We start from the raw sequence: 57,671 nt of genomic DNA on the forward strand, positions 1-57,671 counted from the left end.
TCCTTAGAATAGAATCTATGATACAGGATACAAGCAGGGAAACCAATAAAACAATTCTGACTGTAAAGATCAGACAGGACGGAACAACTATTTATCATGATACCCATACTTCTGAAGTTGACAATGAAGGAGGAGTTTCGTCATATACCCATCACATAACTTTCTATTAAAAAAGCGTCATGAAAACAGCATTAAAATTGAGTTTTATACTAATACTCCTGCTGCTTTCTCATTTTTATTCCGGACAGGAAGAAAAAGGGATTGATCTGGATGTATTAAGAGCTCAGGCATCTCCGGCAGCCAACCTTTTAGAGATTGCCAATTCCGATATTGAAAAGCCTACGGATCTGAAAAGCATTATGGTTTCGTTGAGAGAAGGAACAAGTAATTTCTCAAGTCTGCCAACCTCGTTTGCGATCGATCTGGCTCCATTTAAATTGGGTGGAAAATACCAGGACCTAAGAAGTGACACCAATTTTTCTACTACTTTTAAACAGACATTTGTTACTTCCCTTGCCTTCAAAGGAATAGCCGAGGATGAAGAACTGAATATTGAGGAAAGATCAAGACTGGGTTTTGGGCTGAAGTTCTCTCTTAAAAGAGGAGAGTTTAGTGATGAGACTATTAAAGCATTGAATAAAATTCATGAAGTCCATGAATTCTTACAAAAGCAAAGAATTATTACAGATGAAAACAGTAAGAAGTTAGCAGAACTTGATAGTATGAACAATAACCTGTTGAAAAGGCAGAGAGTTTTGGAAGATGCTGGTAAAAGAGATACCGAAGAATACAGAAATTTAGAGAAAGAAATTAAAGAAATCGAAGCGCTGAGAGTAGATTATTTAAAAACGCGTGACAATTCTGATGAAGAGACAAAAATTCAGGAAATAACAAAAATAGCCCAGGGTATTAAGTTGGAGCGTTACGGCTATTTCCTCGATATGTCAATGGGAACGGTTTTAGATTTCAGAAATAATAAGTTTAATAATACACAAATTACTAAGGTCGGAGCATGGCTTACCGGTGGATATAATTCGAAAAAGAATTCAACCCTGATTTTCATGGCAAGATATTTATACAATCCGGAAACACCATTGGCCAATCCCGAGTTGAAAAAAGAAAACCTGCATACTTTAGATATGGGTTCCCGGCTTGTTTTCAAACTGTTTGAGGAGAAATTTCTGATTAGCGGAGAATGTATTTACAGAAGTATCTTAAACAAATCTGATTTTGAATCATCCTGGAAATATGTCCTTAATTTCGAATATGAGGTAGCTAAAAACCAAAGACTAACTTTTTCGTTTGGAAGAAATTTTGAAGGAGAATATGAGAAAAAAGGAAATCTTATCGTCGCACTCAATTTATTAGTAGGATTAGGTAAATTTAAATTGTAGCGCAGGCATTTAATTAAAAATATTCACAATTCTCCAGGTTGTAAAAAACTTTGGAGAATTTTTGATTTATTACCAAATATTAAAGCCCGGTTTTTTTCATCAGGTTAGTTTTTTCATTAAATTTGTGATCAAGTATAATTATTAATAAAACAGCCTGAAGCTTTCGCGGATGGGTTAAAACTAAACAATATGAGTGCAATTTCTTTTATAGAAGCGAGACAAATTTTGGATTCAAGAGGTAATCCTACCATTGAAGTAGATGTATTTACGGAAAGCGGGGCCATGGGACGTGCTGCAGTGCCTTCAGGAGCATCTACAGGTGAACATGAGGCAGTGGAATTACGTGACGGTGGTTCAGATTTTATGGGAAAAGGAGTCCTGAAAGCTGTTGAAAATGTAAAAGAAGTTATTGCAGAAAACCTGATCGGGCAGCCTGTTTTTGAACAAAATTTTATCGATCAGGTGATGATTGATCTTGATGGTACCCCGAACAAAGGAAACCTTGGCGCTAATGCCATTTTAGGAGTTTCTTTAGCTGTAGCCAGAGCTGCTGCCGCTGAATTGAGACTTCCTTTATATAAATATGTAGGAGGCGTAAATGCCAATACACTTCCCGTTCCTATGATGAATGTGATCAATGGAGGTTCTCACTCCGATGCCCCTATCGCATTCCAGGAATTTATGATCATGCCGGTAAAAGCAGATTCTTTCTCTCATGCCTTGAGAAAAGGAACTGAAATTTTCCACAACCTGAAATCTATTCTTCATTCAAGAGGTCTTTCTACGGCTGTAGGAGATGAAGGAGGTTTTGCACCTACTTTCAAAGGAACGGAAGATGCATTGGACACTTTACTTCAGGCGATTGAAAAAGCCGGTTACAAACCAGGTGACGACATTATGCTGGCGCTTGACTGTGCTGCTTCAGAATTCTACAAAGACGGAATTTATGATTACAGAAAATTCCAGACTGCAGATGCTGCTCAGTTCTCCAGCAGCGAGCAGGTTTCTTACCTTGCTGAATTAGCCGCTAAATATCCGATTATCTCTATCGAGGACGGAATGCAGGAAAACGATTGGGAAGGCTGGAAAATGCTTACCGATAAAATCGGTGACAGAGTACAGCTTGTAGGAGACGATTTATTCGTAACCAATGTAGAAAGACTCTCAAGAGGAGTAAAAGAAGGAATCGCCAATTCTATCCTTGTAAAAGTAAATCAGATCGGTTCTCTTACCGAAACTATGGATGCCGTACAGATGGCTCAGAATAACAAATTCACTTCCGTAATGTCTCACAGATCAGGAGAAACCGAAGATTCTACTATTGCTGATTTAGCTGTTGCCATGAACTGTGGACAGATCAAAACAGGATCTGCTTCAAGATCAGACAGAATGGCGAAATACAATCAGCTGTTGAGAATTGAAGAAGCATTGGGCGATACAGCTTTTTTCCCAGGTTTAGACGCATTTAAAATCAAAAGATAATTGAATTTATAAATAACGGCAAGCGATAATTTTTGTTTGCCGTATTTTATAATTAGTAGTATATTTAGAAACAAAATAAATAAATAATGTCAGACAACAAAGTAATATTGAATTACGACGGTAATTCATATGAATATCCAATCGTGGATAGTACTATCGGAGACAGAGGAATTGATATTTCGAAATTAAGAGACCAGACAGGTCTGATCACTCTGGATTTAGGGTACAAAAATACCGGAGCTACCATTAGCGACATCACTTACTTAGACGGAGATCAGGGAGAATTATTCTACAGAGGATATCCAATCGAGCAGATTGCTGAGAAATCCAACTTCACAGAAGTAATGTATCTTTTATTACATGGTGAATTACCTACTCAGGAACAATTCGGTTCTTTCAACAACAACATCAAAAAATATAATTTTATAGCAGACGAGATGAAAAAAATCATCGATGTTTTTCCTCGTTCTGCACACCCTATGGGAGTTTTATCTTCTTTAACGTCCGCTTTGACTGCTTTTAATCCTAAAGCCGTTAATGTAAACTCTAAAGAAGAAATGGACCACGCTGCAGAACTGATGATTGCCAAGTTCTCTCACCTTTGCGCATGGACGTACAGAAAAACTCAGGGACTTCCGCTAAACCATGGAGACAACAGCCTGAACTACGTAGAAAACTTCTACAAAATGGCCTTCAGATTACCAAATGAGGAATTTGAAGTAAATCCGGTTATCGTAGATGCTCTTGATAAATTATTAATCCTTCACGCTGACCACGAACAAAACTGTTCTACTTCTACAGTAAGAATGGTAGGTTCTGCACACACAGGTCTTTTCGCTTCTATTTCTGCTGGGGTTTCCGCACTTTGGGGGCCACTTCATGGAGGAGCTAACCAGGCTGTAATCGAAATGCTTGAGTTAATCGATAAAGATGGTGGAGATGTTAGCAAATGGGTAGCGAAAGCAAAAGATAAAAATGACAGCTTCCGTCTGATGGGCTTTGGACATAGAGTGTACAAAAATTTTGACCCAAGAGCGAAGATCATTAAAAAAGCAGCTGATGATATCCTTAACGCATTAGGAATTCAGGATAAAGCACTTGACATTGCGATGCAGTTGGAAAGAGTAGCGCTTGAAGACGAGTATTTCGTAGAAAGAAAACTATATCCGAACGTAGATTTCTATTCAGGTATTATCTACAGGGCACTGGGAATTCCTACAGAAATGTTTACAGTAATGTTTGCATTGGGAAGACTTCCGGGATGGATTTCTCAGTGGAAAGAAATGAGACTTAAAGGAGACCCTATCGGAAGACCAAGACAGGTTTATCAAGGTGCTCAGAAAAGAGATTATATCGATATTACAAACAGATAATTACTGTTTTTATCATAAAAAAGATCCCAAAGTTTGCTTTGGGATTTTTTTATTTTGTGAAATATTTTTAAATTAAAGCATGGAAAATGAGAAATTGAATTCAGTAAAAAATGCAATGAGGATTAATATCGTTCTGTACTTTGTTTACGGACTTTTCCTGCTGATAGAAACATTCGATTTTCTTGAAATGCTTCACACAAAACCGAAAGATTATCATGCAACATATAGCTTGGTAAATGTTATTTTCTATCAAATGGAAATGATTATCTGTTTTTTGTGTGGCTTTAGTCTCATTATTTTAGTCTCCACGAAACAATCCTTTAAAACTATATTTTTGGTTAATGTGGCATTGCTGATTTTCAGGGCATCGACTGTTTATTATCTCTATTTTTATGAAACAGAAGAAAGATGGGTTCCGTTTATCTACAAAGAGGCTAATCCTTTCAGTACATTATTCCGTGGAACTTTTGTTCCTGCACAGTTGATTGTGAGTTTAATTGCGGTTTGGCTCTCTATTAAAGGATTGAGAAAGATAAAAGGACAAACGAATTAATTTTTTTAGGAACTACTATTTCCAGCTTTTCCACTCGCTATTTCATGATTTGGATTTCGGCGAGCCAAAGGCTCGCCGAAATCCAAATCATGAAAATGTTCAAACAAATGCTCCAATCTGGGCTAGAATTATGGTGTGGTTCCAGACATCAGAAAAATATGTATATTATCTTTATTCTGAAAAAATCTGAGAATGATCTTTTATGTAATGTAGACTCTTTTAGCTATCTCATTTATATTCAAAGAAAAATCCCTTCTGATTTCATATAATTATCTGAATTTTAGTAAATTTACCATACTATCAAATGTTAATATTCAATGACTTTCGGACAGCAGATGTTATTTTTCTTCAGTGCAGTAGGTGCCTTTAATGGGTTACTGCTAGGAATTTATCTGCTCTTTGTTAAAAAGCTTAAATACATTCCGGATTTCTTTTTAGGACTGCTTTTATTCACACTCAGCATCAGAGTGGGGATTTCTGTGTGTAGTTATTTTTATCCCGACTGGCCGCGGATCATTCCGCATCTTGGACTTTCGGCACTGTTTTTTACCGGACCGGCTTTGTATTATTATATCAGGGCTTCATTTTTAAAGGATGAATTTGATTTAAAACAATGCAGAAATTCTTTCGGTCTTCTGACATTGGCTCTGGGTACGGCTGGGTTGCTGTATTTATTTTTTCCGGTTACCTGGGACAGGTATTTCGGCACTTTTATTTATACTGTTTGGTCTGTTTTTGTTCTGCTTTCTGTATATCAGTATTATCTGTTTTCCAAAGGGAACACGAAAAACCGGAACCAGTTTATAATCCCTGTACTAGTCAGTAATGTGATTATTTTCATGGCCTATCAGCTTATTTCAACCGGATGGGTACAGATTTACTGCGCCGGGGGAAGCCTTGTGTTCTCATTTGTGCTGTATGCCAACTTTTTAATCTTGTTCAGTAAAAAGAATGAACAGAATTCAGCAAAAGAAATTCCGAAATACACCCATAAAAAGATTGCGGACGAGGTGGCGGAAAGCTTTGTCTCAAAGTTAGGCAACCTGATGGAGGCGGAAGAGCTCTACAAAAATCCCAATCTGAAATTAAGTGAACTTGCCGCGAAAATGAATATGTCTGCTCATCAGCTTTCCCAGCTGCTGAATAACAATCTCGGTAAAAGCTTTTCTACCTACATCAATGAATTCAGGATCAGTGAAGCCTGCGAGAAAATAGAAAACGGCTCTTTCCTGAAGATTGAAGAGATTGGTTATGAGGTGGGATTTAATTCGAAATCCACATTCTTTTCCACATTCAAAAAAATTAAAAATACCACACCTCTTTTATACAAACAATCTCAGATTCCATCTGAAGCGCGGTTTCAGAGTTCAGAATTATAATTCCGTACTGCGGAATTTAAACTTTAAAACCTTATTTTTTCTTCATCCTGCTAGTTTTGGTTTCATAAAATTTAAAGTTTATGAATATCAGATTGAGCTTTTTCATGCTCATGCTGCTTCTCTGCACTTTTGGAAAAGCACAGGAGAGAAAAATGTCGGATTCCCTTAGTGAATCAAGGCCTGCCACAACAAATATTTCTGAAGTCATTATTCAATCGGCTCCAAAAAATATAAAGTTGAATGATGGCAATGCAGTCATATCCGTTTCCGGAAATAAAGATTTTAAAACATCGGCCAATCTTTTTGAGGTTTTAAGAAAAACCCCGGGTGTTTCTATAGATCAGGAAGGGGGTATTTTTATTGGGGGAAGAATTACACCTGCGATATTTATTGATGGAAAGCCTGTGGTCATGAGCAGCCAGGAACTACAGAACTATTTGAAATCTCTGTCACCGGACATGGTAGAATCTATTGAAGTGAACGCTAACCCTTCCTCAAAATATGACGCAGAATTTAAAGGAATTATTGATATCAGACTGAAGAAAAATCCCAATCCAGGCTGGAAAGGCAATTATAACGGAAATGTTTATGCCAACAAATTCAATTACAGGGAGAATACTTTAAACCTTTCCTACAACAGGAAAAAATTGGCATACACCCTACAGGCCGGCTATAATAACGGAATTTCTACGTACCGTTATCGTGCATTACAGAAACTGGCGAATACCAACAACATGAGAACAAATACCTATCAGGAAGACGAGGGAAAAGTGTACAGCATAGCAACGGGAGCTGATTTCAGACTGAATGATAAGCACAGATTAAGCATCAATGCTAGAGGAAATTTCAGAAACAATGAACGGAGCCGCTCAGGATCGCTGTATACCACCAATAATGAAAATACACAGCTGAACTTTCATACGGAAAGCGAGAATCCTACAGTATATTCACAGGAAAACTATGGACTTACAGCTGATTATTCATTTCAGGATAAAGGGTTTAAGCTCAATTTTTTCGCCAATTATCTTGCTGTTAAGAACAAGCAAAATGATGATTTTATAAATAGAGATAAACCAACCTCTCAACTTTTATCTTACTGGAAATCTGATTTGCTTAATAAAATTGACATCCAGACTTTCCAGATAGATGTTTCCCGGAAAATTGGAAACGCAGATCTGGAAGCAGGGATAAAATACAGCCGCTCGGATACCAACAATAATATCCGCTACGACACACTGTCTGTGAATCAAAATTTTGTATTCGATCCTGAGAGGAGCAATAGATTTGTTTATAAAGAAAAAATAGTGGCGGGCTATATTTCATACCGGCAGAAATTGGGAAAGCTGCAGATGAATGCTGGGCTAAGGTTAGAGAACACAGAAAGTATTTCGGACGCAATCACTAAAGATTCAGTGGTGTCAAGGAATTATCTGGAATGGCTGCCGTCTTTCAGTGCATCTTATGCGTTCAATGCATCGAATGAATTGTCATTTTCTTACAGCAGAAAGATGACAAGGCCGGTATTTTCGCAGCTCAATCCATTCCGGTTCTATTTCAGCCCGCTGAATTACTGGATTGGCAACCCTTATCTGCAGCCTTCCTTCACCAACCAGGTCAAACTTACTTACCGTTACAAAAACTGGATCACCAGCATCATTGCCGGAAAAGAAAAAGATGTGATGGTGCGGTATCCGCTTTACAATCCGGAAACCAATGTTCTGGAATATCTGGGGACCAATCTTCCATACCGGAAATTTGCGTCCATAGAAACCGGCTTTCCGGTTAAAATTACAAAATGGTGGAATGTCACAACGCAGATAGCGGGATATTATAATGATGAATTCAGACCGTATCTGGGTGAGGTTTTTGCGTTGAAAGTATACAATTATGAGATTCGTACCAATCAGGTATTTACTTTGCCGGAAGGATATACCCTTAATCTGTATGCTAACTACGAATCAAAAACCGGAAACAGCCTTTATATTATAAAGCCGAGGTATACCGTTGATCTTTCCGTACAGAAATCATGGCTGAGTAACACACTAAATACAAAGATCAGTTACAATAATATTTTTGATTCTTATGATCAGCGTCTGGAATTCAGGCATAAAAAGATTATGGACAACCGTTTTACGCATTGGTGGGACAGCAGCCGTCTGATTCTGTCGGTGGTTTATAACTTTGGAAATTCAAAATATCAAGCCAGGGAATTACAGAAGACAGAAGAAGAAAACAGGGCACGATAAAAAAGAAAACCTGCTTTCAAAAGCAGGTTTTTAGTTTTGTGGATTACGGGCAAACACAGTTTCCGCATGTCCAGATATAGCAGTTTCCGTTTTCATCCCATTCGCAGCAGTATCTCGGTCTGTTGATCCCGCTTCCTACGATTGATTTTTGCTCGTCTCTACCTAGTTTTTTTGCATTTTTCAGCATAGAATTAGTCTTGTTCATGATTTTGATTTTTTGATGTTAATAGTTAAGTTGTAAATATATAATTTTATGGAAAATTATATCACTAATGTATGAATTTATTTTTAATAAGAAGCAAATATTTTTTATATATGTAGATGAAATTTAGCAGGTTGTAGATTTTGATTTTAGTTTTTATTATTTAATATAATTAAAAAAATAAACCCCGCTTTCAGAAACAGGGTTTATTTTTATGGCCGGATTCGCATTATCTCGCTAGTATGCTGTAAGAGTTATCTGGTAAAGAACATGGGTTCCGGAAGAGATTGCTTTAAGACGTATCCTGGCTCCTGTTATTGTTAGATCTATCTCATTTCCGCTATTGGCCGACAGGATCTGTAAATTGTTGAAGGTATATACCCTTGAAATAGGAAATCCGTTCTGAAGAGTATTCCAGGTTACTTTTAAATGGAAAAGTTCAAAGGTCTGGGCCGTACCCGGGCTGGGAGTTGGAGGACTAAGATAAGCAACGGTTGTTCCGTTAGTAATATACTTGCTTTCAAGAACAGGAGTGGTCTGGGTAGAGCTGTTAGGCGGGGAAATAATGTGATAATGACGATCGTAATCGGCTTCCACTTTTATATGATTAGGTGGAAAACTGCTAAGACTTGCCTCGCCGATATATTTAATGCTAAAAGAATTCTGTGCCCATAAACTGGTTACAGATACCACTGTAAATAAAACAGTTAAAAAAAAGGTAAGGGTCTTTTTCATAATAATAAGATTTTGAATTAGTACAGCTAATATAATGGTACCCGGACAAGAAAACCAGCTACATTCAGTAAACACGTACGTTTCAATGGTAACTGCGTAAGCTGAAACTGTAAGTGAGAATTAACTAGTGGTATTTTCTGTATTTATTACATTATGCGGATAAAATAACTGTAATAAAACCGTCCTTCAGAAGAACCGGATTACAGGATAAAATTATACGCATAAAGCAATTCAAAAGTTTCCCAGATAGCGGCCTTTACTTATATTTGTAGTATTGCATAAATCTTTATGAGACTAAACATTAAAAACGAAACGGGCAGGCTGAAATCAGTTGTTTTAGGCCAGCCTAATTCTATGGGACCCATTCCCACACTGGAAGAAAGCTATGACGCCAAGTCCTATTATTCCATCGAACATAATATGTATCCTAAAGAAGAGGATATCATCAGCGAAATGAATGCTTTCGAAGCCGTATTGAAAAAATATGATGTAGAAGTACTCCGCCCCAGCATTATTAAAGATTACAACCAGGTTTTCTCAAGAGATGTGGCTTTCGTAATTGACGATAAAATGATCATCTCAAACGTGATCGCAGACAGAGCCGACGAACAGGAAGCTTATAAAAAAGTTTTTGAAAAAGTAGCATGGAGAAAAATCATCAACCTTCCCGAAACCGCCCACATTGAAGGTGGAGACGTAATTGTATGGGATGATTTCCTCTTTATTGGAACATGTTTCAGCGAGGATTACCGGAACTATAAAACGGCAAGAACCAACGAATATGCCATTGAAATCTTAAAAGAATACTTCCCGAAAAAAAGAATCATCGATCTTGAGCTAAAGAAAAATGACAGAGTACCTTTTGAAGGAATCTTACATTTAGACTGTACGTTCAATCCGGTAGGAGAAGATAAATGCCTGATCTATAAGAACGGATTTGTAGATGAAAGCGATTACCGCCTGATCATTGATATTTTCGGGGAAGAAAACTGTTTCCATCTTAATGATGAAGAAATGTTTGAAATGTTCCCGAACATTTTCTCCATATCTCCGGACGTTGTAGTATCAGACAAGACATTCACCAGAATGAACAACCACCTGAGAAACGAATGGGGAATGACCGTAGAAGAAATCCCGTACAGGGAAATCTCCAAAATGGGAGGCCTCCTGAGATGCTCTACAATGCCATTGGTAAGAGAGTAGGCCGATGCGAAGATGAGACAATTTCCTGATGTGGGAATTTTTAAATCTTTAAATCTTTTAATTTTTAAATCTAAAACAATGCAGACAACAGATACCGTACTCATGATAGAACCGATTGCATTCGGTTACAATGCTGAAACAGCGAAAAACAATTATTTTCAGGTGGAACAGAAAGGTTCAGATATTCAGTCTAAGGCTTTGGCGGAATTCAATACTTTTGTGGGAAAACTGAGAAGCAAAGGTGTGAATGTAATTACCATAAAAGATACCCTGGATCCTCACACACCGGATTCCATCTTCCCAAATAACTGGGTAAGTTTCCATAAAGACGGGAAAGTGGTACTTTATCCCATGTTTGCTTCCAACAGAAGAGTGGAAAGAAGAGAGGATATTCTTGAAAGCATCGGAAACCAGGGATTTGAAGTAGTAGAAATTGATGACTGGTCTTTTTCTGAAACCCAGGGACATTTCCTGGAAGGAACGGGAAGCATGATCTTTGATCATGATCATAAAATTGCTTACGGTTCGGTTTCTCTGAGACTTGACGAAAATTTATTCAGGGAATTCTGTGAAAAATATGGTTTTACGCCAATAATTTTCCATTCTTATCAGACGGTAGGAACGGAAAGACTACCTATTTACCATACCAATGTAATGATGTGTGTGGCTGACAAATTTGTAGTGATCTGTCTGGACTGCATCGATGATGAGCTGGAAAGGGAAAAAGTGATTGAAACCATTAAAAACTCCGGAAAAGAGATTATTGAAATTTCAGAAGAACAGATGCAGCAGTTTGCAGGAAATATGCTTCAGGTTCAGAATAAAGACGGTGAAAAATTTCTGGTGATGAGCCAGACAGCTTACCAGTCCTTAAACTCTGGACAGGTGGCTGCCATAGAAAAATACTGTGAAATTATTTATTCGGACCTGAATACCATTGAAGTAAACGGTGGTGGAAGCGCCAGATGTATGCTGGCTGAGGTTTTCCTTCCGAAAAAATAACAGCATAAATAATCAATAAATGGATATAATTCCGGCCTTGGAACAAGGCCGGAATTTTTTTTGACCGGTTCATTTTTTCAAATTGAGACAAAAGACAAAAAAGTTAGCTAAATTTGTTCCCTAAGCTAAAATTATGAAGATGCAGCAGTTTTTTTTATCGTTCGCTGTTTTGTTGGGAATATTTGTGGGAGCCCAGCAGAAAACATTCTGTAACCCTATCAATATAGATTATGGCTATACGCCGTTTGAAGTATTCTCAAAACAGGGGAAACACCGGGCTACAGCCGATCCCGTAATCGTTAATTTTAAAAATAAACTATTCCTGTTCTCTACCAACCAGGAAGGCTACTGGTACAGCGATGATATGCTGGACTGGAAATTTGTGAAAAGAAAATTCCTCAGAGATAATAAATATACCCATGACCTCAATGCACCAGCAGTCTGGGCAATGAAAGATACACTCTACGTTTACGGTTCTACCTGGGAACAGGATTTCCCGATCTGGAAGAGTACCAACCCTACCAAAGACGACTGGAAAATTGCTGTAGACACTCTAAAAGTAGGAGCATGGGATCCGGCGTTCCATTATGATGAAGATAAAAACAAACTCTATCTGTACTGGGGTTCCAGTAATGAATGGCCGCTTTTGGGAACAGAAGTGAAGGTGAAAAATCTGCAGTCGGAAGGGTTTACAAAACCCATTATTAAGCTGAAACCTGAAGACCATGGCTGGGAAAGATTCGGGGAATACAATGACAATGTTTTCCTGCAGCCGTTTGTAGAAGGTGCCTGGATGACGAAACACAACGGAAAATATTATATGCAGTACGGAGCTCCGGCCACAGAATTCAGTGGATATTCGGATGGGGTTTATGTAAGTAAAAATCCTTTGGAAGGCTTTGAATACCAGCAGCACAATCCTTTCTCTTACAAACCGGGAGGTTTCGCCAGGGGAGCTGGCCATGGAGCGACCTTTGAAGACAATTATAAAAACTGGTGGCATATTTCAACCATCTTTATTTCCACTAAAAATAATTTTGAACGGAGACTCGGAATCTGGCCTGCCGGATTTGATAAGGATGATGTGATGTACACGAATACGGCTTATGGAGATTATCCGACCCTTCTTCCACAGTATGCACAAGGTAAAGATTTCTCAAAAGGACTTTTTGCAGGCTGGATGCTTCTGAATTACAATAAACCGGTTCAGGTTTCTTCTACTTTAGGCGGATACCAGCCTAATTTAGCGGTGGATGAAGACATTAAAACGTACTGGAGTGCAAAAACCGGGAATTCCGGAGAATGGTTCCAGACTGATCTGGGAGATATTTCCACCATTAATGCCATCCAGATCAATTATGCAGATCAGGACGCCGAATTTATGGGGAAAACTCTGGGGAAAATGCATCAGTACAAGATCTACGGCTCCAATGACGGGAAGAAGTGGAATGTAATTGTTGATAAAAGCAAGAATACCAAAGATGTTCCCCACGATTATGTAGAACTTGAAAAACCGGCCAAAGCCAGATTCCTGAAAATGGAAAACCTGAAAATGCCTACCGGAAAATTTGCATTAAGCGGATTTAGGGTATTCGGAAAAGGAGCTGGTGAACAACCTAAAAAAGTGGAAGGATTTGTCCCACTAAGAGCCGATCCTAAAAAATACGGTGAAAGAAGAAGCATCTGGATGAAATGGCAGCAGAACCAGGATGCAGACGGGTACGTGATCTACTGGGGAAAATCTCCGGATAAATTATACGGAAGCATGATGGTGTACGGCAAGAATGAATACTTCTTTACCGGGGCAGACCGTACGGATGCTTACTATTTCCAGATCGAAGCTTTTAATGCCAATGGGGTTTCGGAGAGAACGGAAATTGTGAAATCAGAATAGAGGATAAAGAAAAAAAGAATAAAAAGAAATCTGCCACATCAGCTCAATCTGCGTGAACTTTTAGATTCAAATTCAAAAATAATAGCAGCGTCCGGAAATTTTCCGGGCGCTTATTTTTTATCTATCTGCTTCAAAAAGCCCGCAATATTCCCAATCAACAACTCATCATTCGGGCTTTTATCCCAATCCAGATGTCCGCCATTGAATTCATAGGATGCGTGCACTACTTTATTTTGACTCAATGCAGAATCCAGCTTTCTCATCTGTGACAGCGGAATCACCTGATCCCTGTTTCCATAATAGGAAAGAGTAGGCGGTGAGGTTTCATTAATCCAGAAAACAGGATTTGGAATATCCTGATTAGTTATATCTGTTGGAGTAGGTTTTGAGGCATCAGTCATATGTTTTTCAACAAAAGAATAGTCGGAATAGTTTTTAAAGTCTGCACTGTTCAGATCGGCTGGCCCTACGATATTTACGATTGCTTTTACTTTTGTCCGGTGTTTAAGGTCAAAAATCCTGTTGTAACCATACAACATTGATAAGTGGGCGCCTGCGCTGTTCCCGAGCAAAATAATTTCAGGGGGAAACTTCATCTCTACAGACTTTTTAACCAATATATCTAAAGCATCATCAATGTCTTCCGTTTGGTTGGGAAGAATAAAAGAATGCTGATCCGCCAGCCTGTAATTTATATTCGCAAAAACATAATCAGGAAACTTTTGCATCATAGAAAGAGTGAAAAAGGTAAGCTGTGATTTGTCTCCTCCGCGCCAGCCTCCACCATGAATAAGTACAAAAATACCTTGTATTGAGTTTCTGTTTTCAGGGATATAAAGATCCATTACCTGCCTGGAATCATTTCCATAACGGACATTTTCTTCCTTGTTAAAGCTGGCATCTTTACCCAGCTTTACTTTCTTTTCTTTGCACCCGGTCCAAAGAAAAAGGATTGAAATAAAACATAAAAAGGCAGCGAGACTTTTGTTCATAATCATAAAGATAGAAAACCCGCCGGAAATTCCGGCGGGCTCACCACAAAAATAATTGAATATGAAGAATGATAGTTTTTATCTTGTTCTGCTTTTGATATCGTCCGATGCCGCTTCGATATCTCTTACTTTTTTCAATTTCTGGTTTCCGAAATTATACGTAAGGCTTACCGTTACACTCCTTCTGTACTGGTCATTGCGGATGTAATTGTAATTTCCGTTAGGTTGATAATCTTCAATTTCTACAACATTTGTTCTCAGCACATCATTCAGGTTTACGGCAAAAGTCCAGTCGTTCCAGTTTTTCTTGATACTCAGATCAAGGCTCATCAGGTTTTTAAGCATTCCCAGCTCTATCTGCTGTTTGTCTACATAGAAATAATTGACACCCAGGAACCAGGTTTTCTTTTTATCCAGACGAAGGGTATTGTTACTCGTCACAATCAAACTGGTAGATTTTACATTATTCGTATACACTATAGGTTTGCCGTCTTTATCTACAAAAGTTTCACCGGTGGTAGGATCTTCTGCAAGAGATCCATCGTTGATGTTGTGCTGGATTCCCGCATTGAAGTTCAGGGTTAAATACTGCTTGAAGAAAGTCTTCTGAATTCCAACCATGGCAGACATTTCCTGTCTGTCACCAAAATTCGTTCTGATATAACGCAGTACGCTTTGTTCACTGATCGTTCCGTCTGTAGCTTTGGTGAATCCCTGCAACGGAACCTGGGTGATCTGATCTTTGAGATAAGAGTGATTCAGAATCAGGAAATAGGAGTTTTTATACATATACGTCAGTTCCTGATTATAGGTGGATGATGCCTTTACAAAAGGATTGTTCTGCGTATAATTAACCTCAGTGATATAATTTCTTACCGGATTGATTTCCCAGAAACTCGGCCTTCTCATTCTGCTCGAAAATGAATAAGAGATATTGTTCTTATCATTAATCGCATAATTGAAGCTTAAATACGGAAGAAAGTTATTATAATCCCTCTCAATCACCTGATGCTTTTGCGGCTCCGTTTTATTTTTAGGATTAAAGCTATCCGCCGTTCCCAGACTGTTCGTAATTTCATATCTGGCTCCGATTTTTCCTGAAAATTTATCAGAGAACTTCTTTTCCAGCGTCAGATAAAGACCGTAAATATTTTCATCATAAATAAAGTGATTGGTTTCCGGGCTGGTTTCTATTCCGGTTAAATTTCCTGTAGGGCTGTAAAGATAATCGTAAGTAAGGTTTTTGGTATCATTGTCTGTCCTTGTTTTGTTAAAATTCCCGCCCGCAGAAAGGGTAAAGTCACTTTTAAATTTCTGGATATAATCTACAGTTCCTGAGAAATTGTTGATGATCTGCGGAATATCCTGGATAATTGTTTTTTTCGTTCTTGAAAAATCAGCCCAGTTCGTGATACCAGGAAGCATGGTATTGTTGTCTGAAAACTGAAATCTTTTATAAATCATATAGGCCACATTTACATTCAGCTTACTTCCCAGTGAGTCCAGCTTGGCTTCATAGTTGAGGTTCACCGAGTTATTGTAGTTTCGCGCGTCTGCTCTGTTTTTCGTTCTGGTGTATGAAATATCCGTAATTCCTTTGTCATCCGTTAGGGCCAGTGTATTGAACAGGTCAATGGTTGAATTATAACTTTTATTGGCCCATGAATTCCATGATAAAGCTAAATTGTTTTTTTCGTTCAGCTGGTAATCAATATTAAGATAGCCGCCGATGTTTTTATTCGGGTCATCAATATCACCTACCGATTCATTTTTTAACTGGCTTGTACCGTTTCTTAAAATATAGCTTTGAGGCTCGATGTTTTCGCCGCCATTCAGGTTGGCGCTTATTCCCAGCTTATCCTTTCTGTAGTTCACAGAGAAGCTCGCCTGGCTGGCGTTGAATTTATTCTGGGTATTGGACATCCGCATGTTTCCATTAGTACCGTCGCTCATTTTTTTCTTCAGGACGATATTGATGATCCCGTCTGAAGATTCAACCTGGAATTCACTTCCCGGAACCGTAATCACTTCAATTCTCTGGATATTTTCAGCCGGAGTATTTTTAAGGAATTGGGCCAGGGATTCAGCATCCATATTGGTTTTTCTTCCGTTGATGTAAATCAGTGCATTGTTTTTTCCTGCGATCTTTAACGTTTTATCATCCGTTGAAGAAAGAAGCGGCGTTTGTTTCAGCAGATCAAAAGTGGTATTTCCTTTGGCAACAGGAGATGCTGCCACATCATAGACAAAACGATCACTCTGCTTTTTAAAAACCTGTTTTGTTATCGTAATTCCTTCTATGGATTTTGTTTTGGCCGTGTCGGATTTCTTTTCCTGGGCAAAAGCGATGCTTCCTGAGATGGCTGCTGCCAGTATAATGATCTTTTTCATGATTCCTTATTTAAGTGTGGTAATAGTGGTGGTGGTAATTCTTTGTAGTGTTTATTACGAAAGGTGATGAGTTCCGTGATGTCATGAATATCCTGCCTCACCTTGATAAAGGCGAATTTTATATGTTTCTATGAATGGTTAAAGATTGGTTTCCTGAGTTGAAAAGCTTTCCTGAATTGTTTAGGTTCTTGATTTTATCGCATCGTTGGCAGATTTCATTTCTCTTGCCTTTTTCAGCTTCTGGTTCCCGAAGTTGTAGGTTACCCCGATATTCAGAATTCTCGGATATTCGAAGTTCACCACATTATTGTAGCTTCCGCTAGGCTGTATTCCCTGTATGCTGTTAAAGTTCTGGTTAAATACATCATATACTTCAGCCACGAAAGTCCAGTTCCCCATGATCTTTTTTAAGCTTACATCAAAGCTCTGTCTTACTCCTAATGTTCCGCTTTCAATTTTTACTTTACTTCCATAATAATAATTGACTCCCAGATACCAGTCTTTATTAGCAGAAAGGCGGATATTGTTGTTAATATTAGCTGAGTAATTAAAGTTTTTAAAGTTGATTACATATGGGTCCAGCACTTCGGTGTATCCCGGAACCGGTACTGAGGTTGGATCTTCCGAAACCGTTCCCTTATAGATGCTGTAACCCAGGTTGACGGAATAATTGGTCGTCCAGATTTCTTTGAACCAGGATTTATTCATCCCTAAAGTAAGTCCGAACTGCTGGTTGCTTCCATAATTGGTTCTGATATACCTTAAGAATCTGGTAGTCGCAATGACAGGATCTCCGTTCGGGCCGTAAACAATATTTCCACTTTCATCTTTTTGAGGCCCGGTGATGCTTCCCTGAAGCGGGATCTGGTTGGAAGCGTCTTTTACATAACTATAGCTCAGATTGGCAAAAAATGCACTCTTGAACATATAGCTGATCTCCTGATTATAATATTTCGAAGCCAGTACAAATGGGTTATTCTGTGTATAATTATTAGGCGTGAAATACGTTCTTGAAGGATTCAGTTCCCAGAATCTCGGTCTTCTGATCCTGCTGGAAAAACTGTAGGTAAGATTATGGTCTGCATTGATCGCATAGTTCAGATTAAGATAAGGCAGTAAATTATTGTAATTTCTGTCGAAACTTGTTTTATCCAGAATTTCACCGCTGCTTCGGGTCATCTCGTAACGTGTTCCTATCTTTCCTGAAAACTTTTCACTCAGTTTTCTTTCATACGTAATATAGACACCAAGGATTCTTTCTTTGTAAATAAAATGGTTCGTCTGGTTCACATCATTCACAAATACATTGTCTACCAGGTTGTCCTGTCGCGTATCATTGTCTGTATTGGTGTGGTTGTAGCTTACTCCCATCAGCCAGGTGTGGCCTTTCGCTGTTTTTTTAAGATAGTCGATATTGGCGGCGTAATTGTTGATAATTTGTGGTACAGACTGTCTCAGTGCGCTGTATGGCATGCTTTCATCAACATCAGAACCGTTGGTAAGCGGATAGCTTTTATTAACGCTCATTTTATCCCTGTTAAACCATAAATAAGAAATATTGGACGTAAGCTTGCTTCCGATGGTATCTGTTTTTATTTCATAGTTTAAATTGAAAGAGTGGTTTCTTGTCTGAGCATCCTCATGATTGATGGTTCTGTTGGTAAGAACGCCATTCTCCCAGTTGGTCACATCAAGGATAGAATTGAAACTCTTGTTGTATCTCATATTATAGGTGAATCCTAAGCTGTGTTTTTTATTAATTTCATAATCAATATTCACGCTTCCGCCCACATTTTTGTTAGGATCATCATTAAACCCTAAAGATTCATTTCTGAAAGTAGGATCTCCGTTCGATAAAGTATATCGTTCCCTGTCTGTCCAGCTTCCAGTATTGAAATTGGAATTCACAGACCATTTGTTTTTTCTGAAGTTGAAAGAAGCTCCGGCAGAAGGATTATTATAGTAAGCATGCTCATTATTCATTTTCAGGGTTCCGTTATAGCCGTCACTTTTCTTCTTTTTCATTACAATATTAATGACCCCTTCATTGGATTCTACCTGGAATTCACTTCCCGGTGTAGTAATCACTTCAATTTTCTGGATGTCTTCAGAAGGCGTTCCTTTCAGCATTTCTATTAATGCCTCAGCATCCATATTGGTTTTTTTATTGTTGATGTAAACCACTACATCAGATTTCCCCATGATCTTCAACGACTTTCCGTCGATGCTTGAAACCATTGGAGTCTGCTTCAGCAGATTGAAGGTATTCGTTCCTTTAGCAATAGGAGACGAAGCTACATCATAAATAAAACGGTCACTCTGCTTTTTGAAAACCTGCTTCTTGATATTGACAGCTTCAATGTTTTTTACTTTCAGGGTATCTTTCGACTGCTGGGCAGCTGCCAGTCCGCTGAAAAATAGGGCGGCAATAAAGATTTGAGTTTTCATGATATTATTTTTTAGGTGTTAATAGCTTGTATGGATGATTATTTAACATTACAAAGATATATAATAAAAACAGTATCATGCAATACAAAGTACTTAAAATATTTTTATTTATTATTTAACTTATTGGTTATCAGTTATTAAAATTTTACTTTAAAAAAATAAGTTTTCTTGACTTTCTATATAATTAGACAATTGAGGCTGAAATTTTGTTACATCGGAGATGAAAAATTAATCAGATTTAAAAAAAATGTAATGAGAAATTGAATAAATGGGGTAGATGTTTATTTTATGATTAATTTAGTGTAAACTAAAAATTAATACCATATGACAAAAATTTATTCTATTTTGTTATTAGTATTGTTGATGTTTTCATGTAAAGATGAAACATTTATAGATATTGATGACAACACCACCACCCCTGAGTCTAATTTTAATTTTGGAAATACAGTACAAAGAAATTTTCAGGGAATAGTACTTGATACCAGCGGGAATCCTGTAAGTGGAGCAACGGTAACCATCGGATCGAATACCGTTCAGACTAATTTCAAAGGCTTTTTTACGTTTAAAAATGCCGGTGTAAAAGAAAACTTCGCCCTTGTGAAGGTAACAAAATCCGGATTTATAGACGGTTCAAGAGTTTTGGTTCCAACAAGCGGAATAAACCGTGTGAATATTATGATGATCCCGGCGACTACAACGGCCAGTATCAATTCAGGAACAACTTCTACAGTTTCTTTACCGAATGGGACCAAAGTAAAATTTGACGGAAGTTTCAAAGATGCAAGTGGTAATGCCTATAGCGGAAGCGTAAATGTTGCCCTGTATAATTTAGCCTCATCCAATCAATATCTGACTGAATTAATGCCCGGCTCTTTACTGGCCACCAATGCCGGCGGAAATGCAAGAATTATGGAAACCTTCGGGATGGTGCATGTTCAGCTTACCGGAAGTTCAGGGCAAAAATTACAGATTGCAAATGGTCATACCGCTGAAATGACCGTGCCTATCGATGCTTCACAAACATCAGTTGCTCCCAATACAATTCCGCTCTGGTCATATGATGGAAATACAGGAATGTGGAACGAAGAAGGTTCTGCCGTAAAAGTAGGGAATACCTACGTAGGAACAGTAAGCCATTTCTCCTGGTGGAACTGCGATGCGCAGTTTCCGCAGGCCATCCTGAAAGTAACCGTGAAAAATCCTGCTGGACAGCCCATGGTGAATACAAAAGTTACCTTGAAAAGAAGCAGTCAGACCTATGAAACCTATGGGATAACAGATAATCTGGGTATGGTTACAGGGGTTATTCCTGCCAATGAAACGCTAAATCTTAAAGTATATGATATCTGTAACACGGTAGTGTATACGTCAAATGTTCCGCCTGTAGCGGTGGGAACTACCATGACACTACCTGATATTATCGTGACATCAACAGGAAATCAGTATACCATACAGGGGAATTTAAAAACCTGTACCAATACTGATGTTACGGATGGCTATGCTCTTTTAAGACCTGCTACCGCTACAAATTTTTTCCAGTATATGTCAGTTCCGGTGAATGCTACCGGTAATTTTTCATTTAACGTATATTCATGTACGGCTAATCCTCAGTTTATCCTGGAAGGCTATGACTATACGAATTTGCAGACTTCAGGAGAAATTCCTTTTACAGCCAATTTACCGGTGATGAATTTCCCTAATGTTTCAGTCTGTAATTCATTAAGTGAATTTATCAGTTATAAAATTGATAATCAGAATGTAAAATATGTGTTGGGGAATATCAATGCCCAATGGACCGGACTTACCCCCACAAGCCCGAATGCGATTCCAAAACAATTACGGATCAATTCTACATCAACTGCCGGAAACGCTTTCTTTATGACCCAGAATAATATGCTTGGCGTTCCGGGAACCTTTAATACCGATTATGTACTTGAATTTTCCGGAGGATTTTTCAATTCTTCTACAGGAAGTGTAGTGGTTCAGGTAGCCAGTTTTGGAGCAGTAGGGGCGTATATTGACTTTACTGTGAACGGGACGTATATTGATAGCTCTGGAAACCATACTTTCACAGCAACCGGGCATGTACTGCGGGATCTTTAGCAATTTGCTCACCCGTAAATCAAATAAAAAAGGACCATCACGGTCCTTTTTTTATGTCATATTGTTACTCCCTGTCAAAGCGGGCCAGTTTTTTGTCGATCCAGATTGTGGCAAAAGGAAAGAAAGCGGCAATTAATGCGAAGACACTGTCCTCGTCATCCCATTCGTATATTTTTCTGATGGAAGGCAGAAATATCAGGTATAAAGTAAAGAAAAACCCGTGAATACTTCCGATGGTACTGATGTACACAATAGGGAAAACACCTTCCGGATCAATCCGGATCCACGTCATTGCAGTGAACAGGAAAAACCAGGAAACAGCTTCCGCCAGACAGATCTGCTTAAACCATCTGATTACTTTTTCCTGAGGATATTTTGAGAAAAATTTTTCGAGAAACTCCATGTTTGTAGTATAAATGATCGATAATAAGTCATGGCTCAGCCCCTAATACCTGATTCCTTCAACCTATTCCCTGAATTGCAAAATTACTTATAAAAACTGCTTCCATCCAAATATTCAAATACTTCCGGAGGCAGCATCGGGCGGGTATTTTTACCGTCGCGGATCATATTCCTGATCTCAGTGGCAGAAAGCTCTATAACCGGCGCCTGGATCATGGAGATATTTTCATGCTGAAGGTATTCGGAATCCTTTTTTTCACCTTCAAAAACCCTTGGATACACAATGATATGGTGATTTTTGATCAGTAGATCAGAATTTTTCCATTTGTGAAGGCTTTCCAGATTATCTTCTCCCATGATCAGACTGAAAGAATGGTCAGGATATTTTTCATGAAGATAAGTAAGGGTATCAATGGTATAACTTGGTTTGGGAAGGGAAAATTCTACATTGGAAGCTCTCATTTTCGGGTAATTCTTGATGGCAAGCTGTACCATATCCAGCCTGTTATGATCCTTCAGAAGTGATTTTTTATCTTTAAACGGGTTCTGAGGGCTTACCACAAACCATAGTTCATCCATGTCCGAGTTTTCCAGAATATAATTAGCCAGAATAAGATGTCCGATGTGTATCGGGTTGAAAGAGCCGAAAAATAAACCGATTTTTTTCATATATAGGGCTTAGATTTGAGGGATTAGGAATTAGGGCCGGTTTGCAGTTTGATAATGATGGCATTCAGCATTTTTGATATTTCAGATGCTGTTTCGCTTAATTTTTGAAAATCTTCAAGGCTTAAGTAATTTAAATTCTTTGAAATAATAAGTTGTGTTTCCAATTCTGCACAGCTTCCACGGGCAATTTTTAAAAACTGGATGTAATCTAGGGTTGACCTTCTGGAATGTCCCTCGGCAATGTTGGATGGAATTGAAATTGAAGAGCGGCGAATCTGGCTGGTAAGAGTATAAAGTTCTTCTTTTGGGAAATTTTTGGTGCATGTATAAATTTCAGTAACAAAATCCACTGATTTCTGCCATACCAATAATTCTTTATAATTTCCCATAGTACTAATCCCTAATCCCTTTCTCCTAATCCCTGAATTTCACGTCCTTTATATTCAGATAATGCGTTACATTTCCTTTCCAGTGATTTTCTTCGAGGGTAAAAGCAAGGTCAAAATTTTTATTTTTAAAATCTTCTGCGTGCTGTCCCAGTTTAAAACCTACACATTCGATGTTTCTACCTGTGGATTCCTGTTTGATATAAAACTTGAGGTGATTATTGTCTTTCCCCATCGTTTTGACATAACCGGATAATTTCTGGTTGGTAAGCGTAAGGATAGGCTTCATATTGTGAGGACCGAAGGGAGCCAGTTTCCTGTGGAAATTAATAAATTCCCTGTTGATCTCCTCAACTTTAATCTCGGAATCAATCGTTACGGAAGGTTCCTGCTGATGCTCTTTGATTCTTTCGGAAACTATTTTTTCAAATTTTATTTTAAAGGCTTCAAACTTGTCTTTTTCCATGGAAAGCCCTGCAGCAGCATGATGTCCTCCAAATTTAAGGAAAAACTCAGAACACATATCAAGCGCTTCATGCACGTCAAAATCAGAGACAGAGCGGGCAGAAGCTACCATCTCACCATTATTCCCATCGGTAAATACCAGAGTGGGTTTATAATACGTTTCAATAAGTCTTGACGCCACAATACCAATCACCCCTTTATTCCATTCGGGATGGTAAACAATCGTAGAATGTTTTGTTTCCTGCTGGGATTCTATGATCTGGTTCAAAGCGGAAAGCGTGGAATTCATATCAAGTTCCCGTCTTTCATCATTAAGGTTCATGATGTCTCCAACGATCTGGTTGGCATGTTTAAGGTTGTCGGAAACCATCAGCTCCACCGCTGCTTTTCCGTGGGAAATCCTTCCGGCAGCATTGATCTTCGGGGCAATTTCAAAAACAATATTTGAAATTTCAAAATGAGACAGCTTATCTTCAGGAATCAGTAACCGTAAACCAAGATTTCTTGTTTTCCTAAGGACCTTTAGTCCCATTTTTGCCAGAACACGGTTTTCGCCCGTCATGGAAACAATATCGGCGGCAATAGAAATCGCCAGCAGATCGGTAAGCTCAAATAATTCGGCTTCCGGAATTTTATAAATGGTGTTCAGGCCCTGGCAGAGTTTAAATCCTACGCCGCATCCTGAAAGTTCTTTAAAAGGATATCTGCAGTCGTTTCTTTTGGGATCCAGAACCGCTACAGCATTAGGAATTTCTTCACCCGGAAGGTGATGGTCGCAGATAATGAAATCAATATCCAGTTCCTGCGCATAGTTGATCATATCAATGGCTTTAATACCGCAGTCTAAAGCAATGATCAGCGAAAAACCGTTTTCTTTCGCGAAATCAATTCCTTCGGTGGAAATTCCATAGCCTTCGGAATTTCTGTCCGGGATATAATAATCCAGGTATTTCTTCTCAACAATTTTACTGAGGTACAAATACATTAGCGCAACCGCCGTAGTTCCGTCTACGTCATAATCGCCATAAACCAGTATTTTTTCTCCGTTTTCAATAGCATTGGCAATGCGCTCTACAGCTTTCTGCATATCTGCCATCAGGAACGGATTGTGGATGTCATTAAGATTGGGCTTGAAGAATTCTCTGGCCTTTTGATAATTGTCAATTCCCCTTAGAACGAGGAGTTTAGATTCAAAAGTACCAAAACCAAGTGACGAACTTAATCTGTCCACAACTTCCTCATCGGGTTCGGGCTTGTAAATCCATTTCTGACTCATTTCACAAAAATAAGGAAAAAAAACAGCATTTTGAAATGAATATGGATGAAGTTGACTTACTGAATGTTAAAAAAAATATCTATCTTCGCGGTCCAAATTGAAATAAATATGAAAAAAATGACTATCTGCCTTTTATTTTTAGGCGCACTGAATGCTGTATCAGCACAGAAAATTAATCTTGGAAAAGCTGCCGGCGTTGTTTCAAAAGGAGCAAAAGCCCTTACTTTTACCAACGAAGATGCCATTAAACTGTCAAAGGAATCTGTTGACTGGATGGATAAGAACAATCCGGTGGCAGGGCCAAAAGATCCTTACACAGTAAGACTGAACAAACTTTTCGGAAAACACAAATCCCAGGATGGGCTTGCGTTGAACTATAAAGTTTACAAAGTGAAAGATATTAATGCTTTTGCCTGTGCAGACGGAAGTGTTCGTGTATTTTCTTCGTTGATGGATATCATGACGGATGACGAAATACTGGCAGTTATCGGGCATGAGATCGGGCACGTGAAAAATCAGGATACAAAAGATGCTATGAAGGCGGCTTATATGAAGGCGGCGGCGTTAGATGCGGCTTCATCCGCGTCTGGAACTGTAGCGGCTTTAAATGACAGCCAGGTGGGTAAAATGGCCAATGCCTTCTTAGATGCTTCACATAGCAAAAAGCAGGAATCTGAAGCGGATACGTATTCTTATGATTTCATGAAAGCCAATAATTATAATGTAGTGGGTGCCTATTCTGCATTTAAGAAATTAGCTTTGCTTTCAGAAGGAAGTACACAAACTGGCTTTGAAAAAATGTTCAACTCTCACCCAGACAGCGAGAAAAGAGCTCAGGCGATCAAAAAGAGAGCAGAAAAAGACGGTTTATGGAAAGATCCGGGAACCATTGCTATTCCTAAGACGAAACTTACCAAATAATATCGTTTCACTTAAAAATAAAAATTCCTCAAAGTTGTCTTTGAGGAATTTTCTTTATAAGATTGAATGTTGCCTTAAAAATTAAGCGTACATTTTTTCTTTCAGTTCTTTTACTTTTTTATCAGCAAGATATTCGTCGTAAGTCATTTCTCTGTCGATGATTCCTGTTGGAGTCAGCTCAATGATTCTGTTACAGACTGTCTGAAGCATCTCGTGGTCATGGGAAGCCAATAAAAGATTTCCTTTGAAGTTTGACAATGAGTTGTTCAAAGTAGTGATACTTTCAAGGTCTAAGTGGTTGGTAGGTTCATCCAACAGTAAAACATTAGCTTTCTGAAGCATCATTCTACTGAACATACATCTCATTTTTTCACCCCCTGAAAGTACTTTACATGATTTCAACGCTTCATCACCGGAGAAAAGCATTCTTCCTAAGAAACCTCTTACGAATTCTTCGTGACGCTCTTCATCGTTTTTGGTGAATTGTCTTAACCAGTCAACAAGGCTTAGATCTTCCTGGAAGAAATTGGTGTTATCCAAAGGCATGTGAGATTGGTTGGTGGTAACTCCCCACGCTACTGTTCCCTTATCCGCCTGCACATTTCCGGCAAGAATTTCAAAGAACTCTGTAATTGCTAAAGAGTTTTTGGAAAGTACGGCTACTTTATCTCCTTTTTTAAGATTTAAATCAATGTTAGAGAACAATAATTCCCCGTCTTTTGTTTTTTCAAGACCTTTTACATCCAGAATCTGATCTCCCGCCTCTCTTTCCATTTCGAAAATAATGGCAGGATATCTTCTTGAAGAAGGCTTAATATCATCGATGTTTAGTTTATCGATCATTTTCTTTCTGGCTGTAGCCTGTTTTGCTTTCGCAACGTTGGAGCTGAATCTCGCGATAAAGTCCTGAAGTTCTTTCTTCTTTTCTTCCGCTTTTTTATTAGCCTGAGCTCTTTGTCTTGTCGCTAACTGGGAAGCCTGGTACCAGAAAGAGTAGTTACCGGTGTAAAGGTTAAGTTTAGCATAATCAAGGTCTCCGATATGCGTACAAACCGTATCCAGGAAGTGACGGTCGTGAGATACAACGATTACCGTGTTTTCATAGTCTGCAAGGAAATCTTCTAACCAGGAGATCGTTTCGATATCCAGGTCATTCGTAGGTTCATCCAGGATCAGTACATCCGGATTTCCGAAAAGAGCCTGAGCCAATAGAACCTTTACTTTGTCCTTGTTCTCAAGTTCACTCATCATCTGCCAGTGCATATCATCTTTGATCCCTACGTTGGAAAGCATGGTCTGTGCATCTGATTCAGCAGTCCATCCTCCCATTTCGTCATAGATCACACCCAGTTCACCCGCTTTGATTCCGTCTTCATCAGAAAAGTCTTCTTTAGCGTATAAAGAATCCATTTCTTCTTTTATTTCAAATAATTTCTTGTTTCCTCTTAAAACAGCCTCAAGAACAGTATATTGATCATAAGCAAAGTGATCCTGCTCCAATACTGACATTCTTTTCCCCGGCTCCAAAGATACATGCCCTGTAGTAGGATCCTGCTTTCCCGTTAATATTTTAAGAAATGTAGATTTCCCCGCACCGTTTGCTCCGATAATCCCGTAGCAGTTTCCTTTGGTAAACATAATATTTACCTCGTCAAAAAGAACTCTTTTCCCGAATTGTAAAGATAAGTTAGATACTGTTAACATATAGTTTTGTAAATTTGGCGCAAAAATACGAAAAGAATTTGGGTATTTCGTAATAATGTAATAGTCAAGTTTTTAAATATAAGGTATTTTTTCTATATTTCATTAATGAAATAATAGACCAGAGTCCCGAAGGGACGATTTAATAATGAATTGGGTATAACCCAATCAACATAATCACGTCATATAATATATCACGGTAATCACGAATTATTTACAATGAAGATCGAAAAAACAGTCAATATATTAAACAGAAGAGCCCGTTTTGAATATGAAATCCTTGAAGAATTTGAAGCCGGGATGGTTTTAACAGGTACCGAAATAAAATCTTTACGTTCTTCCAAAGCATCCATCACAGAATCCTTCTGTCAGTTTATTGATGGGGAATTATACATTATCAACATGATGATTGATGAGTATAAACTGGGAACTTTTTACAACCACAAAACAAAAAGGGAACGAAAATTGCTGTTGCACAAAAAAGAATTGCAGAAACTTGAAAAAAAGTTAAAGGATGCAGGGAATACGATTATACCTCTTAAATTGTATATCACAGACAAGGGTAAAGCAAAGGTGCTGATTGCGCTTGGTAGAGGGAAAAAACTCTTTGATAAAAGGGAAGCGATTAAAGATAGAGAAAATAAACGTAACCTGGACAGAATATTAAAGAAAAGTTAAAAATCATTCAAAAAACTTTGTATATAAAGAAAAATTATATTTATTTTGCATTATCAATTATTTAATCATTTAATTCTATGAAAAATCTAAAATTAGGAATTTCAGCATTGGCGCTTACGGTTGCCTCTACTGTGTTCGCTCAGACTACCAACAATCCGTGGTTGATCGGGGTTGGTGCTCATGCGGAAAACCACACAGCACAGAGAGATAACTTCAGTAATACGCTTTCTGCAAAAAATTTAACGAAGAATATGTTCAATATGAACAACTTCTCTATTACGCCTCCATTATCTAAGTTAACAGTTGCTAGAAACATCGGTAAAGGTTTAGTTATCGACTGGCAGACTACAGTAGGTAATGTAGACAACAAAAGATTCAACATGGGAAAAGAATTTTTCCTAATGACGGGTATTGGTTTCCAGGCTAAAGCAGCTGGTCTTTTATGGAATGAAGAATCTTGGTTCGATCCATATTTAAGAGTTGGTGCTAACTACCTAAGACATGATTATACTGCTCTTACTTTCCCAAGAGGAAGTTTCATTAACGGTAATCCAACTGGAGAAATGATTTCTAATGGTGATGGTGGTAACGAAAATGGTAAGGCTAATCACTTTGCTGTTGCTGCTGGTGCTGGTGTTAACTTCTGGGTAACTAAGAACTTCGGTCTTGGTGTTCAGGGTGACTATGTAACAACTCCAGGTGATAAATCTACAGTTGCTAACTTCTGGCAAGCTTCTGCATCCATCTTATTCAGATTTGGTAACAGAGACAGAGATAAGGATGGTATCCTAGATAAAGATGATCTTTGCCCAGATACTCCAGGTCTACCAGAATTCCAGGGATGTCCTGATACAGACGGTGACGGAGTTCCAGATAAAGACGATCAATGTCCAGAAGTAGCTGGTCCGGTTGAAAACAACGGTTGTCCTTGGCCAGATACAGACGGTGACGGTGTTATCGATAAAGATGATGCTTGTCCTTCAGTAGCAGGTCCTGCAGAAAACAAAGGTTGTCCTTGGCCAGATACAGACGGTGACGGAATCCTAGATAAAGATGACGCTTGTCCTACTGTTCCAGGTCTTCCAGAGTACAACGGATGTCCTAAACCAGCAAAAGTGAAAGAAGAAGAAATTCAGACTCAAGTTAACAGTATCTTCTTTGATTTCAACAAAGCTACTATCAGACCAGAATCTAAAGGTGCTCTTGATAAAGCTGCTGATATCATTAAGAAAGAAGGAGGTAACTATCTATTAGAAGGTAGAACTGATGCTAAGGGTGCTGAAGCTTACAACTTGAAATTATCTAGAGAAAGAGCTGCTTCTGTAGTTGCTGCTTTAGATGCTAGAGGTGTAGATGCTAATGCGCTTAAATCAATCGGTGTTGGTGAAGCTAAAGCTACAGTTTCTGAGAAAGCTTCTGATGCTGAAAGACAAGTTGACAGAAAAGTAGTTGTAAAGGCTATTGAAGATGCTAACGAGTGGAATGCAATCGCTAAGAAAGATTACACTGATGCTCCAGTTAAGAAAGCGGTAGTTAAGAAAAAAGCTACAGCTAAGAAAAAAGCTCCGGCTAAAAAGAAAAAATAATTAATTTTTCTAAATAATAAATACCTCCGATGATTCGGGGGTATTTTTTTTTTGTTGACTTTTAGTTAATTTTGTTGAAAATTTAAAATCAAAATGGGAAGAGCATTTGAATATAGAAAAGCTTCTAAAATGGCCAGATGGGATAAAATGGCCAAAACTTTTTCTAAAATAGGTAAGGATATCGCCTTAGCTGTAAAAGCCGGAGGAACGGATCCTGAAGCCAACCCGGCCTTAAGAAGATGCATCCAGAATGCGAAAGGGGCAAACATGCCTAAAGACAACGTAGAAAGAGCCATCAAAAAAGCAAGCGGTGCCGATGCTGAAAACTATGAAGAAGTAACTTATGAAGGATACGGACAGGGTGGTGTGGCTTTCTTCGTGGAATGTACAACCAACAATACCACCAGAACCGTGGCCAACGTAAGAGCGATCTTTAATAAATTTGACGGAAACCTTGGAAAGAATGGGGAATTAGCTTTCATCTTCGACAGAAAAGGGATCTTCAACCTGGATTTGTCTCAGATCAAAATGGACTGGGATGATTTTGAAATGGAAATGATTGATGGGGGTGCTGAAGATGTGGAAAAAGATGAAGAAGAAGTAATGATTACAACGGCCTTCGAAGATTTCGGTTCATTATCACATAAACTGGATGAATTGGGAATTGAAGCGAAAAGTGCTGAACTTCAGAGAATACCAAATAACATCAAAGACGTGAACGCAGAGCAGTTTAAAGCGAATATGAAAATGCTTGAGCGTTTTGAAGACGATGATGATGTACAGAACGTGTACCACAATATGGAGATTACAGAAGAGCTGATGAACTCACTGTAAAAAATAATATAGCATTCATATACAGTTAACTTTCAATTAGTTTCTTTGTATAAAACTATGAAAAGAAACGTTGAATTAGTTGTCATATCGGATGTGCATTTAGGAACTTATGGATGTAAGGCTAAAGAGCTGTTGCGGTATCTTAATTCTATCCAGCCTAAAACATTAGTTTTAAACGGAGATATTATCGATATCTGGCAGTTTAAAAAGTCTTACTTCCCTAAACCTCATTTGAAGGTGATCAAGAAGATCCTTTCATTTGCGACCAAAAACACACAGGTCTATTATATTACAGGAAACCATGATGAGATGTTCCGAAAGTTTACGGACTTTGAACTGGGAAAACTGAAAGTCTGCAACAAGATCTGTCTGGATATTGACAAACAAAAGACCTGGATCTTTCACGGAGATGTTTTTGATGCCTCGGTGCAGCATTCCAAGTGGATCGCCAAACTTGGAGGAAAAGGGTATGATCTTCTGATTGCCATTAATAATATGGTCAACTGGTTTCTTGAGAAGATGGGCAGGGAGAAATATTCATTTTCCAAAAAAATCAAGAACAATGTAAAGAAAGCGGTGAAATATATCGGGGATTTTGAACTGACTGCCTCTGAGCTCGCTATCGACAATCACTATGACTATGTAATCTGCGGTCACATCCACCAGCCCCAAATTCGTGAAGTGGTCAATAAAAAAGGATCCTGTACTTATCTGAACTCCGGTGACTGGATAGAAAATCTGTCAGCTCTTGAATATCATGATAAAGAATGGAAAATTTTCTATTATGACGAGCATAAAGATTCACTTAAAGATGATGAAGCAGAAGAAATCCAGGATATGGACAGCTCAGAGCTTCTGAAAATAGTAACTAATTTTTCTTAAATGAAAATACTGTATGCATTTCAAGGAACCGGAAACGGACATGTTGCCAGGGCCCAGGAAATTATCCCTCTCCTCAAAAAATATGCTTCGGTAGATACACTTATCAGCGGGCATCAATCCCAGTTAAAGGCTGATTTTGACATTAACTTTCAATACAAGGGCATTTCTTTACTCTATAATAAAACCGGAGGCTTATCCTACCGTAAAACGTTTACCGAAAATAAATTCCTAGAAGCTATAAAAACCATCAGGGAACTGGAACTATCACAATACGATCTGATCATCAATGATTATGAGCCACTAACAGGATGGGCCGGAAAATTAAAAAAGTTTCCCATGATCGAACTCAGCCATCAGGCTTCCATGAGTTTTGCTGAAACCCCAAAACCGGCAAAGAAAGATTTTCTCGGTGAGCTGATCCTGAAATACTATGTTCCCAGTGAAAGAAAAATCGGATTTCACTTTGAAAACTATCATCCTCAGATCAAAAAACCTGTAATCAGAAAAAAAATCCGAAACCTGAATCCGGATAAAAAAGGATACTATCTTGTATATCTGCCTAGTTTTGCAGATGAAAACATCATCAAAGTCCTGAAACAGATTCCCGTACAGTGGAAAGTATTTTCAAAGTACAGTAAAGTACAGGTCAAAGTGAAAAATGTGGAGATTTTTCCTATTGACGAACTGCAGTACCTGAAATATTTTGAAGGTTGTGATGGAATTTTATGCAATGCCGGGTTTGAAACTCCAGCTGAAGCATTATTTATGGATAAAAAACTGTTCGTGATCCCTATTCATAACCAATATGAGCAGGAGTGCAATGCTACTGCCCTGGATTTGATGGGAATTCCAAATTCAAAAGTATTGAATCTTCAGGAAATCATGGAATGGGTAGCTTCAGATCATCATCTGAAAGTAGATTATCCGGATGATATAGAACAGATCCTTGTAAATGAGGTTTTAATTCTTTAGAAAAATATCATCAACATCACTCATTCTGGTCATCACCGCTCGGGCGTAAGAACAGTGCGGATACACCTTCCAGTTATTTTCCCGGGCAAATTTAATAGCTTCTTCAACCAGGTATTTTCCCATTCCCCGGCCTTCAAATTCCGGATGTACCAGAACAAAAGAAATAATCAGCTTATGATCTTCCGGAAAAATAGTGTAGGTAAGCCTTCCTACTTCTTTGATATCATTATTCAGGGTAAGGACCCCTCCGTTTCCTGATTTATTATTTTCGAATTTCATAATTTCAAACCTTTGGTATTAACCCTACAAAAATTGAACCGCAGGCAATTTGACATGAATTGTCAATGCTGAATTTGCTTCGCTGTCAATTTTTAATTCAATTACTTTTGAGCTATTTCTGCATATTATAATTTCCCATTCACTTGCGCAGCAAAAATTCACCACTCACTTACGAAGTAAAATTGACCACTCACCATTGACCTGTCAATTATCTTTTCCCGTATAGTAATTATAATCCTTGATCACCACACTGATAAACTGTCTTTCCGTCATCGTTTTTGGATCTATTTCCAGCTTTAAAATACTTTTGATCTTATCGGAAAGCCTGCTGATGATCTGGCGGTCATCTACTTTGAGGGCTTTGGTGTAATTATCTTTAATGATCCTCATATCATTATCACTTAAAGCAATCACCTGAGGGAATGAAGGGATATAGTCTTCCTTGATATTTTCCAGAATGGTATGGGAGATATTGATATTGTTTTTTAAAGAAATCACAGCGGTGCCGGAAGCAATGTCACCCAAACGCTGATTGTTTTTAGAAACAATCATAGAGATCAGCCCTACAACACCGGCTGCTGTAGTATCAATCAACCTGAAAACCCAACGGATAAGATAGTCCCCGAAACTGGCCTGGTACCCGTCAATTTTTACCACCCGTATCTTCATCAGTTTTTTTCCGGGAGTCTGGCCTTCCATCAGGCTTTCCAGAACAACAGGGTAAATGTAAACCGGGAACGTAAGAACAATATAAACAGCCATGATAGACCACTGGTCAAGGCCTGCCAATAAATACCCGAGATCAAAAATATTGAAGAAAAGATAGAATATAATAACAACGTAAGCCACCTTTATCAGCAGATCGATAATGAAGGCAAGCATTCTTTCTCCTACGCTGGCAATATTAAAATTAATATTTACATTTTGTGAGGTATTTATCGCAATTTGAGACATATTTTTTATTATTTTAGCCTTACAATTATGAGAGAAGTTTATTTCATTAAACAAAATAAAGAAAAATGGTTGGGAATCGAACAGGTTATTCAAGGGAAAATAAAAAAAAATCCTGATGACCTGTCTTCGCTGTATATCAACCTGATCAATGATCTTTCATTTGCACAGAGCTATTACCCTAAAAGTAATACCACAGTATACCTGAATCATCTTTCTTCACAGATATTCCAAAAGATCTACAAAACGAAGAGAGTGGAAGAAAACAGGCTGATTTATTTTTTCAGAACGGAAGTTCCTCTGCTGGTTTACCAGTACAGAAGATACCTGATGTATGCATTTCTCTTCTTTATCCTTTTTACTTCAATAGGGGTGCTTTCCGGAATCTATGATAAAGGTTTTGCCAATATTATTCTTGGCGAAGGCTACGTGAATGAAACCATCGAAAATATTAAAAAAGGAAATGCCGTGGGAGTTTATCAGAGTGGTTCTACCTGGGGAAGTACCATAGGAATTATTTTTAATAATATTGGAGTAGGCGCAAAATTATATATTTATGGCATTGCAGGCGGGGTGGGAACTTTGTATGCACTTCTTTCAAACAGTGTGATGCTGGGGTCCTTCCAGTACTTTTTCTATGATTACGGCGCTCTGAAAGACAGTGCAAGAGGAATCTGGCTTCACGGGGTTTTCGAGATCTTTGCCATGGTAGTGGAGGCAATGTGCGGGCTGATTCTGGGAGCGAGTATCCTGTTTCCAAAGACTTTTTCAAGATTTAATTCCTTTAAAACAGGCTTTAAGGACTCTTTTAAAATTTTCCTGAGCACCATACCTTTTACCATTTGTGCCGGAATTATCGAGGGATATGTTACAAGACATGCCCTGAAAATGCCGCTTGTGGTTAATTTGGCTATCATCATCTCATCAGTGGCCATCATTGGATTCTACTATTTTGTGTATCCTTCAGTGGTTTATAAAAGAACTAATACCAACAGTCATGATGCAGTTTTATAAAAAAAGAGAATTTGGGGCTTTCATTACTGACAGCTTTAATTTTTTCAAATTATACGGAAAAAATTATTTTAAGAATTATATCCTGATTAACGGGCTGCTGCTGATATTAACAACAGCTGTGGTCATTTTTGGATTCAGGGAAATTTTCGGACAGCTTATAGGTGGAAATACCGGTGGGGAAACCTATTATTTTGAAAGATATTTCTCAGAAAATTCCGGAATGCTTACGGTGGCAGGAATCCTTGTATTTATCCTCTTTATGCTTCTGATCATCGCGAACTATCTGTATCCGGTATTCTATATGAAAAGAATCGCTGAAGGGGCTCAGAAAATAAAAACAGACGAAATCCTGAGCGACTTTAAAAACAATGCCGGAAGAATTTTTAAAATATGCATTGGAATGCTTTTTATTGTCTTTCCTGTAGCAACAATTCTTATAGGGATTTCATATCTGTTATTGCTGATTATCATTGGCTTCTTCCTCATATTGCTGATCTATCCCACCATATTTAATGTTTCGTCATTTCTGATGTATGATTATTTTAATACGAAAAGAGGATTTATCGAAAGCCTGAGTTATTCCATAAGATCCCAGTTTTCTTACCCAAACGGAAATGAAAAGTCCCCGTACTGGAAATATTGGGGTGCATGCATCATCATGTTTATCATGATGTATATGATCACTTCCGTATTTACCCTTATTCCGATGTTTTTTATGTACGGATCACTTCTGACATCACCATCGGACGGAAACTTTGAAGAAAACCCTTTCACCGGAACTGTAGGAATTATTTTCTTTATATTCTATGGAATCTCAATGCTGGCTTCTTTGATTCTTTCCAACCTGATGTATATCAACGGAGGGTTGATGTATTACGACAGCAGAACAGATCTTCACCAGAAAATTGAGCTTGAAGAAATAGAAACCATAGGTATCAATGAATAAATTCCTTTTTTTTCTGCTGGTCTTTTTCTCCATAGGTCCTGTTTATGCACAGGATGATAATGAGGCTGCCATAGTGGAAGAATATATCGGGGATTCATTAGGGACAGGTCATTACAGGAATATGCTCCGTGCAGATTCTGTGCTGCTCAGGAACCCGGTTTCAGAAAATACACTGTATCCTAAAAAGTTCAGAGAAAATCTTCAGTCCAGATATAAAGGCAATGAATTTGATTACTCGGTATCCAAACCCAGAGAATCTTTTTTCCAGAAACTGATGCGTAGGATTGATAAGATCCTGCAGAGTATTTTTGGTGAGACTGTTTTTACCAATTCAGCAAAAATCACTACAGCCCTGATCCGTTTTTTTGCAATTATCCTCGTAGGGTTTCTTCTCTATTTTATCATTAAATATTTAATGGGCAAAGACGGAAACCTCTTTTGGGGCAGGAAAAATAAGAAAATCGATATCAATGCACAGGAGCTTCACGAAAATATCCATGAGATTAATTTTTCCGAGAGTATTGCAAAATTTGAAAGGGAAGGAGATTACCGTTCCGCGGTCCGTTACCAGTTTCTGCTGGTATTAAAAAAGCTCAGTGATAAAAAACAGATCAGCTGGAATCCCGAAAAGACGAATAAAGACTATGCAGCCGAACTTAAAGACCATCATTTGAAAGAAGAGTTTACAAAACTTTCCTACATCTTCGATTATGTATGGTACGGGGAATTCAGTATTGATGAACAGACTTATCTGAAATTTAAAGCTCAATATCAGGCTTTTAAACCATAATTGTATTGAATCATGAAAAAAACCTTCAAAATATATGCTGTAATATTCATCGTTGTGATGCTTATTCTGGCGTTGCTTGAAGTCAATAAAAAAGAAACCCTGAACTGGCGCAAGAATTTTGATATTAATGAAAAATCACCTTTCGGGCTCTTTGTTTTTAATAATGAAGCGAATGACCTGTTTAAAAATAAGCTGAAAAAGATAGAACAGGCTCCTTACGAATATTACGGGCAGTGGAAAAAAGAAGCACATAATATTGTGATCATTCAGAATGATCTGGATAAAGAATCGTGGAAGAAAATCCTGGATCAGGTATCCAACGGCTCCGATGCATTGATTCTATCCAATCGGGTTCCCAAAGATATATCAGACAGTATCGGCTACTATGATTCCGATATTTCTTTCAGTGAGGAAAATGTGCTGAAATTCACAGACAGGAAATACCAGAATGATTTTATTAAACTGGATAAATTTCCTTCGGGTCGAGGTTTTTCATATATTAAACCAAACGTGGAGGTGTTAGGGAAAACCATAGAGAAGAATAATGCTGACCAGGCCAATTTTATCAAAACAAATTTTGGCAAGGGAACAATCTACGTTCACACCGAACCTCTTTTCCTTACCAATTATTATCTTTTAAAACCAGGAAATCTAAAATACGCACAGGATGTTTTTTCGTACCTTCAGGATAGAGAAACCATCTGGTTTGTGAAAAATGATACCAAGGTTTCACGTTTCTTTATGAGATTCGTTCTTTCTAATCCTGCATTGAAGTATGCCTGGTGGGTATTTTTGGGCGGTCTGGTCCTGTTTATTTTCTTTAATGCAAAAAGAAAACAGCGGATCGTTCCTGTTCTGGAACCTTTAAGAAATACTTCGGTGGATTTTGTGAAAAGTATTGGAAATCTCTACCTTCAGGAAGGCGATTTCCATGATATGATGGCCAAAAAAGGTCAGTATTTTCTGAATAAAGTAAGAATGGATTTTTTAATTAATACCAGTCATCTTGACGAAGATTTCGCTATTAAGCTTCATCTGAAAACAGGAAAACCAATAGAAATGATTCGTATAGCTATTGCTTTGATTAAAAAAGGGCAGGATCCTTACGCCAGCGTGATGAAAGAAGACCTCGTAATAATGAATAAACTTCTGGATGAGATATTGAAATGTAACAATGAGGTTCCAGTAAATGATAAAAAAATCAATTAGAATAAAGAACAGAGAGTCCCGAAGGGACGATTTAACAAGAATCGGATAAAATCCGAATATAACATCCGATCATAAAACAGTTATAAAAACACAAACACAATTTAAAAAATACACAATCGGTTCAACCCCGATCAAAATATACCCATAAAACCAAAGACATAAAATTATGGAAAACCCTGAAAATGAAAATATAGACAATCAAAGTTCTATAAATCTAAATAAAAAAGAAGATCAGTTTCAATCCAGAATTGACATGATTGAGCTCCGTGCCAGCTTAGACAAAGTAAAAACGGAAATAGGAAAAGTTATTGTAGGCCAGGAAAGCATGATCGAACACCTTATTGCAGCGCTTTTATCAAACGGACATGTTCTGATTGAAGGCGTTCCTGGTGTGGCCAAAACCATTACGGCAAAGCTTCTGGCGAAAACAATAGATGTGGGTTTCAGCAGAATTCAGTTTACACCGGACCTGATGCCTTCTGATATTTTGGGCACTTCCGTTTTCAATGTTAAAAACTCCGAATTTGAATTTAAAAAAGGGCCGGTTTTTTCCAGTTTTATCCTGATTGATGAGATCAACAGGTCACCTGCCAAAACCCAGGCAGCGTTGTTTGAGGTAATGGAAGAAAGACAGGTTACAATGGACGGAATCCGGTATGTGATGGATGAACCTTTCCTTGTGGTGGCTACCCAAAACCCGATAGAGCATGAAGGAACCTACAGGCTTCCGGAAGCTCAGCTGGACCGTTTTCTGTTCAAGATCAATGTGGGATATCCAAATCTTGCACAGGAAGTGATGATCATTAAAAACCAGCACGAAAGTAAAAAAGAAGATAAAACCGAAAGTGTAAACCGCGTTATTACTGCTGAGCAGCTGAAAAGCTACCAGCACCTTGTAAAAGAAATTATTGTAGAAGCACAGCTCATGGAATATATCGCGAAAATTATCGTCAATACGCGGGAAAACCAATTCCTGTATCTTGGCGCTTCTCCACGGGCTTCACTCGCTCTGCTTACCGCCTCCAAATCTTTTGCTGCACTAAGAGGACGTGATTTTGTGACTCCTGAGGATATTAAAGAAGCCAGTTACGCCGTATTAAGACACAGGGTTATCGTTTCTCCGGAACGCGAGATGGAAGGCCTTACTGCAGATGAAATTATCCGCCAGATCCTAGAGGGAATAGAAATTCCGAGGTAGATGAAAGGGTTTAGGGTTTAGGGATCAGAGCGCGATCCTATTCCCTAATTCCTGTTTCCTAATCCTTAATTCCTATAAAATGAAAAACCTATACATCAATACCCGATTTTTCTTTTCGCTCATTGGAGTGGGGATTATTTATGTCTTTGCATTTTTCTTTCCGGTTCTGATGTGGGTGGCTCATGGTGTTTTATTGGTCTGTTTCCTGGCCGCCATGGTGGATTATCTTTTTCTGTTTAATTCCAAAAATGGAGTTCTGGCCCAAAGAATCCTTCCCGAAAAACTCTCCAATGGAGATGAAAATTTCGTGAAAATTGATATTAAAAATAATTATGGTTTCAGGATTAAAACAAAAATCATTGATGAAATTCCGTTTCAGTTTCAGAAAAGGGACTTCTTGATTACAAAAGATATTGAGTCCGGTAGAAATACTTATTTTCAGTATAGTCTGGAACCTAAAGAAAGGGGAGAGTACAGTTTTGGAAGCCTGAACATATACGCTTCTTCGCCGTTAGGATTTATATCCAGAAGATTCACTTTTCAGAAAGATGCGATGCTGCCGGCATATCCGTCCTTTGTTCATCTGAGAAAATATGAGCTGATGGCGCTGCAGAGTGAATTTATGCTCGGTGGAATCAAAAAGATCAGAAAACTGGGGCACACCATGGAATTTGAGCAGATCAAAGAATATGTTCCCGGTGATGATATCAGAACCATCAACTGGAAAGCAACTTCCAAGACTAACCGTTTAATGGTCAATCAGTTTCAGGATGAGAAGTCACAGCGTATTTTTATTCTGATTGATAAAGGAAGGACGATGAAAATGCCTTTCAATGGCCTCAGTCTCCTGGATTATTCCATTAATGCTGCAATGGCTCTTTCCCACATTATTCTGAAGAAAGGCGACCGGGCAGGAATGATGACCTTCTCCAAAAAAACGGAAAATAAAGTGGCTGCCGAAAATAAATCAGGACAGCTGAAAAAAATTTCAGAGGCTCTGTACAATATTAAAACTGATTTTTTTGAGAGCGATTTTAACCGTCTGTACCAGGATGTAAAATATTCCCTGAATCAAAGAAGCCTTGTCCTGCTTTTTACCAATTTTGAAACACTGGACGGCTTAAACAGACAACTGAAATATCTTCGCGGTATCGCCAAAAACCATTTGCTGGTCGTGGTATTTTTTAAAAATTCAGAATTGCATACGCTGATTCAAAAGAACCCTGAAAACATGCAGGAAATCTATGACGAAATTATTGCTGAAAAATTTGAATTTGAAAAGAAACTGATCATCCAGGAACTAAGAAAATATGGGATTTACACGGTCTATACGCTTCCTGAAAATTTAAATATTGACGTTATTAATAAATACCTTGAGATAAAAGCAAGGGGAATTTTATAACTTTGAATAAGCAATAAGCAATAAGCAATAAGCAATAAGCAATGAAAATAACACTTAACAGAATAAACGAAGATTTTTTATTTGAATGCACCAATTCCCAGGGAAATTCCATTCTTCTGGATAATACCTCACAGCCGGGAGCCAAAGGTGTTTCCCCAATGGAAAGTGTATTGATGGCCGTTGCAGGATGCAGCGGGATTGATGTAGTATCTATTCTTAAGAAACAACGTCAGGAAATTACGGGTTTCCAGGCTGAAGTAGAAGGCGAAAGAGTTCCCGTGGATGATGCAAAACCATTCAAATCTATAAAGGTGAAATTTCTTCTGGAAGGAAATATTGATCCCAAAAAAGCATTAAAAGCAGCAGAGCTGTCTTTTGAAAAATACTGTTCAGTATCAAAAACTTTGGAACCGAATGTAGAAATCGGGTATGAAGTTTTGGTGAATGGAGAAAAAGTGTAATTTCTTCTAATGAATAATAAACAAAAATTTCGGGCGGCCCCAAGGGCCGCCCGAAACTTATACTGTCAATCTCGGCTTCATAAGCTTAGCCACTGTCGCGGTCCATCCTGTCTGATGGGAAGCTCCCACACCACGGCCATTGTCTCCATGGAAATATTCAAAGAAAGTAATATAATCCTTAAAATGTTCATCATAATTAAACTTGGGATTTCCACCGTTGAAGGGCCTTTGTCCATGTTCGTCCTTTAAAAATAAAGAGCAGAGTCTTCTGCTGATATTCTGGGCCACTTCATCCAGGTTTTTCTTTTCGCCGCTGCCTGTCGGGAATTCCACTTTCAGGCTGTTGCCATAATAAAAATGGAAACGCTGCAGGCTTTCAACAATCAGGAAATTGATCGGGAACCAGATCGGACCACGCCAGTTGCTGTTTCCTCCGAACATGCGGCTGTCACTCTCTGCAGGCGTATAATACACCACATTTTCCGTACCGTGAACGGAAAAAACAAACGGATTTTCCTCATAGATCTTGGACATGGCGCGGATACCGTAAGAACTTAAAAATTCATCCTCATCCAGCATTCTTTTCAGGACTTTAGTCAGTCTGTTTTTACGTAAAATGCTCATCAGGTGTTTTCTGCCTTGCCCTTCCTCATCCCAGTGGGAGACCAATTTGGTGAGCTCAGGTTTATTCTTTAATACCCATTCCATTCTTGCCTGGAAATTCGGCATTTTGTCTAATAATTTATGATCCACAATTTCTACCGCAAACATTGGGATCAGGCCGACAATGCTTCTTAGTTTTAAAGAAACGCTGTCACCGTTACCCAGCTGAAGTACATCATAGAAAAAGCCGTCCTCCTCATTCCACAGACCGTCTTTACCGTCTCCTAAGTTTTCCATGGCTTCCGCGATGTACAGATAGTGCTCAAAAAATTTGATCGCCATATCTTCGTACACCTGATAATACTGGGCAAGCTCCATTGCGATCCGCATCATATTAAGTGCATACATCGCCATCCAGCTTGTTCCGTCTGCCTGTTCAAGGTGTTGTCCGTCCTTCAGCTCCATATTACGGTCAAAAGCCCCGATATTATCGAGACCGAGGAAACCACCGCCAAAAATATTGTTTCCTCTTTTATCTTTCCGGTTAACCCACCATGTAAAATTCAGGAGAAGCTTCTGGAATACCTTTTCAAGGAATAAAAGATCGGGTTTGCCATTCTGTTTTTCGTCAATTTTAAAAACACGGAAGCAGGACCATGCGTGTACAGGAGGATTCACATCGCTCAGATTCCATTCATAGGCGGGAAGCTGGCCGTTCGGGTGCATATACCATTCCTTCGTGAGCAGGAGAAGCTGTCCCTTGGCAAATTCGCCGTCAATAATTGAAAACGGGACACAGTGAAATGCCAGATCCCATGTGGCATACCACGGATATTCCCATTTATCCGGCATGGAAATGATATCCTTATTGTGAAGGTGATTCCATTCCGTATTTCTTACATAATCATTGAAATTTCTGGGAGCTTCATGGTTTGGATCACCTTTCAGCCATTTTCCTACGTTATAATGATAGAACTGCTTATTCCATAAAAGTCCTGCAAAAGCCTGTCGCTGTACGTTTCTTTCATCTTCATTCGTGGTTTCACTCTGGATTTCGTGATAAAACTCGTCTGTTTCAGCAATACGCGTAGCAAAAATTTTATCAAAGCTTTCAAAAGGTTCATCAATTTCGTCAGGACACAGCCTGAAATCGAAGGTTTTGGACTGGCCGGCTCCGATGATTTCATCTATAATAAAAGAAGCTTTGGTTCCCCGCTTTTCCGGATTTACCGTATTGCTTCCGTATATAATATGATCATTAATACCATCTTTAAAGTACGTGTTTCCCGGATATGGAGCTCCGTATAATTTAGGCGTATTGGTTTCATTTTCGCAGAAGGCACTTTTAGCACCCAGATTTCTGGAATAGAATTTTTTGATTGAAATACTGTCGTGGTTAATGTCGATGCATCCGTCAAAAGAAGCATTCATCTGCGCTTTGTACGTGTTGTAGCCCCATTTCCAGTTATTCCTGAACCATGCCGTGGGAGCGATCACGATTGGCGCATCCTGTTGGCTCCTGTTGTGCACTGTTACTCTTGCAAGAATATCATTGTGATCAGCTTTACTGTATTCAATGAAAATATCAAAATACTCATCATTGTCAAAAATTCCCGTATCAAAAATCTCATATTCAGGTTCCTTTTTGCTGCGTCTTCCGTTTTCAGCAACAAGATCATCATAGGGAAAAGAGTTGATCGGGTACTTATACACCATCTTCATATAGCTGTGCGTAGGTGTATTGTCTAAATAATAAAAGATTTCCTTAATATCCTCTCCATGATTTCCCTGCGGATTGCTCAGCCCGAAAAAACGTTCTTTGATAATTTTGTCTTTCCGGTTCCAAAATGAAAAAGCGAAACAGAAGATCTGTTTCACATCTGAGATTCCTGCGATACCTTCTTCCCCCCAACGGTATGCGTAGCTTTCCGCATTATTGTGGTTGGCATAGTGCCAGGCATTCCCATTCGGGCTGTAGTCTTCACGTACATTTCCCCATTGACGGTTGCTGACGTATGGCCCCCAGTTTTTCCATTTAATATCTTGTAATCTTTCTTTTTCAGCAGTCATATCTCATCATTTTTTCAGTACGAAGGTAGTTTTTTTGAAAAATAATTCCAATTCCTTCCATCTGAATAATTCTTAACACTGCTCTGAAACACTTGTAATTACAGGCTTTTTGAATATTAAAAAATTTTTATTGCAAAATTTAAAAGAAAAAAACTATCTTTGCATCGCGTTCATTCAAATATTGAAAATGTTATCAAGAAAGGTTGAGGGATTAGACCCTGTGAAACCTTAGCAACCCTTTGTGCAAACAGAGAAGGTGCTACGTTCTACCAATTTATTTTGGACAGATAACTTACTGAAGTTCTTTTCAGCCATTTCCTGTGGCATTTTCAATTGTATTAAAATAATAGAATTGAAAACAGAACTAAACCATATTAATCTTTCGTATCAAACCCATTCCCAAAAGGAATACCATATCCCGTTGACTTATCAGATCTTCGGGAAAGACCTGTTTACGGCTCCTGTTGTACTCATCAATCATGCTTTGACCGGAAATTCAAATGTTTCCGGAGAAAAAGGCTGGTGGAAACAATTGATTGGAGAAAATCAGGTCATCGATACGAAGAAATATACCATTCTGTCTTTCAATATCCCCGGAAACGGATATGATCATTTTTTAATTGACGAATACGAAGACTTTACCCCTTCAGATATAGCAAAAATATTCCTGAAAGGTTTAGAAGCACTTCATATCAAAAATCTTTACGCCATTATCGGAGGCTCTCTCGGAGGAGGAATTGGCTGGGAAATGCTCGCTATACAACCACAGCTTTCGGAAATTTTTATTCCTATTGCATGTGATTTCAGAACACACGACTGGCTCCATGCCCAGTGCCTGGTTCAGAAATTCCTGTTGAATAGCAACGATAAACCCCTGCAGAAAGCAAGAATACATGCCATGCTGTGTTACAGAACCCCCCAATCTCTAAATGACAGATTTCAAAACAGATATCACCAAGGAAATCAGCGGCTGGAATCGGAAGACTGGCTGGTTTATCACGGAAATTCATTAAACGAAAGGTTTAGTTTGAAATCCTATAAGCTGATGAATCACCTGCTGATGAACATTAATACCAAAGAAGATCATCTGCAAAAGATCAGTGCACGAATGCACATGGTGGCTGTAGATACCGATCTTTTTTTTCCGGCTTCAGAAATCCGAATGTGCTTTGAGCAGCTGAAAGAAAAAGACAAAGAGGTTTTCTATCACGAAATACAGTCAATTCACGGGCACGATGCCTTCCTAATGGAATACGAACAATTAAATACTATCATAAAAAATATTTTGTAGAATGAAAAATGCTAACGAAATAAAGTTTTTAAAAAACAGATCAATTATCAAATTCGAAGGTGAAGATTTCTTAGGTGAAATCGGGATCGACGGAAGAATTTTTAAAGCCCTTACCTTAGCGAGAATCAGTGTAGGAGTGATCTCCCAGCAGGCCATTGAAAACGGGATCTCTATCCTGGTTAATGAAGCAGACGCAGAAAAAGCGGTAGCCTGTCTGATCGACGAGTTTGAAGCAGAAAGAAGATCCGGGAAAGTCTCGCAGATTTACAGCATCAATAATGTTTCCGTACTGGGATTTGTGGCGGAAGATTTTAATAAAGTGCTTGCTGAGCTGGCAAGGAATAATGTGTTTCCATTGCTTTTAAACCAGGTGTCAGGGGAAAACAGGGTGAATATAGTCGTGACTTCATCTCAGGATGAAAAAACGAAGAATGTCATCGAATCTGAGATCTTCAAAAAGCCTAAAACCGTTCACCTGGCCATCATTGGCCACGGAAATGTAGGAAAGACTTTGATAGAGCAGGTTTTACAGTCGTCGGAAGAAATTAAAAGACGTAAGAAAATAGATCTAAAAGTAGTGGCAGTAGCCAATTCAAGAAAAATTGCTTTCAATAAAAAAGGATTTAATGCAGACTGGAATGATGAGGTTTCAGTGGCAGAGCATCCGTCAAATGTTGAAGAGCTGATTAACTTTTCCAAAGAAAATCAGCTGGAAAACCTGATCGTAGTCGACAATACGGCAAGCAAAGATTTTGTGAAAAATTACCATGCTTTGGCTGAAAATGGTTTTGATCTGGTTTCATCCAATAAGATCTTCAATACCCTTCCCATCGAGGAATACCGTAAACTAAGATATACGTTGAGTAAAAACAACAGGCGATATCTATATGAAACCAACGTGGGCGCCGGGCTTCCGTTGATTGATACCATCAAATTATTACACCTTTCAGGAGAAAATATCACAAGAATCAAAGGAGTATTCTCAGGAACATTGAGCTATGTTTTCAATAATTTTTCTTTGAGAGATGATAAGTTTTCCACAATTGTCAATGAAGCTCTGGAAAAAGGGTATACAGAACCTGACCCAAGAGAAGATTTATCAGGAAATGATGTTGCCAGAAAACTGTTGATTCTTGCGAGAGAACTGGATTTAATCAATGAATTTAATGATATCAACATTCAGAATCTGGTTCCTGAAAGTTTACTTTCCGTTTCAAAATCAGAATTCCTTTCAAGGTTAGATGAGTTGGATGAAGAATATCAGAAAATTAAGGAAAACCAGGAGCCGGGTCACGTTTTAAGATATGTTGGTGATTTGCATGGGGATTTACAAAAAGACAAAGGTGAACTTGATGTGAAACTGGTTTCCGTACCGGGAAGTTCGGCATTAGGCCAGCTTAAAGGTTCAGATTCTATTTTTGAAATTTACACGGAAAGCTATGGTGAAAACCCGATTGTGATTATGGGAGCCGGAGCCGGAGCCCAGGTAACCGCAAGAGGAGTTTTCGGTGATATTTTAAGAGTAAGCGAAACAAAATAAATAAAAATATAAAATGTAATTATGACAATCCTGAGTCCCGAAGGGACGATTTATCTCAGAATAGGATGAAATCCTATTTATCAATAAATACATAATTACATCAATTAAAACGATATGGAAAATTTTGAAACCTCCGCAATAAGAACACAAACTGAAAGATCACAGTTTGATGAGCATTCCACACCATTGTATCTTACATCCAGTTTTATTTTTCAGGATGCAGAAGATATGAGGGCAAGTTTTGCCGAAGAAAAAGATAAAAACCTGTACAGCCGGTTTTCAAATCCGAATGTAACGGAATTCACAGATAAGATCGTAAAAATGGAAGGTGCAGAAGCAGGATATGCCTTTGCAACTGGAATGGCCGCTATTTATTCCACGTTTGCCACTTTACTGAACGCCGGAGATCATATTGTAAGCTGTCAGTCCGTTTTCGGATCTACACACACCTTGTTTACCAAGTATTTCCCTAAATGGAATATTGAAACAACTTATTTCAAAGCAGAGGATGCTGAAAATGTGGAGCAGTATATTAAACCTAATACTAAGATCTTATATCTGGAAACCCCTACCAATCCTGCGATTGAAATCCTGGATCTTGAATTTTTCGGACAGATCGCAAAAAAGCACAATCTTATTTTTATTGTAGATAACTGTTTTGCAACACCTTATCTTCAGCAGCCAATCAGGTATGGTGCAGATGTTGTTGTACATTCCGCAACGAAACTTATTGACGGGCAGGGAAGAGTATTAGGTGGAGTAGCTGTAGGAAAAGCCGATCTGATCAGAGAGATTTATCTTTTTGCAAGGAATACAGGGCCTGCGATGTCTCCTTTCAACGCCTGGGTACTTTCAAAAAGTCTGGAAACTCTGGCTATCCGTGTAGATAAACATTGCGAAAATGCGTTGAAAGTAGCGGAGTTTTTGGAAAGCCATCCGAATGTGGAACTGGTAAAATACCCGTTCTTAAAATCCCATCCGAGTTATGAAGTAGCGAAAAAACAAATGAAGCTGGGAGGAAATATCGTAGCTTTTGAAATTAAAGGAGGAATAGAGGGCGGAAGAAGTTTTCTAGATAAAATAAAAATGTGTTCGTTGTCTGCCAATCTTGGGGATACAAGAACAATCGTTACCCACCCTGCTTCGACCACCCATTCAAAACTGACCGATGAAGAAAGAAATGAAGTGGGAATCACCGCAGGTCTGGTACGATGCTCAGTAGGTCTGGAACATGTGGATGATATTATTGCAGATCTGAAACAGGCATTAGACTAATCTAAAATTAGTGTAAGGCAGATCAGAAGAGTCCCAAAGGGACGATTTACCAAAGGATAGGCTGAATCCTATCCGTTTATCCATCAATTAATAAGAAACATATGAAAAATTCAGAACAATTATACAAAGCCATCTCAGAGAGAATTTTAATTCTCGATGGTGCTATGGGAACCATGCTCCAGCGATACAAGTTCGAAGAAGAAGATTATCGTGGTGAACGTTTCAAAGACTGGGAACATCCGGTAAAAGGAAATAACGACCTTCTTTCCCTTACCCAGCCCCAGGCGATTGAAGAAGTTCATAAAAAATACCTGGAAGCAGGCGCGGATATTATTGAAACCAATACATTCTCCGGAACCACCATTGCGATGGCAGATTACCATATGGAAGATCTGGTATATGAGCTGAACTATGAGTCGGCAAAAATAGCCAGAAAAGTATGTGATGAATTTACAGCACAGAATCCGGATAAGCCAAGATTTGTAGCAGGCTCGATTGGACCAACCAACAGAACGGCAAGCTTAAGCCCGGATGTAAATGATCCGGGGTACAGAGCGATTACATTTGAAGAATTAAGATTGGCCTACAAGCAGCAGTGTGAAGCATTACTGGATGGAGGCTCTGATATTCTTCTGGTAGAAACCATCTTCGATACGCTGAATGCAAAAGCTGCATTATTTGCGATTGACGAACTTCAGGAAGAAAGAAACATCAAAATTCCCATCATGGTTTCCGGAACCATTACTGATGCATCAGGGAGAACCTTGAGCGGACAGACTGCAGAGGCTTTTCTGATCTCGGTTTCTCACTTGAACTTATTAAGTGTAGGATTCAATTGTGCGTTGGGAGCAGATCAGCTTACTCCTTATCTGGAAACCCTGGCCCATAACTCAGAATTTTATGTTTCCGCCTATCCGAATGCAGGACTTCCAAATGCTTTCGGGAAATATGACGAAACGCCGGAAGATATGGCAAGACAGATTAAAGAATATGTAGAAAAAGGATTGATCAATATTATCGGTGGATGTTGTGGAACAACACCGGACCATATCAAAGCGATTGCAGACCTGGTAGAGCAGTATCCGCCAAGAAAATTGAAAGAATTTGTCTGATTTAATAGATTTTTTAAATTAAAACAAAGAATAAGAGCTAGGTTATAAGTATTATCTTTAAATAAACCACAAAATTTAATATAATGGAAAAGCCGGGTTACTTAAAAGATTCAGATGATGCTAAACTGTTTAATGAACTAAGAAAGAAAGTGAACCAAAGATTGGAAGCTATTCCTGAAGACAGGGACCTTTACATCCGGATCAAAGCAGTGCTTCTGCCTTTGGTCTATTTTGGTTTATATGCCCTTGCCGTTTTAAATGCTGATAAATCCTGGGTTTATATTTCGTGTTTTATCCTGATGGGCATTTCTCTGGTGTTGATTTATTTAAATCTAATTCACGAGGCGGCACACAACAATATTTATAAAAACAAGAAACTAAACAGTTTGGTTTTACAGATTTTCGACTTTGTAGGAGCCAATTCCTACATCTGGAAGAAAAGACATATTGCGGCACATCATGCCTATCCGAATGTGGATGGATGGGATACGGATATTGAACAAAGCGGTTTATTGCTGATTGTTCCGTGGATTAAAGCAAAAGGTGTTCAGAAGTACCAGCATTTCTTTTTCTTTCTGGTATATCCTCTCTATCTTTTTAACTGGATGTTTATCAGGGATTTCAGAGATTTCTTTGATAAGGAAAGGGTAATACTGAAAACCCAGGGAGCCATTCCGGTAAAGGAAAAGATTAAAATGGTTGCGTATAAGCTGTTCTATTTTTTCTACCAGATTGCAGTGCCTGTTTTATTTTTTAAAGTATCCATCGGATTGGCACTGGGAGCCTGGTTTTTGCAGGTAATAGCGGCCAGCATCTTTGCTCTGTTTGTTTTATTGCCGCTGCACCCGCTTCCTGACAATGCTTTTCCAAAGCTGGATCAGAAAAACGGACTTCCTTTCAGCTGGCTCCGTCATCAGTTTGAGGTGACCAATGATTTAAAAGAAAATAACTGGTTTGTAAGAAATGTGCTGGGAAATTTCAACTTTCACGTAGCCCACCACCTGTTTCCAAACTACAGCTATCTCTATTATAATGAAATTACAGAAGAAATCGAAGAATTTGCCAGAGCCCATAACCTGGCTTATAAAAGGTTTCCGATTTTTACCGCTTTGGGCAAACATGTGGATTTGCTGAAGCAAAATGCGAATAATGCATACTATATTTTAGAAGAATAAATTTGATGAAATATTTAAGATTATCGGGGCTTGAGCCTTTGATTATTACACCGGAAAGTAACTTTATCAACGTTGGGGAAAGAACCAATGTGGCCGGTTCCAAAAAGTTTTTAAGACTGATAAAAGAGGAGAAATTCTCTGAAGCCCTTGATATTGCACGCCATCAGGTTGAAGGCGGTGCACAGATTCTTGATGTCAATTTCGATGATGGATTGATTGATGGGAAAGCTTCAATGATCAAATTCCTGAACTTAATAGCCTCAGAACCGGATATCTCAAGAATTCCCATTATGATCGACTCTTCGAAATGGGAGATTCTGGAAGCCGGACTTCAGGTGGCGCAGGGAAAATGTGTAGTAAATTCCATCAGTTTAAAAGAAGGTGAAGCAGAATTTATCAGCCACGCAAAAGCCATCAAAAGATACGGCGCTGCCATGATTGTGATGGCATTTGATGAGGTAGGACAAGCCGATACCTATGAACGTAGAATTGAGATTTCAAAACGATCCTATGATATTCTGGTGAACCAACTGAACTTTCCTGCAGAAGATATTATTTTCGATTTAAATATTTTCCCTGTAGCCACGGGGATGGATGAGCATCGTAAAAATGCCATCGACTTTATTGAAGCCACAAGATGGGTTCGTCAGAATCTTCCGTATGCATCCGTAAGTGGAGGAGTAAGTAACGTTTCATTTTCCTTCCGTGGAAATGATACGGTACGGGAAGCCATGCACTCTGTTTTTCTGTATCATGCCATTCAGGCCGGAATGAATATGGGTATTGTAAACCCTGCCATGCTGGAGGTGTATGATGAGATTAATAAAGAACTTTTGGAGCTTGTTGAAGATGTAATTCTTGACAAAAGAGAAGATGCCACAGAAAGATTACTTGATTATTCCGAAAAACATAAATCGGTCAAAAAAGAAAAAGTTGAAGATTTAGAATGGAGAACAAAGCCTTTACAGGATAGAATTACCTATGCTCTGGTAAAAGGGATCGACCGTTTTATCGAAGAAGATGTTGAGGAAGCAAGACAGCAGGCCGCAAAGCCACTCCATGTTATAGAGGTCAATCTGATGACCGGAATGGGCGTGGTGGGAGATCTCTTCGGAAGCGGAAAAATGTTCCTGCCACAGGTAGTAAAATCGGCAAGGGTAATGAAAAGGGCGGTTGCCTATCTTCAGCCCTATATTGAAGCGGAAAAAGACGGTTCAAGACCGGCTAACGGTAAAGTCCTTATGGCTACTGTAAAAGGTGATGTCCACGATATCGGTAAAAATATTGTGAGTGTGGTGTTGGGATGTAACAATTACGAGATTGTGGATCTTGGAGTGATGGTTCCTGCAGAAAAAATTATCCAGACTGCCATTGAAGAAAAAGTAGATGTCATTGGATTAAGCGGATTAATCACCCCAAGTTTGGATGAAATGGTATACATCGCCCAGGAACTGGAAAGGCAGAACCTTGATTTTCCGTTACTGATTGGTGGTGCCACCACTTCAAAAGCCCATACCGCCGTTAAGATTGATTTAAAATATAAAAATGCAGTCGTTCACGTCAATGATGCATCCAGAGCGGTAAACGTAGTAAGCTCACTACTGGGAGACAGAAATAAAGAATATGTTTCAGAGCTTAAAGATGAATATTCTGATTTCCGCGAAAAGTTCCTGAACAGACAGGTAGACAAAGATTATGTTTCCATTGAAGAAGCAAGACAGAATCATTTCAAAATCGATTGGAAAAATGAAGATATTTTCACACCGAATAATTTAGGCATAACGGTTATAGAAGACCAGGATCTGTGTGAACTGCTTCCTTTTATTGACTGGTCGCCGTTTTTCAGAAGCTGGGACCTTCACGGGAAATATCCTAATATCCTGGAAGATGAGGTGGTAGGAACTCAGGCGAAAGAATTATTTAAAGATGCCCAGGTTATTTTAAAGAAAATTCTTGACGAAAAAAGACTGAAAGCAAAAGCCGTTTTCGGGATCTTTAAAGCCAATTCCAATGAAACGGATGATATCTTGATTTTTAACGAAAATAACGAAGAACAGGCTAAATTCTTAACCTTAAGACAGCAGGCACAGCGATCCAAAGGAAAAGAATATCTGGCATTAAGTGATTTCATCGCTCCACAATCTTCAGGAAAAACGGATTATGTAGGAGCTTTCTGTGTGACCACCGGTTTTGGAACAGATGAATTTGCAGAAGAATATGAAAAAGATAATGATGATTATAATGCCATCATGGTAAAAGCCCTTGCCGACAGATTTGCAGAAGCCTACGCTGAATTCCTCCATAAAAAGGTAAGAACAGAATATTGGGGCTACGCTAACCAGGAAAACCTGAGCAACGAAGAACTGATTGCTGAAAAATATAAAGGAATCCGTCCTGCGCCAGGCTATCCTGCATGTCCGGACCACCTGGAAAAGAAAACCATCTGGGACCTTCTTAAAGTAGAGGAAAATACAGGTGTTTTCCTTACCGAAAGTTTAGCGATGTTTCCTACAGCTTCAGTTTCCGGATATTATTTCGGAAGCCCTCATGCAAAATATTTCGGTCTTGGAAAAATTACAGATGACCAGCTGGAAAATTATGCGGAAAGAAGAGAATGCAGCATTGATGAAGCAAAAAGATGGCTGTCCCCAAATCTGGCATAAGACTACTGATTATGGCCGCAACGCATAAACCAGCAACAAATAACTAAACTATAAAATGAAGATCACTGACCATATAAAAAACGCAAACGGAAAAACCTTATTCTCCTTAGAAGTGGTTCCACCTCAAAAGGGAATTGGAATTGAAGATCTGTATACCAACATAGATCCCTTGATGGAGTTTAAGCCGCCATTTATTGATGTAACCACCTCCAGGGAAGAATATATTTATATCGACAAAGGAAACGGACTCATGGAACGCCGTATCACCAGGATGCGTCCCGGAACCCTGGGAATCTGTGCCGCCATCCAGCATAAATACAATGTAGATACCGTTCCTCATCTGCTGTGCGGAGGATTCACCAAAGAGGAAACAGAATACCTTTTGGTAGATTGTATGTATCTTGGAATTGACAATATTATGGCTTTAAGAGGAGATGCCATGAAAGGACATCAGTACTTTGAACCGACCCCGGGAGGCCATGCCAGCGCTATGGATCTCGTTCATCAGATCAATGATCTCGGGCGGGGCAAATATCTACACAATGATGAAAAGGCCTGTGATGAACTGAATAAGTTTTGTATCGGGGTAGCTGGATACCCTGAGAAACATATGGAAGCTCCTTCCATGAATTATGACCTGAAGTGGCTTAAGGAAAAAGTAGATGCCGGAGCAGATTATATCGTGACCCAGATGTTTTTTGATAATAAAAGATTCATTGAGTTTGTAACCAAAGCAAGGGAGATGGGGATCACTGTTCCCATCATTCCGGGGATCAAACCGATTGCCACCAAAAAGCATTTGAAGATTCTTCCGCAGGTATTCAAAATAGATCTTCCAGAGGAGCTCATTACCGAAGTGGAGAATGCCAAAAACAATGAAGCCGTAAAACAGATAGGAATAGAATGGGCCATCACCCAATGCAGGGAACTGCTTGATTTCGGAGTTCCTGTCCTGCACTTTTACTCGATGGGGAAAAGTGATAATATTAAAAAAGTAGCCCGAGAGCTATTCTAATAGAGTATCAATGAAGGGAACCCTGCTGATCATCAGCAGGGTTTTTATTTATAAGATAGGATGTCTTTTAAACTCTTTCGTACGGTCAAATAAATACCGGTACGTCGTCAGTTTTCTCGTGACCGTAGTATCAAGACTCTCCGCAATTTTTATCATTTTAGGATTAAAATCCCCGATCCACTGGAGTTCTGTAGTTTTAAAATCCGTATGCTTACGGAGGTGTTGGGTTCCTTCCCAGATCATATAGCCGTCAATTCCTTTTTTCTGCCATTCCGGAATAACTCCGAAAACTAGACCTACCATTTTTTCATTTTTCCTAAATTTTTTTATCCACAGAAACCTGAGCTTTTCCAAAATTCCGAATTTCCCGTGCAGATATTTGAACCACTGGTTCACATCCGGCAGGTTCATCCACATCGCAATAGGCTTGTCATTTTCATAGACAAACCAGGAAATATGTTCATTGATGATGGGTTTCATCTTTTGAAACATTTTCAGAACTTTGGTCTCTTCCAGCTGCTTCCCTTCTCCATGACAGGCCCAGGCCTGGTTATAGATTTCCGTAAAATCTTTAGCGAATTTAGCCAGATTATTCCTTTTCATAGGTACTGCGGAGATTGCGGGATTCCGGCTGTGTTTTGTATGCATTAAAGTAAAAACCCTTGAAACTTCCGCAAAAATGGGTCTCGAAAAACAAAGCTGCTCGAAATACATTTTAAAGCCGTAGTTTTCAAAAAGATCCTGATAATAAGGAAAATTATAATTCATCCCGAACAGAGGTTCTGCAAAACCTTCTGTCAGAAGACCCCAGAATTTATCCCGTTCCCCAAAGTTAATAGGTCCGTCCATAGCTTCCATCCCTCTTTCCTTAAGCCAACTTACGCAGTGATCAAAGATAAAATCTGCTGTTTCCTGATCATGGATACAGTCGAAAAAACCGATTCCTCCCGTAGGCTGTTCCTGCTCATAATCTGCGGAGACAAAAACGGCCACTTTTCCCACCGTTTCCTTCTGTTTGTTCCTGAATAAAAACCGGGCACACTCCCCGTTACTGAAGAATTTATTTTTTTCAGAATCAAAAATCTCTTCGATATCCTGGTTTCTTGGTCTTATATAATTCTTGTCGTGACGGTATAGCCGGGCGGGAAATTCTAAAAATTCTTTTTTTTGTTTTTGGTTCTGTACTTCTTCGACAATCATCATAGGCTAAGTTGAAAATGGGTCATGTTTTTTCACCCTAATTAAAATAAATGAACAGATTTTATCCGTATTTTTGTTGCAAATTAAATAAAAATGGTTGATTTTACCGATAACGACGATGATATTTTCACAGGAAAAGAACATACGCCAATCAGGAAAGATGCATTTGATAAATCGCCACAGGAAAAAATAGAAAAAATTACCGAACTTTTCGGTGAAATTATGGAAACACTGGGGATGGATATGACAGATGATTCTTTGAAGGATTCTCCAAGGCGTGTTGCCAAAATGTATGTGAATGAAATTTTTGGAGGGCTGCTTCCGGAAAACAAACCGGGAATTTCCACTTTCTCCAATAAATATAAATACCGCCAGATGCTGGTGGAAAAGGATATTACCGTATATTCTTTCTGTGAACACCACTTCCTGCCGATTATCGGAAGAGCCCATGTAGCCTATATTTCAAACGGTGAAGTGATCGGGCTTTCCAAGATCAACAGGATTGTGGATTATTATGCGAAAAGACCACAGGTTCAGGAAAGATTAACGATGCAGATTGTAGATGCCCTGAAAGAAGCATTGGGAACAAAAGATGTGGCCTGCATTATTGATGCAAAGCATCTGTGTGTGAACTGCAGAGGAATAAAAGACACGGCAAGTTCTACCATTACAGCAGAACTGAGTGGTATTTTCAGAACCAATCCTATCACCAGACAGGAATTCCTGCATTATGTGGGAAGCCATGCGAAATTAGATTATTAATAAAAAATGAACTATCAGATTCTTAAAAATATTGTTGATGCTGAGCTTCAGAGATTCGAAACGATTTCTGACGAAGAGTGGTCCCATAAAATTTCACCTGAAAAATGGTCGAAAAAAGAAATTTTAGGTCATCTTTGTGACAGTGCTTTAACGAATATAAGACGATTTGTAGTGACCCAATACAAAGAAAATGATAATATTGTATATGATCAGGACTTTTGGGTAAAGGCACAGAATTATCAGAATGTTCCGGTTTCCGAACTGATCGGTTTGTGGAAATCCCTGAATTTTCAGATCGTTCATACGGTAGAGAATATTCCTGATGAAGCCCTGAAAAGAACATGTGATACCACGAAGACAGTTCCCCAGACTTTTACCCTGGAATATATTATTCAGGATTATATTGATCATCTGCAGTATCATTTAAAAGCAATTTAATAATGGTTATATTTAAAAAAGTTTCAAATAAAATTTTTCTCACAACAATTATTTGTTGTGGATAAGATTATTTTACCTAATTTTTAAATCCTTTACCATTGAATCTTTTAATTTAAAAAAATGCAATTAAAACTATACAACTCCCTGACCGGAGAGAAAGAAATATTTAAACCAATTTTAGAAGGAAACGTCGGAATGTATGTCTGCGGGCCTACCGTGTACAGCAATGTGCATCTTGGAAATGTAAGAACTTTCCTGTCCTTTGATTTTATCTACCGTACCCTGATGCATCTGGGGTATAAAGTAAGATATGTAAGAAACATCACCGATGCAGGTCACCTTACCGATGACGGAAATGTGGATAACGACAGATTCGTGAAGCAGACCCGTCTTGAAAAGCTCGAACCTATGGAGATCGTACAGAAATATACGGTGGATTTTCATAAGGTGCTGGAAATGTTCAACCTGCTTCCTCCCAATATCGAACCTACGGCAACAGGCCACATCGTAGAGCAGATCGAGCTTACGCAGAAACTTATTGAAAGAGGTTTTGCCTACGAAAGCAACGGATCCGTCTATTTTGATGTGCTGGAATACAACAAAAGAGGGCTGAACTACGGTGAACTTTCAAAACGTAATATAGAAGAACTTTTTGCGAATACCCGTGATCTTGACGGACAGGGCGAAAAGAAAAACCCGCAGGATTTTGCCCTGTGGAAAAAAGCATCTCCCGCACACATTATGAGATGGAATTCCCCATGGGGCGAAGGTTTCCCGGGGTGGCACCTCGAATGTACTGCCATGAGTACAAAATATCTAGGCGAGAAATTTGATATCCACGGTGGCGGAATGGACCTGAAATTTCCACACCACGAATGTGAAATAGCTCAGGGAAAAGCCTGCAATGATACAGCTCCGGTGAATTACTGGATGCATGCCAATATGCTGACGATGAATTCCCAGCGGATGAGTAAATCTACAGGAAATTATATCCTTCCGATGCAGCTGGTGACCGGAGAAAACGACTTCTTCGAAAAACCTTTTCATCCGTCCATCGTACGTTTCTGCTTCCTGCAGGCACATTACAGAAGCGTGCTGGATATTTCCAATGATGCCATGATTGCCAGTGAAAAAGGGTTCATCAGATTAATGGAAGCCATTAAAGTGTTGAACGCCATCACTCCGGATGATGCTAAACAGTCGGAATTTAATCTTCAGGAGTGGAAAAACAAATGTTACGATGCTCTGAATGACGATTTCAACTCCCCGATTCTGATTGCTCACTTATTTGAAGCCGTGAAATATATTTTTGCTTTGAATGACGGGAAGGAAACTATATCTTCAAATGATCTTGAAGATCTGAAATCTACATTGAATGCATTGATTTATGATGTTTTGGGACTTCAGAACATAGAAGAAAACAATAATGAAAAGCTTGACCAGACTTTGAAAGTTTTAATCGAGCTTAGAAACCAGGCAAGAAAATCAAAAAACTTCGATCTTTCAGATCAGATCAGAGATAAATTGCTTGCTGAAGGTATTGAATTAAAAGACGGCAGAGACGGAACCACCTACGTTCTGAATTAAAAGTCTTACAATTAATCATACAGTTCCCGCTGATTACGCAAATCCTGCAGATGATATCATAAAATCTGTGGTAATCCGTGTGATCTGCGGGAGTTTTATATTTCATTCATTATAACAAATTCTTGTCATTATGATTTCTCGCAGATGTAGCAGATCCTGCAGATTCTTCATTGCGATGAAGAAAACACGAATGCCACTAATTTTTTTCACTAATTCCACAAATGTTGTCGTAGTTCGCCAGTGTTATTGGTGAAGCATTTGCACAATTTGTGTTTAAAAAAATAAACAGATTATCGAAATATCAATGTTTATGTGAATTGATTGTAAATATTATGCAAATACTAATGATTTTTTATGATTCAATTTTTAATTTGTGTAACTTAGTCATACTAAAACGATTACCATTCTAAAAATTCTACTTGTATGAAAAAACATTTATTCCCTCTATTTCTGCTTGTGTTTGGCGCAAGTGCTCAGGCACAGCAGGATTTTTTTGCCATTGCCGGAAAAGATACTTCCGG

General features: G+C 38.7%; 49 protein-coding genes and 1 riboswitch (2 of these 50 running past the window's edge). Of the genes, 35 read left to right on the forward strand and 14 right to left on the reverse strand.

Annotated features, from left to right (window positions below; all coding sequences use genetic code 11):
• The 7 genes from B7E04_RS05975 to B7E04_RS06010 form a co-directional block, all read left to right on the forward strand.
• Positions 1 to 170: the end of a hypothetical protein gene (locus B7E04_RS05975; protein WP_139785347.1), read on the forward strand. The gene continues 313 nt to the left of window position 1, outside the view; 170 of the gene's 483 nt are visible here — the last part of the coding sequence; the start codon falls outside the window, past its left edge; the stop codon is at positions 168 to 170.
• A gap of 9 nt (positions 171 to 179) precedes the next feature.
• Entirely contained in the window at positions 180 to 1,394 is a 1,215-nt protein-coding gene (locus tag B7E04_RS05980; protein ID WP_080777802.1) for a hypothetical protein, read from the forward strand.
• Between the two features lie 189 nt (positions 1,395 to 1,583).
• On the forward strand, positions 1,584 to 2,876 hold the full coding sequence (eno, locus tag B7E04_RS05985; protein WP_080777803.1) for a phosphopyruvate hydratase: 1,293 nt from the start codon (positions 1,584 to 1,586) through the stop codon (positions 2,874 to 2,876).
• Positions 2,877 to 2,962: 86 nt separating this feature from the next.
• Positions 2,963 to 4,249 carry a citrate synthase gene (locus B7E04_RS05990; protein WP_080777804.1) on the forward strand — a complete coding sequence of 429 codons (1,287 nt, stop codon included), beginning with the start codon at positions 2,963 to 2,965 and terminating at the stop codon, positions 4,247 to 4,249.
• 79 nt (positions 4,250 to 4,328) lie between these two features.
• Positions 4,329 to 4,802, forward strand: a complete 474-nt coding sequence (locus B7E04_RS05995) for a hypothetical protein (RefSeq protein WP_080777805.1) — start codon at positions 4,329 to 4,331, stop codon at positions 4,800 to 4,802.
• 317 nt (positions 4,803 to 5,119) lie between these two features.
• Complete coding sequence (locus B7E04_RS06005) at positions 5,120 to 6,181, forward strand: helix-turn-helix domain-containing protein (protein ID WP_080777807.1); 1,062 nt, start codon at positions 5,120 to 5,122, stop codon at positions 6,179 to 6,181.
• An 80-nt stretch (positions 6,182 to 6,261) separates the two neighbouring features.
• Positions 6,262 to 8,427 carry a TonB-dependent receptor domain-containing protein gene (locus B7E04_RS06010; RefSeq protein WP_080777808.1) on the forward strand — a complete coding sequence of 722 codons (2,166 nt, stop codon included), beginning with the start codon at positions 6,262 to 6,264 and terminating at the stop codon, positions 8,425 to 8,427.
• A gap of 43 nt (positions 8,428 to 8,470) precedes the next feature.
• Here B7E04_RS06010 and B7E04_RS22090 read toward each other — a convergent pair whose 3' ends face one another.
• Together B7E04_RS22090 and B7E04_RS06015 are read right to left on the reverse strand one after the other, a co-directional pair.
• A complete protein-coding gene (locus tag B7E04_RS22090) occupies positions 8,471 to 8,632 on the reverse strand; it encodes a hypothetical protein (protein ID WP_165439398.1) in 162 nt (53 codons plus the stop codon).
• A gap of 234 nt (positions 8,633 to 8,866) precedes the next feature.
• Entirely contained in the window at positions 8,867 to 9,364 is a 498-nt protein-coding gene (locus tag B7E04_RS06015) for a hypothetical protein (RefSeq protein WP_080777809.1), read from the reverse strand.
• A 288-nt stretch (positions 9,365 to 9,652) separates the two neighbouring features.
• Here B7E04_RS06015 and B7E04_RS06020 point away from each other — a divergent pair, with 288 nt between their 5' ends.
• From B7E04_RS06020 to B7E04_RS06030, 3 genes are all read left to right on the forward strand, one after another.
• On the forward strand, positions 9,653 to 10,567 hold the full coding sequence (locus tag B7E04_RS06020) for a dimethylarginine dimethylaminohydrolase family protein (RefSeq protein WP_080777810.1): 915 nt from the start codon (positions 9,653 to 9,655) through the stop codon (positions 10,565 to 10,567).
• A gap of 78 nt (positions 10,568 to 10,645) precedes the next feature.
• Positions 10,646 to 11,569 carry a citrulline utilization hydrolase CtlX gene (ctlX, locus tag B7E04_RS06025; RefSeq protein ID WP_080777981.1) on the forward strand — a complete coding sequence of 308 codons (924 nt, stop codon included), beginning with the start codon at positions 10,646 to 10,648 and terminating at the stop codon, positions 11,567 to 11,569.
• A gap of 139 nt (positions 11,570 to 11,708) precedes the next feature.
• Positions 11,709 to 13,463, forward strand: a complete 1,755-nt coding sequence (locus B7E04_RS06030) for a discoidin domain-containing protein (protein ID WP_080777982.1) — start codon at positions 11,709 to 11,711, stop codon at positions 13,461 to 13,463.
• A gap of 110 nt (positions 13,464 to 13,573) precedes the next feature.
• On the opposite strand, the gene B7E04_RS06035 is transcribed toward B7E04_RS06030, so the two are convergent.
• From B7E04_RS06035 to B7E04_RS06045, 3 genes are all read right to left on the reverse strand, one after another.
• The gene (locus tag B7E04_RS06035) at positions 13,574 to 14,455 is read right to left on the reverse strand and encodes an alpha/beta hydrolase (protein ID WP_080777811.1); all 882 of its coding nucleotides are present in this window, start codon (positions 14,453 to 14,455) and stop codon (positions 13,574 to 13,576) included.
• A gap of 78 nt (positions 14,456 to 14,533) precedes the next feature.
• Positions 14,534 to 16,846, reverse strand: a complete 2,313-nt coding sequence (locus B7E04_RS06040; RefSeq protein WP_080777812.1) for an outer membrane beta-barrel family protein — start codon at positions 16,844 to 16,846, stop codon at positions 14,534 to 14,536.
• A gap of 180 nt (positions 16,847 to 17,026) precedes the next feature.
• Positions 17,027 to 19,294, reverse strand: a complete 2,268-nt coding sequence (locus B7E04_RS06045; RefSeq protein ID WP_080777813.1) for an outer membrane beta-barrel family protein — start codon at positions 19,292 to 19,294, stop codon at positions 17,027 to 17,029.
• A gap of 324 nt (positions 19,295 to 19,618) precedes the next feature.
• On the opposite strand from B7E04_RS06045, the gene B7E04_RS06050 reads away from it, so the two are divergent.
• Positions 19,619 to 21,397 (forward strand): carboxypeptidase-like regulatory domain-containing protein, encoded by a 1,779-nt coding sequence (locus tag B7E04_RS06050; RefSeq protein ID WP_139785348.1) that lies wholly within the window; start codon positions 19,619 to 19,621, stop codon positions 21,395 to 21,397.
• A 64-nt stretch (positions 21,398 to 21,461) separates the two neighbouring features.
• Here B7E04_RS06050 and B7E04_RS06055 read toward each other — a convergent pair whose 3' ends face one another.
• The 4 genes from B7E04_RS06055 to recJ form a co-directional block, all read right to left on the reverse strand.
• Positions 21,462 to 21,800 (reverse strand): DUF3817 domain-containing protein, encoded by a 339-nt coding sequence (locus B7E04_RS06055; protein ID WP_062650848.1) that lies wholly within the window; start codon positions 21,798 to 21,800, stop codon positions 21,462 to 21,464.
• A gap of 83 nt (positions 21,801 to 21,883) precedes the next feature.
• The gene (gene nadD, locus B7E04_RS06060; RefSeq protein ID WP_062650846.1) at positions 21,884 to 22,468 is read right to left on the reverse strand and encodes a nicotinate (nicotinamide) nucleotide adenylyltransferase; all 585 of its coding nucleotides are present in this window, start codon (positions 22,466 to 22,468) and stop codon (positions 21,884 to 21,886) included.
• A gap of 23 nt (positions 22,469 to 22,491) precedes the next feature.
• Complete coding sequence (locus B7E04_RS06065) at positions 22,492 to 22,857, reverse strand: four helix bundle protein (protein ID WP_062650845.1); 366 nt, start codon at positions 22,855 to 22,857, stop codon at positions 22,492 to 22,494.
• 25 nt (positions 22,858 to 22,882) lie between these two features.
• Positions 22,883 to 24,595, reverse strand: a complete 1,713-nt coding sequence (recJ, locus tag B7E04_RS06070; RefSeq protein ID WP_080777815.1) for a single-stranded-DNA-specific exonuclease RecJ — start codon at positions 24,593 to 24,595, stop codon at positions 22,883 to 22,885.
• 108 nt (positions 24,596 to 24,703) lie between these two features.
• Here recJ and B7E04_RS06075 point away from each other — a divergent pair, with 108 nt between their 5' ends.
• Positions 24,704 to 25,516: a M48 family metallopeptidase gene (locus B7E04_RS06075; protein ID WP_080777983.1), complete on the forward strand. Its 813-nt coding sequence runs from the start codon at positions 24,704 to 24,706 to the stop codon at positions 25,514 to 25,516.
• Positions 25,517 to 25,597: 81 nt separating this feature from the next.
• Here the strand turns inward: B7E04_RS06075 and B7E04_RS06080 are convergent, their stop codons facing one another.
• The gene (locus B7E04_RS06080) at positions 25,598 to 27,220 is read right to left on the reverse strand and encodes an ABC-F family ATP-binding cassette domain-containing protein (RefSeq protein WP_080777816.1); all 1,623 of its coding nucleotides are present in this window, start codon (positions 27,218 to 27,220) and stop codon (positions 25,598 to 25,600) included.
• A 216-nt stretch (positions 27,221 to 27,436) separates the two neighbouring features.
• Here B7E04_RS06080 and smpB point away from each other — a divergent pair, with 216 nt between their 5' ends.
• The 5 genes from smpB to B7E04_RS06105 all read left to right on the forward strand — a co-directional run bounded on the left by smpB (position 27,437) and on the right by B7E04_RS06105 (position 32,169).
• Positions 27,437 to 27,895, forward strand: a complete 459-nt coding sequence (gene smpB, locus B7E04_RS06085) for an SsrA-binding protein SmpB (RefSeq protein WP_040993570.1) — start codon at positions 27,437 to 27,439, stop codon at positions 27,893 to 27,895.
• A 77-nt stretch (positions 27,896 to 27,972) separates the two neighbouring features.
• Positions 27,973 to 29,481 (forward strand): OmpA family protein, encoded by a 1,509-nt coding sequence (locus B7E04_RS06090; protein ID WP_080777817.1) that lies wholly within the window; start codon positions 27,973 to 27,975, stop codon positions 29,479 to 29,481.
• Between the two features lie 93 nt (positions 29,482 to 29,574).
• Entirely contained in the window at positions 29,575 to 30,315 is a 741-nt protein-coding gene (locus B7E04_RS06095; protein ID WP_062650835.1) for a YebC/PmpR family DNA-binding transcriptional regulator, read from the forward strand.
• Positions 30,316 to 30,372: 57 nt separating this feature from the next.
• Complete coding sequence (locus B7E04_RS06100; protein ID WP_080777818.1) at positions 30,373 to 31,197, forward strand: UDP-2,3-diacylglucosamine diphosphatase; 825 nt, start codon at positions 30,373 to 30,375, stop codon at positions 31,195 to 31,197.
• Positions 31,198 to 32,169: a glycosyltransferase family protein gene (locus B7E04_RS06105; RefSeq protein ID WP_080777819.1), complete on the forward strand. Its 972-nt coding sequence runs from the start codon at positions 31,198 to 31,200 to the stop codon at positions 32,167 to 32,169.
• Here the strand turns inward: B7E04_RS06105 and B7E04_RS06110 are convergent.
• Entirely contained in the window at positions 32,158 to 32,448 is a 291-nt protein-coding gene (locus B7E04_RS06110) for a GNAT family N-acetyltransferase (protein WP_062650829.1), read from the reverse strand. The genes B7E04_RS06105 and B7E04_RS06110 overlap by 12 nt on opposite strands.
• 204 nt (positions 32,449 to 32,652) lie before the next feature.
• Positions 32,653 to 33,402, reverse strand: coding sequence for an RDD family protein (locus tag B7E04_RS06115; RefSeq protein ID WP_080777820.1), 750 nt, complete (start codon positions 33,400 to 33,402; stop codon positions 32,653 to 32,655).
• Positions 33,403 to 33,429: 27 nt separating this feature from the next.
• Between B7E04_RS06115 and B7E04_RS06120 the strand changes: the two genes are divergently transcribed.
• The 7 genes from B7E04_RS06120 (at position 33,430) to B7E04_RS06150 (ending at position 40,419) form a co-directional block, all read left to right on the forward strand.
• Positions 33,430 to 34,413, forward strand: coding sequence for a stage II sporulation protein M (locus B7E04_RS06120; protein WP_080777821.1), 984 nt, complete (start codon positions 33,430 to 33,432; stop codon positions 34,411 to 34,413).
• Entirely contained in the window at positions 34,397 to 35,359 is a 963-nt protein-coding gene (locus B7E04_RS06125) for a DUF4013 domain-containing protein (protein WP_080777822.1), read from the forward strand. Before B7E04_RS06120 ends, B7E04_RS06125 begins: the two co-directional genes overlap by 17 nt.
• Positions 35,352 to 36,149, forward strand: coding sequence for a DUF4129 domain-containing protein (locus B7E04_RS06130; RefSeq protein WP_080777823.1), 798 nt, complete (start codon positions 35,352 to 35,354; stop codon positions 36,147 to 36,149). Before B7E04_RS06125 ends, B7E04_RS06130 begins: the two co-directional genes overlap by 8 nt.
• Before the next feature lie 12 nt (positions 36,150 to 36,161).
• Entirely contained in the window at positions 36,162 to 37,358 is a 1,197-nt protein-coding gene (locus B7E04_RS06135) for a DUF4350 domain-containing protein (protein ID WP_080777824.1), read from the forward strand.
• Between the two features lie 166 nt (positions 37,359 to 37,524).
• A complete protein-coding gene (locus B7E04_RS06140; protein ID WP_080777825.1) occupies positions 37,525 to 38,556 on the forward strand; it encodes an AAA family ATPase in 1,032 nt (343 codons plus the stop codon).
• Positions 38,557 to 38,635: 79 nt separating this feature from the next.
• Positions 38,636 to 39,958, forward strand: coding sequence for a DUF58 domain-containing protein (locus tag B7E04_RS06145; protein WP_080777826.1), 1,323 nt, complete (start codon positions 38,636 to 38,638; stop codon positions 39,956 to 39,958).
• 41 nt (positions 39,959 to 39,999) lie between these two features.
• Positions 40,000 to 40,419, forward strand: coding sequence for an OsmC family protein (locus B7E04_RS06150; protein ID WP_080777827.1), 420 nt, complete (start codon positions 40,000 to 40,002; stop codon positions 40,417 to 40,419).
• 57 nt (positions 40,420 to 40,476) lie between these two features.
• Here B7E04_RS06150 and B7E04_RS06155 read toward each other — a convergent pair whose 3' ends face one another.
• Positions 40,477 to 43,092 (reverse strand): MGH1-like glycoside hydrolase domain-containing protein, encoded by a 2,616-nt coding sequence (locus B7E04_RS06155; RefSeq protein WP_080777828.1) that lies wholly within the window; start codon positions 43,090 to 43,092, stop codon positions 40,477 to 40,479.
• A 187-nt stretch (positions 43,093 to 43,279) separates the two neighbouring features.
• Positions 43,280 to 43,386: riboswitch (SAM riboswitch) on the forward strand.
• Between the two features lie 58 nt (positions 43,387 to 43,444).
• Here B7E04_RS06155 and B7E04_RS06160 point away from each other — a divergent pair.
• The 7 genes from B7E04_RS06160 to metF all read left to right on the forward strand — a co-directional run bounded on the left by B7E04_RS06160 (position 43,445) and on the right by metF (position 53,163).
• On the forward strand, positions 43,445 to 44,383 hold the full coding sequence (locus B7E04_RS06160) for an alpha/beta fold hydrolase (RefSeq protein ID WP_080777829.1): 939 nt from the start codon (positions 43,445 to 43,447) through the stop codon (positions 44,381 to 44,383).
• Position 44,384: 1 nt separating this feature from the next.
• Positions 44,385 to 45,923 carry an ACT domain-containing protein gene (locus B7E04_RS06165; RefSeq protein WP_080777830.1) on the forward strand — a complete coding sequence of 513 codons (1,539 nt, stop codon included), beginning with the start codon at positions 44,385 to 44,387 and terminating at the stop codon, positions 45,921 to 45,923.
• A 114-nt stretch (positions 45,924 to 46,037) separates the two neighbouring features.
• A complete protein-coding gene (locus B7E04_RS06170) occupies positions 46,038 to 47,198 on the forward strand; it encodes an O-succinylhomoserine sulfhydrylase (RefSeq protein ID WP_080777831.1) in 1,161 nt (386 codons plus the stop codon).
• A 101-nt stretch (positions 47,199 to 47,299) separates the two neighbouring features.
• A complete protein-coding gene (locus B7E04_RS06175) occupies positions 47,300 to 48,310 on the forward strand; it encodes a homocysteine S-methyltransferase family protein (protein WP_062650807.1) in 1,011 nt (336 codons plus the stop codon).
• An 83-nt stretch (positions 48,311 to 48,393) separates the two neighbouring features.
• Entirely contained in the window at positions 48,394 to 49,485 is a 1,092-nt protein-coding gene (locus tag B7E04_RS06180; RefSeq protein WP_080777832.1) for a fatty acid desaturase family protein, read from the forward strand.
• Positions 49,486 to 49,490: 5 nt separating this feature from the next.
• A complete protein-coding gene (gene metH, locus B7E04_RS06185) occupies positions 49,491 to 52,148 on the forward strand; it encodes a methionine synthase (protein ID WP_080777833.1) in 2,658 nt (885 codons plus the stop codon).
• A 55-nt stretch (positions 52,149 to 52,203) separates the two neighbouring features.
• Complete coding sequence (metF, locus tag B7E04_RS06190; RefSeq protein ID WP_080777834.1) at positions 52,204 to 53,163, forward strand: methylenetetrahydrofolate reductase [NAD(P)H]; 960 nt, start codon at positions 52,204 to 52,206, stop codon at positions 53,161 to 53,163.
• A 48-nt stretch (positions 53,164 to 53,211) separates the two neighbouring features.
• Here metF and B7E04_RS06195 read toward each other — a convergent pair whose 3' ends face one another.
• Positions 53,212 to 54,366: a hypothetical protein gene (locus B7E04_RS06195; protein ID WP_317043784.1), complete on the reverse strand. Its 1,155-nt coding sequence runs from the start codon at positions 54,364 to 54,366 to the stop codon at positions 53,212 to 53,214.
• A 90-nt stretch (positions 54,367 to 54,456) separates the two neighbouring features.
• Between B7E04_RS06195 and folE the strand changes: the two genes are divergently transcribed.
• The 4 genes from folE to B7E04_RS06215 form a co-directional block, all read left to right on the forward strand.
• Positions 54,457 to 55,125 (forward strand): GTP cyclohydrolase I FolE, encoded by a 669-nt coding sequence (folE, locus tag B7E04_RS06200; RefSeq protein WP_047376638.1) that lies wholly within the window; start codon positions 54,457 to 54,459, stop codon positions 55,123 to 55,125.
• Between the two features lie 6 nt (positions 55,126 to 55,131).
• Complete coding sequence (locus B7E04_RS06205) at positions 55,132 to 55,563, forward strand: DinB family protein (RefSeq protein ID WP_080777835.1); 432 nt, start codon at positions 55,132 to 55,134, stop codon at positions 55,561 to 55,563.
• 120 nt (positions 55,564 to 55,683) lie between these two features.
• Complete coding sequence (cysS, locus tag B7E04_RS06210; RefSeq protein ID WP_080777836.1) at positions 55,684 to 57,150, forward strand: cysteine--tRNA ligase; 1,467 nt, start codon at positions 55,684 to 55,686, stop codon at positions 57,148 to 57,150.
• 423 nt (positions 57,151 to 57,573) lie between these two features.
• Positions 57,574 to 57,671: the start of a T9SS type A sorting domain-containing protein gene (locus B7E04_RS06215; protein ID WP_080777837.1), read on the forward strand. Its footprint extends 1,069 nt past the window's final position; the window shows 98 of its 1,167 coding nt (coding positions 1-98); it begins with the start codon at positions 57,574 to 57,576; its stop codon lies off the right edge, out of view.

The sequence above is a fragment of the Chryseobacterium phocaeense genome, assembly GCF_900169075.1.
GTDB classification, from domain to species: domain Bacteria; phylum Bacteroidota; class Bacteroidia; order Flavobacteriales; family Weeksellaceae; genus Chryseobacterium; species Chryseobacterium phocaeense.

Bases quoted from the DNA above. Each gene is read 5' to 3' on its own strand.
- B7E04_RS05980 (WP_080777802.1), top strand. From the start codon at position 180: ATGAAAACAGCATTAAAATTGAGTTTTATACTAATACTCCTGCTGCTT.
- eno (WP_080777803.1), top strand. From the start codon at position 1,584: ATGAGTGCAATTTCTTTTATAGAAGCGAGACAAATTTTGGATTCAAGA.
- B7E04_RS05990 (WP_080777804.1), top strand. From the start codon at position 2,963: ATGTCAGACAACAAAGTAATATTGAATTACGACGGTAATTCATATGAA.
- B7E04_RS05995 (WP_080777805.1), top strand. From the start codon at position 4,329: ATGGAAAATGAGAAATTGAATTCAGTAAAAAATGCAATGAGGATTAAT.
- B7E04_RS06005 (WP_080777807.1), top strand. From the start codon at position 5,120: ATGACTTTCGGACAGCAGATGTTATTTTTCTTCAGTGCAGTAGGTGCC.
- B7E04_RS06010 (WP_080777808.1), top strand. From the start codon at position 6,262: ATGAATATCAGATTGAGCTTTTTCATGCTCATGCTGCTTCTCTGCACT.
- B7E04_RS22090 (WP_165439398.1), bottom strand. From the start codon at position 8,632: ATGAACAAGACTAATTCTATGCTGAAAAATGCAAAAAAACTAGGTAGA.
- B7E04_RS06015 (WP_080777809.1), bottom strand. From the start codon at position 9,364: ATGAAAAAGACCCTTACCTTTTTTTTAACTGTTTTATTTACAGTGGTA.
- B7E04_RS06020 (WP_080777810.1), top strand. From the start codon at position 9,653: ATGAGACTAAACATTAAAAACGAAACGGGCAGGCTGAAATCAGTTGTT.
- ctlX (WP_080777981.1), top strand. From the start codon at position 10,646: ATGCAGACAACAGATACCGTACTCATGATAGAACCGATTGCATTCGGT.
- B7E04_RS06030 (WP_080777982.1), top strand. From the start codon at position 11,709: ATGCAGCAGTTTTTTTTATCGTTCGCTGTTTTGTTGGGAATATTTGTG.
- B7E04_RS06035 (WP_080777811.1), bottom strand. From the start codon at position 14,455: ATGAACAAAAGTCTCGCTGCCTTTTTATGTTTTATTTCAATCCTTTTT.
- B7E04_RS06040 (WP_080777812.1), bottom strand. From the start codon at position 16,846: ATGAAAAAGATCATTATACTGGCAGCAGCCATCTCAGGAAGCATCGCT.
- B7E04_RS06045 (WP_080777813.1), bottom strand. From the start codon at position 19,294: ATGAAAACTCAAATCTTTATTGCCGCCCTATTTTTCAGCGGACTGGCA.
- B7E04_RS06050 (WP_139785348.1), top strand. From the start codon at position 19,619: ATGACAAAAATTTATTCTATTTTGTTATTAGTATTGTTGATGTTTTCA.
- B7E04_RS06055 (WP_062650848.1), bottom strand. From the start codon at position 21,800: ATGGAGTTTCTCGAAAAATTTTTCTCAAAATATCCTCAGGAAAAAGTA.
- nadD (WP_062650846.1), bottom strand. From the start codon at position 22,468: ATGAAAAAAATCGGTTTATTTTTCGGCTCTTTCAACCCGATACACATC.
- B7E04_RS06065 (WP_062650845.1), bottom strand. From the start codon at position 22,857: ATGGGAAATTATAAAGAATTATTGGTATGGCAGAAATCAGTGGATTTT.
- recJ (WP_080777815.1), bottom strand. From the start codon at position 24,595: ATGAGTCAGAAATGGATTTACAAGCCCGAACCCGATGAGGAAGTTGTG.
- B7E04_RS06075 (WP_080777983.1), top strand. From the start codon at position 24,704: ATGAAAAAAATGACTATCTGCCTTTTATTTTTAGGCGCACTGAATGCT.
- B7E04_RS06080 (WP_080777816.1), bottom strand. From the start codon at position 27,220: ATGTTAACAGTATCTAACTTATCTTTACAATTCGGGAAAAGAGTTCTT.
- smpB (WP_040993570.1), top strand. From the start codon at position 27,437: ATGAAGATCGAAAAAACAGTCAATATATTAAACAGAAGAGCCCGTTTT.
- B7E04_RS06090 (WP_080777817.1), top strand. From the start codon at position 27,973: ATGAAAAATCTAAAATTAGGAATTTCAGCATTGGCGCTTACGGTTGCC.
- B7E04_RS06095 (WP_062650835.1), top strand. From the start codon at position 29,575: ATGGGAAGAGCATTTGAATATAGAAAAGCTTCTAAAATGGCCAGATGG.
- B7E04_RS06100 (WP_080777818.1), top strand. From the start codon at position 30,373: ATGAAAAGAAACGTTGAATTAGTTGTCATATCGGATGTGCATTTAGGA.
- B7E04_RS06105 (WP_080777819.1), top strand. From the start codon at position 31,198: ATGAAAATACTGTATGCATTTCAAGGAACCGGAAACGGACATGTTGCC.
- B7E04_RS06110 (WP_062650829.1), bottom strand. From the start codon at position 32,448: ATGAAATTCGAAAATAATAAATCAGGAAACGGAGGGGTCCTTACCCTG.
- B7E04_RS06115 (WP_080777820.1), bottom strand. From the start codon at position 33,402: ATGTCTCAAATTGCGATAAATACCTCACAAAATGTAAATATTAATTTT.
- B7E04_RS06120 (WP_080777821.1), top strand. From the start codon at position 33,430: ATGAGAGAAGTTTATTTCATTAAACAAAATAAAGAAAAATGGTTGGGA.
- B7E04_RS06125 (WP_080777822.1), top strand. From the start codon at position 34,397: ATGATGCAGTTTTATAAAAAAAGAGAATTTGGGGCTTTCATTACTGAC.
- B7E04_RS06130 (WP_080777823.1), top strand. From the start codon at position 35,352: ATGAATAAATTCCTTTTTTTTCTGCTGGTCTTTTTCTCCATAGGTCCT.
- B7E04_RS06135 (WP_080777824.1), top strand. From the start codon at position 36,162: ATGAAAAAAACCTTCAAAATATATGCTGTAATATTCATCGTTGTGATG.
- B7E04_RS06140 (WP_080777825.1), top strand. From the start codon at position 37,525: ATGGAAAACCCTGAAAATGAAAATATAGACAATCAAAGTTCTATAAAT.
- B7E04_RS06145 (WP_080777826.1), top strand. From the start codon at position 38,636: ATGAAAAACCTATACATCAATACCCGATTTTTCTTTTCGCTCATTGGA.
- B7E04_RS06150 (WP_080777827.1), top strand. From the start codon at position 40,000: ATGAAAATAACACTTAACAGAATAAACGAAGATTTTTTATTTGAATGC.
- B7E04_RS06155 (WP_080777828.1), bottom strand. From the start codon at position 43,092: ATGACTGCTGAAAAAGAAAGATTACAAGATATTAAATGGAAAAACTGG.
- B7E04_RS06165 (WP_080777830.1), top strand. From the start codon at position 44,385: ATGAAAAATGCTAACGAAATAAAGTTTTTAAAAAACAGATCAATTATC.
- B7E04_RS06170 (WP_080777831.1), top strand. From the start codon at position 46,038: ATGGAAAATTTTGAAACCTCCGCAATAAGAACACAAACTGAAAGATCA.
- B7E04_RS06175 (WP_062650807.1), top strand. From the start codon at position 47,300: ATGAAAAATTCAGAACAATTATACAAAGCCATCTCAGAGAGAATTTTA.
- B7E04_RS06180 (WP_080777832.1), top strand. From the start codon at position 48,394: ATGGAAAAGCCGGGTTACTTAAAAGATTCAGATGATGCTAAACTGTTT.
- metH (WP_080777833.1), top strand. From the start codon at position 49,491: ATGAAATATTTAAGATTATCGGGGCTTGAGCCTTTGATTATTACACCG.
- metF (WP_080777834.1), top strand. From the start codon at position 52,204: ATGAAGATCACTGACCATATAAAAAACGCAAACGGAAAAACCTTATTC.
- B7E04_RS06195 (WP_317043784.1), bottom strand. From the start codon at position 54,366: ATGATGATTGTCGAAGAAGTACAGAACCAAAAACAAAAAAAAGAATTT.
- folE (WP_047376638.1), top strand. From the start codon at position 54,457: ATGGTTGATTTTACCGATAACGACGATGATATTTTCACAGGAAAAGAA.
- B7E04_RS06205 (WP_080777835.1), top strand. From the start codon at position 55,132: ATGAACTATCAGATTCTTAAAAATATTGTTGATGCTGAGCTTCAGAGA.
- cysS (WP_080777836.1), top strand. From the start codon at position 55,684: ATGCAATTAAAACTATACAACTCCCTGACCGGAGAGAAAGAAATATTT.